General features: G+C 64.4%; 51 protein-coding genes and 2 tRNA genes (1 of these 53 running past the window's edge). 18 read left to right on the top strand and 35 right to left on the bottom strand.

Annotated elements, in window-relative coordinates; translation table 11 throughout:
* Positions 1-93: 93 nt before the first annotated feature.
* Positions 94-1,626 (bottom strand): winged helix-turn-helix domain-containing protein, encoded by a 1,533-nt coding sequence (locus tag C84B14_RS09220; RefSeq protein ID WP_353223539.1) that lies wholly within the window; start codon positions 1,624-1,626, stop codon positions 94-96.
* Between the two features lie 354 nt (positions 1,627-1,980).
* Here C84B14_RS09220 and C84B14_RS09215 point away from each other — a divergent pair, with 354 nt between their 5' ends.
* From C84B14_RS09215 to C84B14_RS09195, 5 genes are all read left to right on the top strand, one after another.
* Positions 1,981-2,985 carry a hypothetical protein gene (locus tag C84B14_RS09215; RefSeq protein ID WP_353223537.1) on the top strand — a complete coding sequence of 335 codons (1,005 nt, stop codon included), beginning with the start codon at positions 1,981-1,983 and terminating at the stop codon, positions 2,983-2,985.
* Positions 2,986-3,036: 51 nt separating this feature from the next.
* Entirely contained in the window at positions 3,037-3,783 is a 747-nt protein-coding gene (locus C84B14_RS09210; RefSeq protein ID WP_353223535.1) for a hypothetical protein, read from the top strand.
* Positions 3,784-4,223: 440 nt separating this feature from the next.
* Positions 4,224-4,367, top strand: coding sequence for a hypothetical protein (locus tag C84B14_RS09205; protein WP_353223534.1), 144 nt, complete (start codon positions 4,224-4,226; stop codon positions 4,365-4,367).
* 296 nt (positions 4,368-4,663) lie between these two features.
* Positions 4,664-5,575, top strand: coding sequence for a hypothetical protein (locus C84B14_RS09200; protein ID WP_353223532.1), 912 nt, complete (start codon positions 4,664-4,666; stop codon positions 5,573-5,575).
* 135 nt (positions 5,576-5,710) lie between these two features.
* The gene (locus C84B14_RS09195) at positions 5,711-6,010 is read left to right on the top strand and encodes a hypothetical protein (RefSeq protein WP_353223530.1); all 300 of its coding nucleotides are present in this window, start codon (positions 5,711-5,713) and stop codon (positions 6,008-6,010) included.
* Between the two features lie 2 nt (positions 6,011-6,012).
* On the opposite strand, the gene C84B14_RS09190 is transcribed toward C84B14_RS09195, so the two are convergent.
* Positions 6,013-6,711: an SOS response-associated peptidase gene (locus C84B14_RS09190; protein ID WP_353223528.1), complete on the bottom strand. Its 699-nt coding sequence runs from the start codon at positions 6,709-6,711 to the stop codon at positions 6,013-6,015.
* Between the two features lie 343 nt (positions 6,712-7,054).
* Between C84B14_RS09190 and C84B14_RS09185 the strand changes: the two genes are divergently transcribed.
* Positions 7,055-7,285 carry a DUF4224 domain-containing protein gene (locus C84B14_RS09185; protein WP_353223526.1) on the top strand — a complete coding sequence of 77 codons (231 nt, stop codon included), beginning with the start codon at positions 7,055-7,057 and terminating at the stop codon, positions 7,283-7,285.
* Positions 7,286-7,294: 9 nt separating this feature from the next.
* Positions 7,295-8,290: a tyrosine-type recombinase/integrase gene (locus tag C84B14_RS09180; RefSeq protein ID WP_353223524.1), complete on the top strand. Its 996-nt coding sequence runs from the start codon at positions 7,295-7,297 to the stop codon at positions 8,288-8,290.
* Positions 8,291-8,360: 70 nt separating this feature from the next.
* On the opposite strand, the gene C84B14_RS09175 is transcribed toward C84B14_RS09180, so the two are convergent.
* The 29 genes from C84B14_RS09175 to C84B14_RS09035 all read right to left on the bottom strand — a co-directional run bounded on the left by C84B14_RS09175 (position 8,361) and on the right by C84B14_RS09035 (position 34,599).
* A tRNA-Lys gene (locus C84B14_RS09175) sits at positions 8,361-8,436 on the bottom strand.
* 38 nt (positions 8,437-8,474) lie between these two features.
* Positions 8,475-9,173, bottom strand: coding sequence for a 7-cyano-7-deazaguanine synthase QueC (queC, locus tag C84B14_RS09170; RefSeq protein WP_353223522.1), 699 nt, complete (start codon positions 9,171-9,173; stop codon positions 8,475-8,477).
* 300 nt (positions 9,174-9,473) lie between these two features.
* On the bottom strand, positions 9,474-10,235 hold the full coding sequence (gene ybgF / locus C84B14_RS09165; protein WP_353223520.1) for a tol-pal system protein YbgF: 762 nt from the start codon (positions 10,233-10,235) through the stop codon (positions 9,474-9,476).
* A gap of 9 nt (positions 10,236-10,244) precedes the next feature.
* The gene (gene pal / locus C84B14_RS09160; protein ID WP_348765513.1) at positions 10,245-10,826 is read right to left on the bottom strand and encodes a peptidoglycan-associated lipoprotein Pal; all 582 of its coding nucleotides are present in this window, start codon (positions 10,824-10,826) and stop codon (positions 10,245-10,247) included.
* A 74-nt stretch (positions 10,827-10,900) separates the two neighbouring features.
* A complete protein-coding gene (gene tolB / locus C84B14_RS09155) occupies positions 10,901-12,211 on the bottom strand; it encodes a Tol-Pal system beta propeller repeat protein TolB (RefSeq protein ID WP_348765512.1) in 1,311 nt (436 codons plus the stop codon).
* The gene (gene tolA / locus C84B14_RS09150) at positions 12,208-13,398 is read right to left on the bottom strand and encodes a cell envelope integrity protein TolA (protein ID WP_353223517.1); all 1,191 of its coding nucleotides are present in this window, start codon (positions 13,396-13,398) and stop codon (positions 12,208-12,210) included. The genes tolB and tolA overlap by 4 nt, the downstream gene beginning before the upstream one ends.
* A 2-nt stretch (positions 13,399-13,400) precedes the next feature.
* Positions 13,401-13,841 (bottom strand): protein TolR, encoded by a 441-nt coding sequence (gene tolR, locus C84B14_RS09145; RefSeq protein ID WP_348765510.1) that lies wholly within the window; start codon positions 13,839-13,841, stop codon positions 13,401-13,403.
* A gap of 30 nt (positions 13,842-13,871) precedes the next feature.
* The gene (tolQ, locus tag C84B14_RS09140) at positions 13,872-14,627 is read right to left on the bottom strand and encodes a protein TolQ (protein ID WP_353223515.1); all 756 of its coding nucleotides are present in this window, start codon (positions 14,625-14,627) and stop codon (positions 13,872-13,874) included.
* Positions 14,624-15,043 carry a tol-pal system-associated acyl-CoA thioesterase gene (gene ybgC / locus C84B14_RS09135; protein WP_353223513.1) on the bottom strand — a complete coding sequence of 140 codons (420 nt, stop codon included), beginning with the start codon at positions 15,041-15,043 and terminating at the stop codon, positions 14,624-14,626. The genes tolQ and ybgC overlap by 4 nt, the downstream gene beginning before the upstream one ends.
* Entirely contained in the window at positions 15,036-16,091 is a 1,056-nt protein-coding gene (gene ruvB, locus C84B14_RS09130; RefSeq protein WP_353223511.1) for a Holliday junction branch migration DNA helicase RuvB, read from the bottom strand. The genes ybgC and ruvB overlap by 8 nt, the downstream gene beginning before the upstream one ends.
* A 1-nt stretch (position 16,092) precedes the next feature.
* Complete coding sequence (ruvA, locus tag C84B14_RS09125; protein ID WP_293625022.1) at positions 16,093-16,716, bottom strand: Holliday junction branch migration protein RuvA; 624 nt, start codon at positions 16,714-16,716, stop codon at positions 16,093-16,095.
* Positions 16,713-17,225 carry a crossover junction endodeoxyribonuclease RuvC gene (gene ruvC / locus C84B14_RS09120; RefSeq protein WP_348765506.1) on the bottom strand — a complete coding sequence of 171 codons (513 nt, stop codon included), beginning with the start codon at positions 17,223-17,225 and terminating at the stop codon, positions 16,713-16,715. The genes ruvA and ruvC overlap by 4 nt, the downstream gene beginning before the upstream one ends.
* Before the next feature lie 7 nt (positions 17,226-17,232).
* A complete protein-coding gene (locus tag C84B14_RS09115) occupies positions 17,233-17,982 on the bottom strand; it encodes a YebC/PmpR family DNA-binding transcriptional regulator (protein WP_348765505.1) in 750 nt (249 codons plus the stop codon).
* 96 nt (positions 17,983-18,078) lie between these two features.
* A complete protein-coding gene (locus tag C84B14_RS09110) occupies positions 18,079-20,064 on the bottom strand; it encodes a potassium transporter Kup (RefSeq protein WP_353223508.1) in 1,986 nt (661 codons plus the stop codon).
* A 7-nt stretch (positions 20,065-20,071) separates the two neighbouring features.
* A complete protein-coding gene (lpdA, locus tag C84B14_RS09105; RefSeq protein ID WP_348765503.1) occupies positions 20,072-21,508 on the bottom strand; it encodes a dihydrolipoyl dehydrogenase in 1,437 nt (478 codons plus the stop codon).
* Positions 21,509-21,549: 41 nt separating this feature from the next.
* On the bottom strand, positions 21,550-22,878 hold the full coding sequence (gene odhB / locus C84B14_RS09100) for a 2-oxoglutarate dehydrogenase complex dihydrolipoyllysine-residue succinyltransferase (RefSeq protein ID WP_353223506.1): 1,329 nt from the start codon (positions 22,876-22,878) through the stop codon (positions 21,550-21,552).
* A gap of 64 nt (positions 22,879-22,942) precedes the next feature.
* Complete coding sequence (locus C84B14_RS09095; protein ID WP_348765501.1) at positions 22,943-25,840, bottom strand: 2-oxoglutarate dehydrogenase E1 component; 2,898 nt, start codon at positions 25,838-25,840, stop codon at positions 22,943-22,945.
* Positions 25,841-25,981: 141 nt separating this feature from the next.
* On the bottom strand, positions 25,982-26,887 hold the full coding sequence (gene galU, locus C84B14_RS09090; protein WP_348765500.1) for a UTP--glucose-1-phosphate uridylyltransferase GalU: 906 nt from the start codon (positions 26,885-26,887) through the stop codon (positions 25,982-25,984).
* A 38-nt stretch (positions 26,888-26,925) separates the two neighbouring features.
* On the bottom strand, positions 26,926-27,804 hold the full coding sequence (locus C84B14_RS09085) for a MaoC family dehydratase (RefSeq protein ID WP_353223504.1): 879 nt from the start codon (positions 27,802-27,804) through the stop codon (positions 26,926-26,928).
* A 64-nt stretch (positions 27,805-27,868) separates the two neighbouring features.
* The gene (gene ccmI, locus C84B14_RS09080; RefSeq protein ID WP_348765498.1) at positions 27,869-28,696 is read right to left on the bottom strand and encodes a c-type cytochrome biogenesis protein CcmI; all 828 of its coding nucleotides are present in this window, start codon (positions 28,694-28,696) and stop codon (positions 27,869-27,871) included.
* Entirely contained in the window at positions 28,693-29,166 is a 474-nt protein-coding gene (locus tag C84B14_RS09075) for a cytochrome c-type biogenesis protein (protein WP_353223502.1), read from the bottom strand. The genes ccmI and C84B14_RS09075 overlap by 4 nt, the downstream gene beginning before the upstream one ends.
* A complete protein-coding gene (locus tag C84B14_RS09070) occupies positions 29,166-29,702 on the bottom strand; it encodes a DsbE family thiol:disulfide interchange protein (protein ID WP_353223500.1) in 537 nt (178 codons plus the stop codon). The genes C84B14_RS09075 and C84B14_RS09070 overlap by 1 nt, the downstream gene beginning before the upstream one ends.
* The gene (locus tag C84B14_RS09065; RefSeq protein WP_353223498.1) at positions 29,702-31,672 is read right to left on the bottom strand and encodes a heme lyase CcmF/NrfE family subunit; all 1,971 of its coding nucleotides are present in this window, start codon (positions 31,670-31,672) and stop codon (positions 29,702-29,704) included. Before C84B14_RS09065 ends, C84B14_RS09070 begins: the two co-directional genes overlap by 1 nt.
* Entirely contained in the window at positions 31,669-32,133 is a 465-nt protein-coding gene (gene ccmE, locus C84B14_RS09060; RefSeq protein WP_348765494.1) for a cytochrome c maturation protein CcmE, read from the bottom strand. The genes C84B14_RS09065 and ccmE overlap by 4 nt, the downstream gene beginning before the upstream one ends.
* Positions 32,126-32,290 (bottom strand): heme exporter protein CcmD, encoded by a 165-nt coding sequence (gene ccmD / locus C84B14_RS09055; protein ID WP_348765493.1) that lies wholly within the window; start codon positions 32,288-32,290, stop codon positions 32,126-32,128. The genes ccmE and ccmD overlap by 8 nt, the downstream gene beginning before the upstream one ends.
* A complete protein-coding gene (locus C84B14_RS09050) occupies positions 32,283-33,017 on the bottom strand; it encodes a heme ABC transporter permease (RefSeq protein ID WP_353223572.1) in 735 nt (244 codons plus the stop codon). Before C84B14_RS09050 ends, ccmD begins: the two co-directional genes overlap by 8 nt.
* Before the next feature lie 157 nt (positions 33,018-33,174).
* On the bottom strand, positions 33,175-33,843 hold the full coding sequence (gene ccmB, locus C84B14_RS09045) for a heme exporter protein CcmB (RefSeq protein ID WP_348765492.1): 669 nt from the start codon (positions 33,841-33,843) through the stop codon (positions 33,175-33,177).
* A complete protein-coding gene (gene ccmA / locus C84B14_RS09040) occupies positions 33,837-34,478 on the bottom strand; it encodes a cytochrome c biogenesis heme-transporting ATPase CcmA (RefSeq protein ID WP_353223496.1) in 642 nt (213 codons plus the stop codon). The genes ccmB and ccmA overlap by 7 nt, the downstream gene beginning before the upstream one ends.
* Before the next feature lie 34 nt (positions 34,479-34,512).
* Positions 34,513-34,599 (bottom strand) — tRNA-Leu (locus C84B14_RS09035).
* Between the two features lie 284 nt (positions 34,600-34,883).
* Between C84B14_RS09035 and C84B14_RS09030 the strand changes: the two genes are divergently transcribed.
* From C84B14_RS09030 to C84B14_RS08985, 10 genes are read left to right on the top strand one after another with little or no spacing between them, the layout of a single operon-like run.
* The gene (locus C84B14_RS09030; RefSeq protein ID WP_353223494.1) at positions 34,884-35,810 is read left to right on the top strand and encodes an SLBB domain-containing protein; all 927 of its coding nucleotides are present in this window, start codon (positions 34,884-34,886) and stop codon (positions 35,808-35,810) included.
* The gene (locus C84B14_RS09025; protein WP_353223492.1) at positions 35,807-37,219 is read left to right on the top strand and encodes a capsular biosynthesis protein; all 1,413 of its coding nucleotides are present in this window, start codon (positions 35,807-35,809) and stop codon (positions 37,217-37,219) included. Before C84B14_RS09030 ends, C84B14_RS09025 begins: the two co-directional genes overlap by 4 nt.
* On the top strand, positions 37,216-37,827 hold the full coding sequence (locus C84B14_RS09020; protein ID WP_353223490.1) for a P-loop NTPase family protein: 612 nt from the start codon (positions 37,216-37,218) through the stop codon (positions 37,825-37,827). Before C84B14_RS09025 ends, C84B14_RS09020 begins: the two co-directional genes overlap by 4 nt.
* 5 nt (positions 37,828-37,832) lie before the next feature.
* Entirely contained in the window at positions 37,833-39,122 is a 1,290-nt protein-coding gene (locus C84B14_RS09015; RefSeq protein WP_348765487.1) for an O-antigen ligase family protein, read from the top strand.
* Positions 39,119-40,564, top strand: a complete 1,446-nt coding sequence (locus tag C84B14_RS09010; RefSeq protein ID WP_353223487.1) for a BNR-4 repeat-containing protein — start codon at positions 39,119-39,121, stop codon at positions 40,562-40,564. The genes C84B14_RS09015 and C84B14_RS09010 overlap by 4 nt, the downstream gene beginning before the upstream one ends.
* A 7-nt stretch (positions 40,565-40,571) precedes the next feature.
* The gene (locus tag C84B14_RS09005; RefSeq protein ID WP_353223571.1) at positions 40,572-41,678 is read left to right on the top strand and encodes a glycosyltransferase family 4 protein; all 1,107 of its coding nucleotides are present in this window, start codon (positions 40,572-40,574) and stop codon (positions 41,676-41,678) included.
* Between the two features lies 1 nt (position 41,679).
* On the top strand, positions 41,680-42,945 hold the full coding sequence (locus C84B14_RS09000; RefSeq protein ID WP_353223486.1) for a glycosyltransferase family 4 protein: 1,266 nt from the start codon (positions 41,680-41,682) through the stop codon (positions 42,943-42,945).
* Positions 42,942-43,886, top strand: coding sequence for a glycosyltransferase family 2 protein (locus C84B14_RS08995; protein ID WP_348765483.1), 945 nt, complete (start codon positions 42,942-42,944; stop codon positions 43,884-43,886). Before C84B14_RS09000 ends, C84B14_RS08995 begins: the two co-directional genes overlap by 4 nt.
* Complete coding sequence (locus C84B14_RS08990) at positions 43,883-45,274, top strand: undecaprenyl-phosphate glucose phosphotransferase (RefSeq protein WP_353223484.1); 1,392 nt, start codon at positions 43,883-43,885, stop codon at positions 45,272-45,274. Before C84B14_RS08995 ends, C84B14_RS08990 begins: the two co-directional genes overlap by 4 nt.
* Positions 45,261-46,436, top strand: a complete 1,176-nt coding sequence (locus C84B14_RS08985) for an outer membrane beta-barrel protein (RefSeq protein ID WP_353223482.1) — start codon at positions 45,261-45,263, stop codon at positions 46,434-46,436. The genes C84B14_RS08990 and C84B14_RS08985 overlap by 14 nt, the downstream gene beginning before the upstream one ends.
* Before the next feature lie 6 nt (positions 46,437-46,442).
* Here the strand turns inward: C84B14_RS08985 and C84B14_RS08980 are convergent, their stop codons facing one another.
* A complete protein-coding gene (locus tag C84B14_RS08980) occupies positions 46,443-47,891 on the bottom strand; it encodes an oligosaccharide flippase family protein (protein WP_353223480.1) in 1,449 nt (482 codons plus the stop codon).
* Positions 47,892-47,935: 44 nt separating this feature from the next.
* On the opposite strand from C84B14_RS08980, the gene C84B14_RS08975 reads away from it, so the two are divergent.
* On the top strand, positions 47,936-48,589 hold the full coding sequence (locus tag C84B14_RS08975; RefSeq protein WP_353223478.1) for a 4'-phosphopantetheinyl transferase superfamily protein: 654 nt from the start codon (positions 47,936-47,938) through the stop codon (positions 48,587-48,589).
* Here the strand turns inward: C84B14_RS08975 and C84B14_RS08970 are convergent.
* The 3 genes in view from C84B14_RS08970 to C84B14_RS08960 are tightly spaced (at most 7 nt apart) and all read right to left on the bottom strand, a layout consistent with a single transcriptional unit that may run on beyond the window.
* Positions 48,562-49,401 (bottom strand): alpha/beta hydrolase family protein, encoded by an 840-nt coding sequence (locus tag C84B14_RS08970; RefSeq protein WP_353223476.1) that lies wholly within the window; start codon positions 49,399-49,401, stop codon positions 48,562-48,564. The two genes, C84B14_RS08975 and C84B14_RS08970, sit on opposite strands and share 28 nt — an antisense overlap.
* A gap of 1 nt (position 49,402) precedes the next feature.
* A complete protein-coding gene (locus C84B14_RS08965) occupies positions 49,403-50,188 on the bottom strand; it encodes an alpha/beta hydrolase family protein (protein WP_353223475.1) in 786 nt (261 codons plus the stop codon).
* A 7-nt stretch (positions 50,189-50,195) separates the two neighbouring features.
* Positions 50,196-56,853 carry the 3' portion of a non-ribosomal peptide synthetase/type I polyketide synthase gene (locus C84B14_RS08960; protein ID WP_353223473.1) on the bottom strand. Its footprint extends 4,616 nt past the window's final position, so 6,658 of the gene's 11,274 nt are visible here — the last part of the coding sequence; the start codon falls outside the window, past its right edge — the gene reads right to left on this strand; it ends in the stop codon at positions 50,196-50,198.

Here is a 56,853-nt window from a genome sequence, read left to right as displayed (position 1 = left end):
GCTAGCTTTCGTGTTTAATAAACAGCACCTTAGGTTCATAACTCGCCTACAGCCGATGGCCGCACGGCAAGGTCCACCACCGTGGCGCCGACATCACGCACTGGCCGCGGCGCTGATTTCGGCAAGACTTGTCCGCTGCGATTCGGTGAGCACGCCGTTCTGGCCGGCAATTCGCAGCGCCTTGAGATAGGGTGCTGCGTCTTCGCGGCCGAGCGCATCGAGACAGCGCACGGTTTCGATGGCGATCGCGGCATCCATCGTGTTGTATTTATTCCCCAACGTTGGAATCTGCAGCGAACCTTCGAGTCGATCGATTTGTCTACCGCAGTGGCCGGCGTGACCCGCGGCGCGCGCGAGCGGGGCGATGAGTGTTCGGCCCCACCAGGTGCTCCAGTGGTAAGGAAATTTCTGGGTGATCGCCAGCGCATCCTGGAACGCGGTGTAGGCCTCGTCCCAGCGATCGAGCGCGGCAAGTGCGTTGGCCCGGCCCACCAGGGCGCCGGCGACCGCGGTACTGTTGCCGGCAAAAACCGGCGTCATGCGATTCAGCAGATCGTCGAATGCGTCGAGTCGTTCCTGTGCCGGACGGCTATCCGCGGTGTGGGTCAGATAACGTAGCTCGGCGGCGAGTCGCGTCGGCGCGGGATACTTGAGGGTTGCGTTGTTCAACTTTTCAAGATGCGCTTTGGCGGCAGCGCGATTGCCGGCCGCGGCTTCGACGGCGACAAGCCCGGCCTTATAGTCTGGCGTGTCCGGCGCGGCCTCCAGCGCGGTTTCGATCCGCTGGCGGGCGCGTTCGTAATTGCCTTTCGCGTACGCGTGCAGCCCGTCGGCATAGGCAACACCGGCACGGGTAGTCGGATCCAGATACGAGCTGTTGCCGGACACAACGCGGCTGAGCCAGTCCGCCGAGACGTTGGGATCATTGAACATATTCCAGCGCAGGGTGCTGATCGCGCCGTATTGAACGTGGGCGTTGCCTGGTGCGGCCGGATCGCTTTCCACTGAGACCGGCATCTGGGCGTACGACTGCTTCTCCACGCCGGGCGACGCCGCGTCGCGCGTATCGAACACGCTCATCAACCCCATCGCACCGCCGCCGATGGCCACGACCGCGATGACCGCGGCGGCGGTGTAGCCGACCGTGGTGCCGGTCTGGCGCCGATTCGACACACGCACCGAGGCTGAATCGGGCTTCGTCCTGGCTTCGGCCTCGGGCACGGTTTCTTCGTCAACGAGCGGTACGGTCTGTGATCGCGTCAGGTTTTCAGTACCCCCCAGCCGCTCGACCGCTTTCAACTCGTAGGCGCTATGCCCTCTGGAGGCGGACTCGAGATATACGCCGTCATCCCCGAGCGCGTCACGAACCCGTTTGATCGCGGAATTGATGCCGGCAGGCGAAACCGCGCCGTTTTTCCAGGCGGCGTTCGCCAATTCGTCGTGAGTAGCCCAGTGGCCATCACTGGCGATCAGAAAAGCCAGAATATCGGCGACCTGCGGTGTGCAGGATACTTTCTGATTTTCTGCGGCCAACGTACGCCGCTCGGCGTCGAACACCGCATGTCGGCCAATCCGCCACTGCCCGGTGAGGCTACGCCAGCCTTCATCCTGTTCGCTCTTTTCCATCTTACTTGTCCCCCGAAAATCGAATCGCTAATCCGTATCGCGTGTCCGTTTGTTGATGCCTACGGGCTCGCCGCGATTATCAGCCCCCGTGCCGCGCATATTTTTAGCTCAAATCCATGCCGGCCGCTCTTTTTCCGGGGAGAATCCTGATGTTTTCGTTCGCCGTGGCGCGTGATTTGCGCACTCTCTCGGCGACCGCTACAACGACTGTTCATTCGGCAACGGCGGCCTCGCACAAACCAATCGGCAGCGACGATTCGATGAGCGTTTGCCACACAGCTTCCTGGAACTGCGCTGCCTGGCGGCGCTGCCGTTAAACACTAATCGAAAAACGAGGGTCGAGCGAGGCCACACATGACCACTCAGAGCGATACGATCAACTCCGGAATCATCGTTGGCGGCTGGTTTCAGCCGGCCCAACTGCACGACAACGCATTCATCTCCGAGCTGATGATCTGCGGCGTCTATCCGGCCCGGCATTCAGAAGTCAGCGTCCATACGCCGCGCATGGTGCCCGTGGAAGTGCAGCGGGATTATCGCGTGCGCTGCCAGGCCCCGTGCTGTACGCCGCGGCATTGGCCCCGCCGACCGGACGATGCCCAGGCGATCGAAGTCACGCGCGATTACGAGGCGGCGGTGATTCGCCATGGCGCGGAACTGAGCCAGCAACTCGGCGATGCCTTCGAGGGGGTGTTCGAATACGCCGCAAAGCCCGATCTGCTGACCGGCGAAGGCTACCCGATCGAGGTCTTCCAAAAAGCATTCGAGCGCACGATCTACCGCATGGTGGCGTGCGACACCTGCAATCAGCACGGCACGGTCATTTGCGCGCCCTGCGAGGGTCACGGCGACAGGGTGTTCACATGCGCGCCCTGCAACGTAAGCGGTGAATCAGGATGTATGCTCTGTAACGGGTCGGGCCGACTGCCATGCCCCAACCGGTGCCATCTCGGTTCTTACCCGTGCAGCACATGCTCGGGCAGCGGTGTGACGTACCCCGGATGGGACAAACCAGTGCGCTGTTGGTCGTGCTTCGGCGCGGGGCGACATCAATGCTTCTGTGGCGGCTCGATCGCCTGCTCCTGCGGTAATGGCCGTGTCTGTTGCCCGACCTGTGCCGGCGACGGCCAGCTCGTCTACACCTGCAGCGTCTGCGAGGGCGCGGGCCGGCAGAGGTGCGCGATGTGCCAGGGCCACGGCGACCACGCCCTGGGCCACGAGTTGCGCGCTGAAAGCGTGATCGATGATGCGGGAACCGAGCACACATGCAATGCCAACGACTGGCTTCTGGTTAAGCCCGCGCTCCATGAATCGGGGTCCGAAAGTGTACTGACCGTCGAAAGCTGTGAACTGACCTGACAAGGCCATGGCCGCGTCCGTTCCACGGGGCGAATCGAAGACCTGTTCATCTTGACCGGTACGATCGACGGCACGCCCTTTCGGGTCGTCACCGATGACGGTGCACGGGAGATCGTTTCCGGCGGCGAGCATATTCGCCGCATTTGCGCGGCCGAAATCGCGGGTGAAGCCAGAGCTGTCGAACATATCGTGCGGCCCGGATCGCGATACGGCTGGTCAGGCATGGTGAGAAAACTCCAGAAGATCCCTTTCGGGCGCTACCTGCTCAACGATTCGCGGGTACACGAAGACACGGACAAGCGTTATTGGTGGGGCGTTCCGACGAGCACGTTCGATACACCTGCGTTTCATGTCTACCTGGACAAAGCGCTGACCCGCGAACGCGGCCGGCGCCGCCTTCGGCGCGCTGTCGTCACGCTGGGCCTGGGTGCGCTTGGCATCGCGTATGGGACGAGCCTGCCGAGGGTGGCCGAATATTTTGGCATTACGGCACAGACGGCCGCCGTGCTTTTGTTCGGAGCCAGCGCGCCGTTTCTGGCGGGCCTGGCGCTGATGTCGGAATCCTACGCCGCGCACATGCGCGCCCTTCGCTACCGCAAGCAGGCTCGCTTGAGTGATCGCGTTCTTGCGCGTTGGACCGAGCCCGCGCCGACGAAGGGCACCTCGATCGCGGTGATGCTGCTATCGGCCGGGCTGGTGGGTGGCCAGTTCTATGTGATGGGCGAAACAGAACGCCTGCAGCTTCAGGAGCGAGCCGGCGAAATCATGCGCGCACTCGAAAGACCGCCGGAACGCTAGCTTGCGCGATGGTACGGCGGGGCTTTGCTGCCCTGGATCACCCTGCGGCTGACGGTCGCTTGACCGCGGGGCATGGGGCCATTCGCTCGACGCCTATGCTCGCTCCACCCGCTTCCCCAACAACACCCGGCGCCATACCGAAATGCGGACTTGCGGCGCTCGCCCAGGGGCTGAACCTGACACCTCAGCCACAACGACCCACCACAGGAGTACACCATGGGCGCGTGCATGATCGGGGCAATGATTCATTGGTGATCTCCTAACTGATATGAGACAGCCAAGACCACCCCGGTCGGGATGGCCCTGACCGGGGTGGGTGAAGAAGCGTGTTGTCGGGCCGGGGTCGCGCCGGCGGCGTAGAGCGTGGCGTGGTCTACAGCTCGCCCATGCATACCAGCGTGCAGGTCTCTTCGCGGTAGGTCACTCGCCTGCTCGATGTAATGCGCCTGTACGACGCGCTCGTGGCGGTGATCGACGGTCTGTGGATCAACGGCTTGCTGGAGAACAAGAACCGTCGTCACCTGATCTTCGACTGGCAGCGTCGAACCCTGCGTCTGGGCAATCGCATTGTCGATCTCGAATAGCACGCTCACCGTGCCGCGAAGGGCAAGGGCAAGGGCAAGGGCAAGGGCAAAGAAGAAGAAGTTGCGGCTTCAATCTCGAAGCAGACAACCGATGAAACAGCCAGTGATGCCGACGCCAGCGACGCCCCTGCCGAAGAGCCTGCCACAGCCTCTTTTCGATCTGGGCGCCTTGCTATGAAGCAGGCGCCCTTTTTTATCCCCGAGCGTTTGCTGCCGATACCTAAGCGGCTGAACCTATTGCGGAATTACCGCTCCGTACTAGCATTGACGATACGACCTATCAGGAAACCAAGCCCATGATCTCTCGCCATACCTTCGCTATTGCAGCCGCGCTCGCAGTGACCGCCTTGTCTGGCTGCGCCACGGCGCCGCCAACAATGCACCACACCGATCCCAACCACTCGCAGGCGTGGAATCTCACGCGTGCGGCCGGCTACGAAATCCTCGAAGACGTAGAGCACGAAAAGGTCGAGCAACAGATCGACACAAACGGCGCGAGCTTGGGCGGCACTCTCGCGGCCGGTGGGCTGGGCTTTCTGAGCAACCCCAATGGTCTTTCTCTCGGCGGCAACGTCGGCATGAACATGCTCACGAACCTGCTTCTGGGCGGCGACGTGCCCAAGGCGGGAGGCACGAACATCGTTGCCTGGATCCCGAAAAGCGAAGCTGCCACCAGCGATGAAGCAATCGTTCAGGCGAAAAGCCGCATCACGACGCTGGCCCGCGCGGGCATGGAAGCCATGCAGATGCCCACTCCCTACCATTGGGAGCGGATCAGGCAAACCGACTCGCAAAAAGCCTCCTATGACGCGCTAATTGGATACATCGGCGGCGGCGAATGCGAAACAGCATCCTACATCTGCGAAGTGCGCTTCAGCATCCCCATGCTCGGGAAGGCCTCGCAGCAGATCAATGATGCGGTTGCACCGGCCGTGCTCGGCGGCTATCCAGCGTGGCGCGTTGAATTCGGCGTGAGCTACTACTTCCGCGACACCGCAGGCTGGACGGCTACGAAAGAGCCACACCTGCCAATGCTTCGCTTGCTCAACGGCATGAGCACAGAACTGCCGCGCAGTTACTTCATATATATCGCGCCGAACCGCATGCCATTCCAGAAGAACGAGTCCGAGTACGCCCTGTTCCCGGCCCCGATGGTTCTCCACGAGGGCCAGGCTCTATACTTCATCGAACCAGCGCCGGGCGCCTAGCCTGACCTCCTGCGCAGATCGCGATCTTATAGCCGAGCGGCCTTGCTTAGGCTTGCTCGGCGTCCTTTTTCACCCCACTCGTATCAGCGTATGCCCACTCCCTCCTCCATTCTCAGCCCAGGCGACTATCAAGCCATGCGAAGCGCTCACCGCGAAAAGCTGGACACGTGGGCGAAGTTCTCCTGGGGCATTTTCTTCGGGTCCATTCTTATGGCGATCGCGCTCAACCAATGGAGCAGGCCCGATCGTTTCGGGGCCACGATCCCGCTCGACGGTTCGGGTTATTGCACCGTACTGGCCGCGGTGCTTCTCGGAGTGTATTACCTGCGACGGCGATATCTAGAAAAGCATCTGGCCGCAGCTCTCGAGGCCTATCTACAAGAATTTCCCGCCGGTAAACGCGAGCAGGAACGCCGTCGCGCATATCGGGGGTAGCGTTAGACCTCGACCTCAACTCGCTCAATTATCGCCGGCTCATCGTTGCTCGGTTTATTCACTAGCGTTGAGATCGGCCAGCTCTCGTAGGATCGAACCACCCCGTCTTCGAGAATTCCATGCAGATGCTCGACTGAAGCATCGGCCGGCTCATCGACCCATGCTCGTGCTGCGTCGTTGGTCAGGGCCAGCGGCTGGCGATTATGAATATGAGCGATATCGTCGTGCGGTTTGCCGGTCAGGATCGTGAATGTCACGGCGCCGGCGAGCTTGTGATCAGAAGGCAGCCCCTTCGCCTGCGTCCATAGTCCGGCAAAGAAGAACGGTTCGCCGTCCGCAGGCCGAATTAACCAGGGTTGCTTGCCCCCTTGCTCACGTTTCTGCCATTCGATCCAGTAGTCGACTGCGCATAGCAGCCTGCGCTTTCGAAATGCGGTCGGAAACGGCTGGACGGTCGCGACTGTCTCGACGCGCGCGTTAGTCGGGGCGAATTTGGCGTCCTTGGCGCCACTCGGAATCAAGCCCCACCACGCCGAACCCATCTTGAGGGTATTGTCTCGTGGCGTGCGGAGCGCGCACGCCCGCATGCCACCGGGCGGCAGGTTATACCCTGGCGCGTCGGTTACATCGTCGGGCGAGGCCGCCTCGATCAGTTTCGCGAAGTGAGCTGCCGATGTCGTTCGGCCGTAGCGTCCACACATAGCAATAGCACGCGATAAGCGTTGTTCCAGAACCGTGCGTTTAATCTACCGGACAAAAGCTATTGCGCGTGTAGTGGCCGGCTCCAGGTGGGGCTCTAAAGCCTCGGAGCTGGCCATGCCGGACGATACGCAACCGATCGCGACCCGCCTGCTCCGCTCGAATCACCTCTGACGGGTGTCGCCAGTCCACCCCTAACCTTCGACATTGCATATACGAAAAGTAACCGATATTGGCGTTTTGCGCGTCTTGTCGATCACATGCCTCGTTGTAAGTTGGTCTTATCGGCAGTGTGCCGTGACAATCACTTCCGAGGACCTCATGACTTTGTACCCACGGCCTCTCTTGAGCGATGAAGACCTCTCTGAACTGACGGGCTACGAACCGAATCAGATCCAAAGACAACTGCGATGGCTTAAAGAAAACGGCGTTGCATTCACGCTGCGCCGTGACGGCCGCCCACGTACGACGTGGGGCGCGTATGAGCGTGCCATGACGAACGCGGGAGTTGCTTCCAGCGAGCCAAACTTTGACGCGCTGCTCGCTCGCGCGACGAAACATCAAGCCCACGGTTAAGTAATCGATATGGGACGTCGTAGACAGCGCGACCTCGGCCTGCCGAAACGAGTTTATATCCGCGGCCCGAGCTACTATTTTGTTGATCCGAGCGGGAACTGGAAGCGCCTCACACGAGTGGCTGACGGCGAGGCGGCCATGTTGCGCGATCTCGCTGCAATGAAAGAGACAACAACCGCCGAGCCGGGTATGCGAGAGGTCTTTCGCCGCTACCGCACGGATGTGCTGCCCAAGAAAGCAGCAAGCACGGCTAAAACACAAGGGCGACAGCTCGATCAGCTCGAAGAAATATTCGGTGCTATGGAGCCGCCTTCGATAAGGCCGCATCACGTTGCCCAGTTCCACGACATTCGCGGCCGAGACCGACCAGTATCCGCTAACCGTGAGCTCGCCCTTTTATCACACGTTATGAGGTATGCGATTCGTATCGGAAAGTTGCCGTCAGGTGTAAACCCCTGCTCCACAATCCAGCGGCACAAAGAAGAGGCTCGAGATCGCTATATCGAGCATGAGGAGTACAACGCCGTCTGGCAGCGCGCTAGCGCCCAGATGCGGGTTCTCATGGATCTGGCCTATCTCACCGGGCAGCGCCAAGCTGATCTCGTAAACCTTGAACGATCGCAGCTTCGAGCCGACGGTATCCATTTTCGGCAGCAAAAGAGCGTCTCGCGAGGCAAAGTTGCGCGCAAGCTGATCATCGAATACTCAGACCAACTCAGGAGCGTGCTGAGCGCGGCCGGGGAACTCACTGAAGTACACAGCTTATACGTGGTCTGCAAAAGTGATGGCCAGAAATATACCTCGGCCGGGGTGCAGACTGCGTGGCAGCGCCTGATGGAGGACTGCATGCGCGCCGGCGTGATACCGGAGCGATTCACGTTCCACGACATCAGGGCCAAGGCGGGTTCAGATGACGGCGACGGGCGTCTACTAGGACACATGAGCGAGGCGACAAGGCGCCGGATATACCGTCGAAAGCCGGAAAAATTCAGGCCTGTTTACTAGCTTATTTTAGAATTTTTCTAAAATAACGAGCGAAGCCTGCATCATACAGGCTCGCAAGCACCTGAAATACTGGTGGGCCGTGCTGGATTCGAACCAGCGACCAATTGATTAAAAGTCAACTGCTCTACCAACTGAGCTAACGGCCCGTATTGGCCGCGCATCATACCCGATTCTTTTCGGAAAATCAGCGCCCCGATTGATAAATTGTCGGATCGGCGACACCTGCCTGGTCAAAACCCGCGCGTCGCAGCTGGCACGCGTCACAACGCCCACAGGCACGGCCACGCGCGTCGGCCTGATAACAGGACACCGTGCGCGCATAGTCCACGCCCAGCGCGACACCCTGGCGGATGATTTCGGCCTTGCTCAAATCGATTAGCGGCGTCTCGATGGAAACCCGATCGCCGTCCTGTACGGCGGCCTTCGTGGCGAGCGCGGCCATGCGCTCGAATGCAGCGATGAATTCGGGACGGCAGTCCGGATAGCCCGAATAATCCACGGCGTTCACGCCGATATAGATGGCCTGTGCGCCAAGTACCTCGGCCCAGCCAAGCGCTATGGACAGAAAAACCGTGTTCCGTGCCGGCACATAGGTCGAGGGAATGCCCTCGCCGCCGGCATCGGGCACGTCGATCGTCGGGTCGGTGAGCGCGGAGCCGCCCATGCCGTCGAAGTCCAGCCGCACGCATTTGTGCTCGACGATCCAGTCGTGCTCGCTGACATAGGCCCGGGCTGCCGCCAGTTCTGCGGTATGGCGCTGACCGTAGTCGAAGCTCAGCGCGTAGCACTCATGGCCGTCGGCATACGCCTTGGCGAGGCAGGTGGTGGAATCCAGGCCGCCAGAAAAAAGGACGACCGCGCGTTTGCGTCTCGGCTGGCTCATAATCGAAGGTCAGTTGATTAGCGGCGCAAGCCGCTCGCGAGTATGCAACGCCGTGCATGGCGCCTGGCAATCCGCCCGGCTGCACAAGATCCCAACGGGCGCTAAGATCAAGCGATCAAAAGACAATTGCTGCAGCGACGAAGTGTATGCCGTCGGATCAGCCGGACCAACGCGAGGCGGATTGAGTATTTCGCCTGCCGATGGTGGGTCAGAAAGTCCTGCCGCACGATTCGGTAGTGCGCGGCGGCATTGCCGGGCAAAACGCCGGCGCGGTCTGTCGCGCCGGCTGACGTAATACCGCTAGCCGTCGATGCCCTGAAGGCGCTTGCGCGCCATCTCGGCCACGTTGCTGTCGGGATACTGATCGACGACCCGCTTGAGCGTGCCGTAGGCGTTGTCCGTCTCGCCGCGCTCGTCCTGGATCACGCCGATCTTGTAAAGCGAGCCCGGTACCTTGCTGCTGGCACGAAAACGGTTGACCACCGTCTGGAAGGCCTCCAGCGCGGCATCGTAGTTGCGCTTGACGTAGTTCGCCTCGCCCAGCCAATACCAGGCGTTGTCGCTGTACGTGCTTTCCGGGTTCTGTTCCAGAAACCCCTTGAACGCGCCGATCGCGGCGTCGTAATCGCCGGATTTGAGCTTGTCGAAGGCGGCCGTATAGGCCTTTTCGACTGCCGGATCCTGGCTGGAACTACTGTAATCGGACTGTCCGCTGGACGCCCCACTGTCGCCTGCCGCGCCGCCGGCTGAGCCGCCGCCCTCGACGGCGCTCAGGCGCTTGTCGAGGTTCTCGTAGAGATCGCGCTGGCCCTGCTCGTTCTGGCGCAGCTGATACTTGAGCGTATCGACCTGCCCCTGCAGATCGCGAACTTCGGACTGAAGCCGCTGGACCGTCTGAAACAGCGAGAACAGGTTCGGACCACCGTTGTTATCGGCCTGGGCGAGCATGATCTGCTGGTTCTGTGCGGCGTCCGCCGATGCGGCCGACGCCGGCCGGGAGGTGATCCCGGCCGACGCGGACACGGCAAACGTCACGAGTGCTATCGGTAGTGCGTGACGCATGATGGCTACTTACTTGGTGTAGATGAACTCGACGCGACGGTTCTTCGAATAGGCCGACTCGTTCGAACCCAGCTCGGCCGGACGCTCTTCGCCGAACGACAGGGTCGACAACTGGCTCGAGCTGGCGCCCGACAGCTGCAACGCCTGCTGCACGGACTCGGCACGACGCTCGCCCAGGGCGACGTTGTATTCACGCGTGCCGCGCTCGTCGGTATGGCCTTCCAGACGCAGCTTGACGTTCGGATGCTGGCTCAGATAACGGCCATGGGCCTGAATAGCCTGCGAGAAGCGCGAAGGAATCGCACTCTGGTCGAGATCGAAGTAGATGATACGGGTCGACAGCGGGTTGTTCGGATCCATGAACATGGCCCGGTCGGCCGGGTCGATGCCTTCGAGCCCGCGCACGTCGATGTCGCGCCCGGAGTTCATGCCCATGCCCTGGTCGTCCTGGCCACCCATGCCGGCAGCCGGCAGGTCATCGCCATCGCGCAGGTTCTTCTTGCCGCCGCAGGCCGCGAGTACCAGCATGGCCGCAACGAGTACGGCTATCAGCGAAAATCGCTGCCCCATTTTCAACGTCATTTTATTCATTTTTCAAAAGCTCCTTGTGAACAGGTCGGCTCGGAATCATCCGAGCCTTTTCTTTAACGAATTGATCGACGGTATCAATAACCCAGCGGACCCCAGGCCGGCTCGCGCACTTCGCCACTCTGGGAAAGACGCGATCGGGTCTGGCCGTCCGTGGATACCGTGGCCAATTCGTTGTTGCGGCCCTGGCGGGCATAGATGATGGCTTGGCCGTTCGGCGCGAAATCCGGGCCGTCGTCGAGCGGGCCTTCGCTTACGATACGGATATTATTGTTCTGCAGATCCATAACTGCAATACGGAAACCGTTGCCGCTTTTCTGAACCATCGCGACTTCACCGCCATCCGGCGAATAGGTCGCGCGCTGGTTGCTGTCGCCTTCGAACGTCAGGCGTTGGACCTGGCTGCCATCGCTACGCATCTGATAGACCTGCGGCTTGCCGCCACGATCGGATGTGAAGGCGATACGGCTGCCGTCGGGCGACCAGCTGGCTTCCGTGTCGATGGCGCCGTTATTGGTCAGCTGGGTAAGCTGATTGGTGGTCAGATCGTAGCTGTAGATATCCGGATTGCCGCGATACGACAGCGTCATCGCCAGTTTTCGTCCGTCCGGCGACCAGGCCGGCGCGCCGTTAATACCTTCGCGCGACGAAATCTCGCGGATATTGCCGGTGGCCAGATCCTGCACCCGCAGGCTGCTGCGACCGCGGTTGATATCGAAGGCCACGTAGGCCAGCTTCGAGCCGTCCGGCGACCAGGCCGGCGACATGATCGGGTCGCGCGAGGAATACACGGTCGCCGGGTTGTTGCCGTCGTAGTCGGATACGATCAGGCGATAGCGTAGGGCGCCGTTCTCCTTCGCCATGGTGATATAGGCGATCCGCGAGAGGAAGTATCCCTTCTCGCCCACGAATTTCTCGTAGATCAGGTTGGCCACGGTATGCGCGGCATCGCGCAGTTCGTTACGCCCGGCGTTGATCTGAAAGCTTGCGATCGAACGGCCCTGATACACGTCGAGCAGATCGAAGGTGATCCGGTAACCGCCCTGCCCGTTGGGCGCGGCCGAGCCGACCACGAGATTATCCACCGAGGAGCTGCGCCAGGTCTGGTAGTTCACCTGGTCGGCGCTGCTCGGCGTTTCGGCCATGTTGCGGCGTTCGGTGACGTCGAACAGGCCGGTGGACTTCAGATCGTCGCTGGCCACCTGGGCCACGTCGACCGGCAGCGCACCGCCGCTACTGCCAAACGGCGAAATCGCGATCGGTATCGCGCTCTGTGCGCTGTCGGTAATGTCGACCTGCAGCGCAGCCTGGGCCGGCGCCGATGCCATTGCCGCCAGCACGATCAGGGCGGCGAGCGCAGCTTGGGTTCTAACGAGAATTTGTTTCATTGATCCGGCTCGAAATTGAACTCGATTTCAGAAGAAAAGACGCTGTCCGACGGGGCCCGCGGCAACGGGTCGGATTTGCGAATCGCCTGTTCCACCGAGCGATCCACTGCCGCGCTTCCACAGGATCCGAGCAGACGAAAGCCCGTGATCTGGCCGCCGGGCAACTGTTTCACCCGTACTTTACAGGAAATATTGCGCGCGCCCGGCGGACGCACCCAGTTCGACTCCACACGATCCTTGATCGCTTGAACATAGGCGCCCAGCGCCCGTGAATTCGCTGCGTTGCGGCGCCCCGCAGCCTCCTGCTGCATCGCTTCACGCATGGCTGCTTCACGCGCTGCCTGCTCGGCCGCTGCCTGGCGCTGGGCCTCGGCACGGGCCTTGCGCGCGGCTTCTTCGCGTGCCTGTTTTTCCGCCTCGGCCTTGCGCTGGGCTTCGGCTTTGGCCTGCGCCTCGGCTTCGGCCTTCTTCTTGGCCTCGGCCTTCTTCTTGGCCTCGGCCTGCGCCTTGGCCTTGCGCTCGGCTTCGGCCTTGGCTTTGCGCTCGGCTTCGGCCTGCGCCTGTTTTTCGGCCTCGGCTTTCTTGCGTGCTGCTTCGGCCTCTGCCTTGCGCTGGGCTTCGGCTTTCGCCTTGGCCTCGGCTTCGGCCTTTTTCTTTGCTTCAGCCTGTGCCTTGGCCTTGCGTTCGGCTTCCGCCTTGGCTTTACGTTCGGCCTCGGCTTTCGCGTTGCGTTCCGCCTCGGCTTTCTTCTGTGCCTGGGCCTTGGCCTCGGCTTCACGCGTGGCTTTTGCATCGGCTTCGCGCTTGGCCTTGGCCGCGGCCGCGGCTTCTTCCTTGGCCTGGCGTTCGCTTTCCGCTTTCTCGCGCGCAGCCTTGGCCTCGGCAGCCTGTTTCTTCTCTGCCGCTGCCTTCTGCTCGGCTGCGCTGTCGTCTTCCGGCTCGGGCTCAGGCTCGGCTTCAGCGGGCGGCGCCTCAGGCGCGGCGGCCGGCGAAACCGCGTCCGGCATGTCCGTACTCACCGAATCCGGATTGATCACGGAGGCGTTGACGATCTTCTGGCCGTGATTGCCCCGTGACGAGGCGTCGGTGAAGAAGTTCACGCCCACGATCAGCAGCAGCGCAATCAGCACGTGCAGGCCGATCGCGAGGATGACCGCGCGCCAGTTCTCGGCGAATCCCTGCCACATTGTCAGCGTTCGCTCGTGCTGTCGTCGTCGATATTATCGGTGAGCAGCCCCACCTGCGACGCGCCCGCGCGCTGCAGCATCACCATGCCGCGTACCACGTTGCCGTAGCTGCCGGAGCCGTCGCCGCGCACCGCCACCGGTGCCTCGGGCCGTTCGCGAATCACGCGCGAGGCGATATCGGTCACTTCGTCGCTGGACAAGGGCTGGTCTGGGTTAGCGCCGACGTTGAGATACAGCTGGCCGTCCTGGGTGACCGAGAGCACGATCGGATCGTTGTCCTCGGTATCCAGTACCTGGGCAGAAGCGTCCGGCAGGTCGACTTCCACACCGGTGGTCAACAACGGTGCGGTGACCATGAAGATGATCAGCAGCACGAGCATGACGTCGATATAGGGCACGACGTTGATCTCGCTGGCCAGCCGACGTTTTCCTCGAATAGACATAGTCAGTAGTTCCGAAGACAGGCGGCAGGATTAAAGCTCGGGCGGCGTACGCGCGGGTTCCGGCGCCGGGCGGGGTTTGTCCTGCGCGGCCCGCGGCGCGGGCGTGGCAGCGTTCACGCCGCGCTCGACGATGCCGGACATCTCTTCCATGAAGGTCTGAAAGCGATTCTCGATGAAGTCGACCTTGTTGCTGAAGAAGTTGTAGGCCACGACCGCCGGGATGGCCGCGAACAGGCCCATGGCGGTGGCGATCAGCGCTTCGGCAATACCGGGGGCAACCATCGACAGGCTGGCCTGTTTGACGTTACCGAGGGCAATGAAGGCGCTCATGATGCCCCACACGGTGCCGAACAGGCCCACATAGGGGCTGATCGAGCCGATCGTTGCCAGCACGGCCAGACCGCGTTCGAGGCGTTCGAGTTCCCGCGACAGGGCCACGCGCATGGCGCGCTGGACCGACGGCACGATTTCCTGCGGACTCGCGTTGCCGGTGCTGCGCTGACGACGCAGCTCGTCGTAGCCGTTCTTGAACAACGACGGCATGCCGCGGCTGGTGTCGGCCTGGGCCTGGGTTTCCGCGTAGATATCCTTGAGGTTGCCGCCCGACCAGAAACGATCCTCGAACCATTCCATGTCGTTCTGGGTCTGGCTGAGCAGGCGTCGTTTGCTGAAGATGAGGATCCAGGACACAACGGATGCCAACAACAACGCAAGCATGACGAGTTTGACGAGCAGGCTTGCCTGCATGACCAGCCCCCACAGGGACATGTCCGTCGCAACGTTCATTGCATCTCCTTTTGCAATAACTCCGGCAGCGCACAGGGCCGGAAATCGTGGATTCTGACACACGCCACGGTGAATCGTGCCTGAATAAGCACGGTTTTTTCGCGGCGAATGGTCTGCTCGAAAATGATGCGGGCACGCCGCTGATCGGCTACCGTCGTGAGCACTTCGATATCGTCGTCCAGACGTGCCGGCTGCTTGAACTGAAGCTTGGCGTCGGCCAGCGTGAATGCGATGCCGTGGCTCTCGGCGAGGCTGCGATGGCTGTGCCCCTGGGCCTCCAGCCACAGGGTGCGCGCGCGCTCGAGGTACTTCAGATAGTTGGCGTGATAGACCACGCCGCTGGCATCGGTGTCCTCGTAGAACACGCGTACCCGGTAGCGCATGGCGGTTTGCTCCAAGGTCTGCGTGTCAGTCATCGCCGGGCATCGGGTTGAACAGGTCCGCCGCGCCGGCGTCCCGGCCGGCCGGCTGCGCCAGACCGAAGTGGCGATAGCTGGCCTGGGTGGCAAGACGGCCACGGGGCGTGCGCATCATGAAGCCCTGCTGGATCAGATAGGGCTCGATGACGTCTTCGATGGTTTCGCGTGCTTCGCCGATCGCGGCCGCGAGGCTTTCCACGCCGACCGGGCCGCCGTCGAACTTTTCGAGCAGCGCGCCAAGGAGCTTGCGGTCCATGATGTCGAAGCCGTTGTCGTCCACCTTGAGCATGTCCATAGCCTGGCGTGCCACGGCATGGCTGATACGGCCGTCGGCGCGGACTTCGGCATAGTCGCGTACGCGCCGCAGCAGGCGATTGGCCACGCGCGGCGTGCCCCGGGCGCGGCGTGCGATCTCGGCTGCGCCTGCCTCGTCGATCGACACCTCGAGAATGGCGGCCGAACGGGTGACGATATGCCCCAGGTCGGTATGCGAATAGAACTCCAGGCGCTGGGCGATACCGAAACGATCGCGCAGCGGCGAGGTCAGAGCGCCGGCGCGGGTGGTCGCACCCACCAGGGTGAATGCCGGAAGGTCGAGCTTGATCGAACGCGCCGCCGGACCTTCGCCGATGACGATATCGATCTGGTAGTCCTCGAGCGCGGGATAAAGCACTTCCTCGACCACCGGCGACAACCGGTGGATTTCGTCGATGAACAGTACGTCGTTGGGCTCGAGGTTGGTCAGCAAGGCGGCCAGATCGCCCGGGCGTTCCAGCACCGGGCCCGAGGTCTGGCGAAAGCCGACCTGCATTTCGTTGGCGATGACGTGCGCGAGCGTGGTCTTGCCCAGACCCGGCGGTCCGAAGATCAGTACATGGTCGAGCGCTTCGCCACGTGCCCGGGCCGCGCTGACGAATATCTCCATTTGTTCGCGTACGCTGGCCTGGCCGATGTACTCGGCCAGCCCGCGCGGGCGCAGGGCGCGGTCGAAACGCACCTCGTCGCCCTGGGTACTGGCGCCGATCAGCCGTTGCGCGTCTTCCATGTCAGCGCACCGCCCGGCGCAGGGCTTCGCGAATCAGGGCTTCGCTATCCATGCCCTCGGCGTCGATGCCCTTGAGCAACCGGTCCGATTCGGCCGGCTTGTAGCCCAGCGAGGTCAACGCCTGGCGGGCGATCGACTGCACGTCGCCAACGCCGGCTTCGCTGCTGGCCGCCGGTGCCAGCGCCGGCGCGATCGCGGTGCCGGAGAGCTTGTCGCGCATTTCCACCAGCAGGCGCGCCGCGGTCTTCTTGCCCACCCCGGGCAGCCCGGTCAGCCGCGCGGCATCGTCGGCTTCAATGGTGGCCACGAAATCCGCCACGCTCATACCCGAGAGTACGGTCAACGCGAGCTTGGCGCCGACACCGGAAACCTTGATCAACTCCCGAAACAGGCTGCGTTCGTCGGCGGTGGCGAAACCGTAGAGCAGCATGGCGTCTTCGCGCACGACCATCTGCGTGAGCAGCGTGACTTCGCCGTGGCTGGCGTTGTCGCCGGGCCGCCGGCCCTCGCCGAGGGCGAAGAAGGTCGACAGCGGCGCTTCGACTTCATAGCCGACCCCGCCCACGTCGATGACCAGCCGCGGCGGCTGTTTTTCGATGATGCGTCCGCGTAATTGCCCGATCATGCCCGGCGGCCCGTTGTGTTGGCAGCGATCTTCATACGTGCGGCACTGCGACTGTGGTGGATATGGCATACCGCCACGCCCGCCGCATCGGCCGCGTCGGCCTGCAAGGTGGCATCCACGCCCAGCAGCACGCGCACCATGTGCTGGATCTGTTTCTTGTCGGCATGGCCCCGCCCCACGATCGCCTGCTTGATCTGGGTCGGCGTGTACTCCGATACGGGCAGGCCGTTCGCAGCGCCTGCACAGATCGCCGCGCCGCGGGCCTGTCCCAGCTTGAGCGCGCTCGCGGCGTTGCGCGACACGAACACATCCTCGATTGCCATTTCGTCGGGACGATACTCGTTGATGACCGCGCTCAGTCGTTCGAAGATGAGGCCCAGCCGTACAGGGAAAGCCACCCGCGGCAGGCGGATACAATCGATGACGATGGAGCGCGGCTGTGCCCCGCCCTCGATCACCGCAAAGCCGGTGACCGTGGACCCCGGATCGATCCCGAGAATACGTGCCATGCCGCCGTCAGGCCGGGGCGTCGGCAAGGGTCTCTGCGTCCAGCTCGACGTTGCTGTAGACGTTCTGTACGTCGTCCAGATCCTCGAGCGCATCGAGCAGCTTGAGACAGCTCTGTGCGTCCTCGCCCTGGAGTTCGACAGTCGTTGCCGGGCGCATGGTCACATCGGCGGCATCGGGGGCAAAACCGGCTGCTTCCACCGCGGCCTTGACCTGCGTGTAGTCGTCGGGCGCGGTGAGTACGTCGAAGGAGCCGTCCTCGTATTCGACCAGATCCTCGGCACCAGCATCCAGCGCCGGCGCGAGCACGTCTTCGTCGTCGTTGTCCGGGCCGTAGGTGAGTACGCCCTTGCGATCGAACAGATAGGCCACCGACCCATCGGCGCCCAGATTGCCGCCGTTGCGGTTGAAGGTGTAACGCACCTCGGAAACCGTCCGGTTCTTGTTGTCGGTCATGCAGTCGACCATGATCGCGACGCCATTGGGGCCGTAACCTTCGTAGCGAATCTCTTCGTAGTTGTCGCCCTGCCCGTCGCCGGTGCCGCGCTTGACCGCCCGTTCGATATTGTCCTTGGGCATGTTGGCGGCAAGCGCCTTGTCCCAGGCCAGCCGCAGACGCGGGTTGTCGTTCGGATCGCCGCCGCCCATACGGGCAGCCACCGTGATCTCGCGAATGATCTTGGTGAAAATCTTACCGCGCTTCTTGTCCTGGGCGTTCTTGCGGTGCTGAATATTCGCCCATTTACTATGGCCTGCCATAATGCCTCGTGGTTGCGCTGCAAACCGTGCCGGGATTCTACCAGCCGTGGGCCGCGGCGCGCGGCCGGTGAGCCTTCGCCCCGGCCGCGCGCGCGATCAGATTTCTATCTGGATACCGAGTTCCACCACCCGTTCGGGCGGAATACGATAATAGGATGTCGCCCGCGTGGCGTTGAGTGCCATGAACGCGAACATATGCTCGCGCCAGACCATCATGCCCGGCACTTCGCTGGTGGGGATCAGCGACTCGCGACCGACATAGAAGGTGGTGTGTTCAAGGTCCACATCCAGGCCGAACTCGCCGGCAAAGCGCAATGCCACCGGCACATTGCTGGCCTGCATGAAGCCGTAATAGACCTGCACTCGATACACGCCACGGCCCAGATCGTCGATCTTGAGCCGATCCGCTGCCGGTACCCGCGGTACGTCGAGCGTATTGACCGTGAGCAGAATGACCTGTTCGTGCAGCACACGGTTGTGACGCAGATGATGCAGCAGCATCGGCGGCGTCTTGTGGGTGGCCTCGGTCATGAACACCGCGGTGCCCTCGATACGCATCGGCAGTTCGTCGAGCGATTCGATGAATTCGTCGAGCGGCTCCGTATCGTCCTGGAGATGACGACCCACCAGCTCGCGGCCGCGCCGCCAGGTTCCCATGACGAAGAAGATCACGCCGGCGACCACCAGCGGATACCAGCCGCCGTCGGGTATCTTGAATACGTTGGCGCCGAAGAAGGCGAGATCGACCACCAGCAGCAGGGCCGCGATCACACCCGCGATGCGCGGGAACCAGCCCCAGCGATAGGCCACGAAGAACGCCAGGATCGTGGTGATGACCATATCCATGGACACGGCCACGCCATAGGCCGCAGCCAGATTGCTCGACGAGCCGAATCCAAGCACGAGCCCGATGGTGGCAGCCATCAGCACCCAGTTCATGAACGGGATATAAACCTGACCGTAGGACTCGTGCGAGGTTTGCACGATGTTCAGGCGCGGCAACTGGCCGAGCTGAACTGCTTGCCGCGTAAGCGAGAACACGCCGGAAATGACCGCCTGGGAAGCGATCACCGTGGCCAGCGTCGCCAGGCCCACCACCGGATACAGCGCCCAGTCGGGCGCCATCTGGTAGAATGGTTGGGTGATATCGGGGTTTTCCAGCATCATCGCGCCCTGGCCGAAGTAGTTCAGCAGCAGCGCGGGCAGCACCAGAAAGAACCAGGCCAGACGAATCGGCGCCAGGCCGAAATGGCCCATATCCGCGTACAAAGCCTCACCGCCCGTCACCACCAGGAACACCGTGCCGAGCACCAGGAAGCCGGCAAGGCCGTTATCGGCAAAGAAGCTGGCAGCGTAGATCGGGTTGACGGCGGCAATAACGCCGGGGTGATGCACGATGCCATTGATGCCGAGCAGGCCCAGCACGGCGAACCAGGTCAGCATGACCGGGCCAAACAGCGAGCCAACAGCCGCCGTACCGCGTTTCTGAATCAGAAACAGCCCAACCAGAATCGCGATGGTGATCGGTACGATGTATGGCTTGAAGGCGGGCGTGGCGACCTCAAGCCCCTCGATCGCGCTCAGCACGGAAATCGCGGGTGTGATCGTGCCATCGCCGTACAACAGGGCCGCGCCGAACAGGCCGAGCAACATGAGCATGTAACGGCGGTTCTTCTTTTCCGTCTTCCAGGGGTTGAGAAGAGCGACGAGGGCGATGATCCCGCCCTCGCCGTTGTTGCTCGCGCGCATGACCACGGCCAGATACTTGATCGAGATCACGATGATCAGCGACCAGAACAGCAGTGAGAGCACGCCGAAGATATTGGCCGGCATGACGGTAATGCCGTCATGCGAATAGAACGCTTCGCGTAGCGCGTAGATCGGGCTGGTGCCGATATCGCCGTAGACGATGCCCAGCGCCGCCAGACACAGAAACGGCAACGACTGTCGGCCCTTGTCGTTGCCGTTCTTGTGCTCTTCGGTACCGTCGTGGCCGCCGTCAGCGCCTGCGCCATCGGCTTTTTCGCCGGTACCGTTCTTGCTGCCTTTCGCTAGCGAGCGATCTTCTTCCTCTGCGGCCATTCAGCGCTTACTTCTTGCGCTTCGGCGGGAAGTGAATCGGTCGCCCGTCCACGGCCAGCGCGGTTTCATGCACCGTCTCGCCCAGCGTGGGATGTCCATGGATGATTCGGGCGATATCTTCGCTCGATGCTTTGTACTCCATGGCAACAACCATTTCCTGGACCAGCTCGGAGACGTAAGGGCCGATCATGTGCACGCCCAGAATCTCATCGGTGTTGGCATCGGCGATCATCTTGACGAAACCGCCCTGCTGGGCCAGCGCCTTGGCCCGACCATTGGCCGCGAACGGCACCTGGCCGACCCGGTATTCGGTACCGGCCGACTTCACCTGTGCTTCGGTCTTGCCGACCCAGGCCATTTCCGGGTGGGTGTAGACCACCGAGGGGATCACGTCGTAGTTCAGGTGCGGCTTCTGGCCGTCCAGAATTTCGGCGACGGCGACGCCCTCTTCCATGCCCTTGTGGGCCAGCATCGGATTGCCGATCACGTCACCGACGGCATAGACACCCGGCAGGCTGGTACGAAAGCTCTCGTCGACGTCAACAAAGCCCTTGTCGTCGAGCTCCACGCGCGCGCCCTTGGCACACAGGTCTTTCGTATGGGGACGCCGGCCCACGGCGACCACCAGGCGGTCGAAGGTGGTCGTATGCGATTCGTCACCCTGCGTGTACTTGACCTCGACGCCGTTCTTGGTCGCCTTGGCTTCGGTGACGCGGGCACCAAGCTGGATATCCAGGCCCTGCTTCTTGAACGACTTGAGGCCTTCCTTGGCCACGTCGCGATCGGCGATCGGCATGAATTCGTCGACCGCTTCCAGCAGCGTCACGTCGCTACCCAGGCGCGACCAGACGCTGCCCAGTTCCACGCCGATATAGCCGGCGCCGATGACGCCCAGCTTTTTCGGCACCTCATCGAATTCCAGCGCGCCCCAGGAATCGACGATGCGATCGCCGTCGAAGGGGGCGATATCGAGCTCGACCGGCTCCGAACCGGCGGCGATGATGATCTTGTCGGCCTTGAAGGTGGTTTCCTTGCCGTCGTGATCGACGAACAGCACCTCACCCGAATCCACTACCTGACCGCTGCCGGCGAATGACGTCACGCCATTTGCCTTGAACAGGCTGGCGATACCGCCGGTCAGCTGCGAGACGACTCCGGCCTTGCGCTTCTGCATCTTGGCCAGATCGAGTTCGACCTTGCTGGCCTTGATGCCGTGATCGGCGAACTCGTTGTTCGCGCGATCGTAGAGCTCACTGGACTCGAGCAGCGCCTTCGACGGGATACACCCGGCGTTGAGGCAGGTACCACCCAGCGACGGCTTGTCGTTGAGGTCCAGCCATTTGTCGATACAGGCCACGTCCATGCCCAGCTGTGCCGCGCGAATGGCAGCGACATAACCCGCCGGACCGGCGCCGATAACGACGACATCGAATTCCTTGCTCATGCTTTTCCTTGCAATTACGTGTGACGGTTACCGATGTGGGCCTAGACCTGCAGCAGCAACCGGGCCGGATCTTCGATGAGTTCCTTGATCGTGCGCAGGAACAGCACCGCGTCGCGGCCGTCAATGAGGCGGTGATCATAGGACAGCGCGAGCTGCATGACCGGGCGGATCACGATTTCGCCGTCAACCACCACCGGCTTGTCGTTGGTGGCATGCATGCCGAGAATCGCGGCCTGCGGCGGGTTGATGATCGGCGTCGACAGCAGTGAGCCGAACACGCCGCCGTTGGTGATCGTGAAGGTACCGCCACTCATTTCGTCCATGGTGACCTTGCCTTCCTGGGCACGCTTGCCGAGGTCCCGGATCGTGGATTCGATCTGCGCGTAGGACTGCTGATCGGCATCGCGCAGCACCGGGACCAGCAGGCCTCGCGGCGAGGATACGGCCACGCCGATATCGTAGAAGCCGTGATAGACGATATCGCCTTCGTCGATGGAGGCGTTGACGATCGGGAAGCGCTTGAGGGCTTCGACCGCGGCCTTGACGAAGAACGACATGAAGCCGAGACGGACTTCGTGATCCTTCTCGAACTTGTCCTTGTACTGATTGCGCAGATCCATCACCGCCTTCATGTCGACCTCGTTGAAGGTCGTGAGCATGGCGGTGTTCTGGCTGGCATCCAGCAGGCGCTCGGCAATGCGCTGGCGAATACGCGTCATCGGTACGCGCTGCTCGGTGCGTTCGCTGGGGGCATCGGCGAGGGCCTGACGGTCGGCCTGTTCGGATACGGCCTGCTCCTCGCGCTCGGAACTGGAGTCGGCGCGCGACTGCGATTTGTCTTCGCCCTGGGCCGGCTTGGAATCGCCCTTGTTGTCGATCGCCTTCTGCACGTCGGCCTTGGTGATCCGGCCGTCCTTGCCGGTGCCTTCGACATTGCGCGCGGCCACATCGTTTTCGTCCATCAGCTTCTTGGCTGCAGGACTGGCGATCGCCTCGTCGTCGCCCGAATCGGCCTTTTCTGCGGCCTCGTCTTCGGCTTCGTCGCTCTTGGCGTCGCTGTCGTCGTCGGCCGCGGCTTTCTTGTCGTCGTCCGACGTGTCGTCGTCACCGTCGTCGCCGGCATCCGAGCCGTCACCTTCCTCGACGATGGCCAGCACGTCGCCCGCCTTGACGGTATCGCCGGCGGACACCTTGATTTCGGCGAGCACGCCCGCCGAGGTCGAGGGCACTTCGAGCACGACCTTGTCGGTCTCGAGGTCGACGAGGTTCTCGTCGCGGCCGACCTTGTCGCCCTTGTTCTTCTGCCACTCACCCACGGTGGCTTCGCTGACGGATTCCGGAAGCTCCGGGACTTTGACTTCTGTGGCCATGCTTGGTGTTTCCTAACTTGTCGAGATCGTTGACGTGAATCCGCGTGCTAGCGCGCGGCCAATATCACTTCTTCTTGGAACGAGACTTGCGCGTCTGCGCCTTGCCCTTGTCCACGAGGCGCTCGCCGCCGGTCAGGCCTGCGTCGACCACCGCTTCCTGCTGCTTGACGTGCAGCTTGTGGTAACCCGCGGCGGTCGTCGCCGCACCCGGGCGTGTGGCATAGAGCAGCTCGTGGCGTTCGGCCAGCGGCACCTGCAGGCGATGCTTGATCTGATACCAGGCGCCCTGATTCTCCGGCTCTTCCTGGCACCACACCACCTCCTCGGCGTTCTTGTAGCGATCGAGCACCGCCGCGTAGTCGTTGGCCGGGAACGGATAGAGCTGTTCGATACGCACCAGCGCCACGTTGTCGAGTTCGCGCTCTTCACGAGCCTGATACAAATCGTAGTAGACCTTGCCGCTACAGAACACGACGCGCTCGATGGCGTCGTCGTCGATGCTGTCGGGCTCGTCGATGACGAAGTTGAACTGGCCCTCGGCCAAATCCTCGAGCGTCGAGGTCGACAGCCGATGACGCAGCAGGCTCTTGGGCGTGAGCACCACCAGCGGCATGCGCAGATCGCGCACCATCTGCTGGCGCAACAGGTGGAACCACTGCGCCGGCGTGGACGGTACGCAGACAATCATGTGGCGCTCGGCGCACAGCTGCAGAAAACGCTCCAGTCGTGCCGAGGAATGCTCCGGGCCCTGGCCTTCATAGCCGTGCGGAAGGAACATCACCAAGCCGCACAGCCGGCCCCACTTGGCCTGACCGCTGGAGATGAACTGGTCGATGATCACCTGAGCACCGTTGACGAAGTCACCGAACTGGGCTTCCCAGATGGTGAGCGTCGACGGATCGGCGGTGGCGTAGCCATACTCGAAGCCGAGCACGCCCGCCTCGGAAAGCAGCGTGTCGTTGACCGTGAACATCGCGCTTTCGCGGCCCACATGCTTCAACGGAATGAACTTCTGACCGTCCTTCTGGTTGTAGAGCACCGAGTGGCGATGGAAGAACGTGCCACGGCCGGAGTCCTGACCGGACAGGCGCACGTTGAAGCCGTCGTCGAGCAGGGTCGCATAGGCCATATGCTCGGCAAAGCCCCAGTCGATACGCGAAGCGCCGGCGGCCATCTTGCCGCGATCATCGATGATGCGCTGTGCGCGCTTGTGCAGCTCGAAGCTGTCGGGCAGGTCATGCAGCCGCGAGGCGAGCCGCTGCAGCGTTTCCACCGGCACCGAGGTGTCGACGATATCCGACCAGCGCTGCCGGCTGTAGCGCGCCCAGTCCACGGTATGTTCGTTGCCGACCAGGCCGAGCGTGGTGCGCGAGATGTTCTTGCCTTCGTCGAGGCCGTCGCGATAGGCGTCGGCGAACTGCTGGGCTTCGTCCTTGTCGATCAGGCCTTCGGATTCGAGCTTGCCCGCATACAGCTTGCGGGTCGTCTCCATCTGCTTGACCTTCTGGTACATCAGCGGCTGGGTGACCGCCGGCTCGTCTGCCTCGTTATGGCCATGGCGCCGATAGCAGATCATGTCGACGATCACGTCCTTGCCGAACGTCTCGCGGTAATCCATGGCCAGACGGGTGACGAACACGACTGCTTCCGGGTCGTCGCCGTTGACGTGAAACACCGGCGCTTCGAGCATCTTGGCGATGTCGGTGCAGTACTGCGACGTACGCGAGACCTCACCCAGCTTGGCGGTGATCGGGTTCTGCATGGTGAAACCGAGCTGGTTGTTCACCACCAGATGCACGGTGCCGCCGGTGGCATAGCCTTCGGCCTGCGACAGCTGCAGCGTCTCCATGACGATGCCCTGGCCGGCAAACGACGCATCGCCGTGGATGAGCACCGGCAGAATCGTCTCGCCTTCTTCGTCGTGGCGGCGCTCCTGGCGCGCCTTGACCGAGCCCTGTACCACCGGATTCACCGCCTCGAGATGCGAGGGGTTGAAGGCCAGCACGAGATGCACGCGCTCGTCTTCGATTTCGATGTCGGTAGAGAAACCCATGTGATACTTCACGTCGCCCGACATCTCGAGTTCGTCGAGGTCGTAGTCGCCTTCGAATTCGGCGAACAACTCCTTCGGCGACTTGCCGAGGATGTTCACGAGCACGTTCAGGCGGCCACGATGGGCCATGCCGATCACGATCTCGTCCACGTGGCTACGCGCGGCCGAGCGCACCACTTCATCCAGCGCCGGGATCATGCTGTCGGCGCCTTCCAGCGAGAAGCGCTTCTGCCCGACATACTTGGTATGCAGATAGCGCTCGATGCCTTCTGCCGCGGTCAGCTGGCGCAGTACTTCCCGCTTTTCCTTTTCGTTCAGGCGCGGCTTGTCGACGCTGGCCTCGAGGCGGCGCTGAATCCAGCGCTTCTGGCGGGTGTCGGTGATGTACATGTACTCGGTGCCGATCGTACCCGTGTACACCCGCTTGCAGATGTCGATGATATCGCGCAGCGGCAGTTCGTCGGCTTCGGTGAACAGCGACCCGGTGTTGAAGACGGTATCCATATCCGCTTCGCCCAGCCCGTGAAAAGCCGGGTCCAGGTCCGGCACGTTCGGACGCTCGTAGAGGCCGAGCGGGTCCAGATCGGCGGCCTGGTGGCCGCGCATGCGGTAATAGTTGATCAGGCGTAGCACGCCTGCCTGCTTCTGGGCGGCGCGCTGCGACATGCTTGCCCGCGGCCGCGCGCCCTGGCCCGCCGAGGCCTGGGTATCCACGAACGAGTCGCGAATCGGCCCGTGCGCGACGTCTTCAGCGCCATCGCCGTTAAGGCTCTTGAAGTACTCGCGCCAGCTCGGCTCGACCGAGTCGGGATCCTTGAGATATTGCTCGTAGTAGGACTCGACGTAGGCTGCGTTGCCGCCGAACAGAGGAGAATTCTCGATGAACTTGTCGTTAAGTTCGCTTTTCATAGACTAAGGCCCTGTGGCCGTGTCGAGGCGCCGGGATCGCCTCGTTCAAACCGTGCCGATGCGACGCCTGCCGGCGGGCGCCGCGATGGCCGCTAATGATAACAAACCGTACCCTTGCCCGTGACCGAACACGGGCCGGTCTCAGCCAGTCTTGTTCGCATCGTCTTCTTCGTCCCAGCCCGCCGTGAGGTTTTTGAGGTAGCTGCGAAACTCGTCGCCGATCTCGTGGTGCTGAAGCCCCATTTCGACGTTGGCCTTGAGGTAGCCGAACTTGCTGCCGCAGTCGTAGCGGGTGCCTTCGAACTCGTAGGCCAGCACGGTCTGCTCGCCCATCAGTGCCTCGATGGCGTCGGTGAGCTGGATCTCGCCCCCCGCACCGGGCTTGGTCTTGTCCAGCAGCCGGAATATGCGTGGCGTGAGGATATAGCGGCCGACCACGGCCAGATTCGACGGGGCCTTGTCCGGATCGGGTTTTTCCACGATGCCGCGAATTTCGGACAGCCCGGGGCCGATCGGCTCCACTTCCACAATGCCGTACTTGTAGGTTTCTTCCCAGGGCACGCGCTGTACCGCGAGCACGCTCGTGCCGTACTCCTGATACACCCGCTGCATCTGCGCCATGCACGGCTGGAAGGAGCCCGCGATCAAGTCGTCAGCGAGGATGACGGCGAAATCCTGGTCGCCCACGGCCGGCAATGCGCAGCTGATGGCATGACCAAGGCCCATCTGCTCGGGCTGGCGGATATAGACACAGCTGATACCCGGCGGTAGTACGTCCTTGACCGCCTGCAGCAATTCTTCCTTGCCCTTGGCCTCGAGCGTGGCTTCCAGCTCATAGTCCCGATCGAAATGATCCATGATCGAGTTCTTGGTGTGACTCGTGATGAACACCATTTCCTCGGCGCCGGCTGCGATCGCCTCCTTGACCGCATACTGGATCAGCGGCTTGTCCACCACCGGCAGGATCTCTTTGGCGCTGGCCTTGGTTGCCGGCAGAAAACGCGTGCCCAGCCCTGCGACCGGGAACACCGCCTTACGAATACGCATAGTCGATCCTTTGGCTTGTCAGCCCTTCGAATTTAAATCTAGAGATAGCGTATATCGCCAAGCAGGTGGACGATATCGCCTTTGGGATTGGTCAATGCAAAATCCGCGCCCTGTGCGCCAAGGCTGTAGGCAAAGCGGGCCTTGCTCGGCAGGAAGACCGGTTTCTTGAAACCCAGCGTCAGCGTATAGGCGGCCTGCTCGAGCTTCGGCTCGAGTTCCGCCGCGGCGCGTGCCTTGGTCCACATGCCGGTCGCGATGGCGCGCGGAAAACCGAACAGCTTCGCGCTCCAGGGGCTCAGGTGGATCGGGTTGTAGTCGCCCGCCGCGCTGGCATAGCGGCGCCCGATGTTTTCGGGCACGTCCCAGGTGACTTCTTCTTCGATATCGAAGCCGAGCCCGTCGTCGTGCTTCTTCTTGGGCGACTTGGGTACGTTGGTTTTCTGGCGCGAAAGCATCGAACTGTCTTCCTGCCAGATCAGTTCGCCGGCCCGGTCGCGCACGCGCGTGACCAGATCGAACTCGACGCCCTTCTCGACTTCCCGATGGCCGCCGACGCTGACCTCGATATGCAGCTTTTCCGCGGTCTCGATGGCCCGATACTGGGTAATCTGGTTACGCAGATGAATCAGGCCCAGCAGCTTGAGCGGAAAACGCTTGTGGGTGAGTACCGCCATGTGCATGGGAAAGGCCAGCACATGGGGATAGGTGACCGGCAAATGCGGCGAATGCTGAAAACCGCACACCTTGCGATACTTCGCCAGCTCTTCGGCGCGGACCTCGAGATCCGGCAGTTCTGCAACGATCGGCGGTATGGTTTCATCGCCGGACAGGCCGCCCGACAGCGTCGTCGCGGCCCGTAGATAGGACGGCGCAACCGCCGGAAGAGAGTCGTATTCGAGCCGGGTTTCGTTTGCCATCGCCTATGGGGTCGGGTTGGTTTAGCAGCGACGTTAACCCCTTTACTGGGGCGAAACAACACGCTTAGTCATTCGACAAGGTCGGTTTCTCACCGGCCAGTTCGGCGCGGCGGTTGGCGACCATGGTGGCGAAGTCTTCGGGCAGATCCTGGGCCAGCAACCGGTCCCAGTAGTCGATAGCCGCCTCACCCTCGCCGCGCTCGGCCGCGGCCAGGCCCAGATACCAAAGCGCCTCGCGGCTTTGTGGCTCCAGTTCGAGCAGCTGCTCGTAGAGTGTTTTCGCCCGACCCTGCAGATCATCGGTCGCGGCCAGAGTCGCCTGCGCTTCGGCGGCGATGATCGGCGGCCGCGGCGCCGGCATGGCCGCATTGAGCGCACGATATTGCTCGGCGGCCGCGCCGTAATCGCCGCCGGCCTCGCTCGCACGCGCGAGCATCGCGCGTGCCTGCATGTCGTCGGGATGATCGTTTACCCGCTGCTCCAGTTCCGCGATCATCGCGTTCAGGTCGGGCGTATCCTGTTCGACGAAGGCCTGATAGTCGCCGATCTTCCAGTACACCGCGGCCGAGCCGCCCACCATCACGGCGAGCACCAGTATCGTGGCCACCCACGGCCGGCGCGCAGCCCTGGGCGACGGTGCCAGCTCAGGCGTATCGTCGATATCGGCGAGCAGGCGGGCGCCGAGCTCATCCTTCTGGCTTTCGGCGTCCTGTCGAGTCAGTGCGCCCGCAGCCACCTCGCGCTCGATCTCGGCATAGCGCTGATGGTAGATCGTGATATTCGCCGCCCGGCGCTTGTCCGCGGACGGCGTGCCCGCGCGCCAGAGTGGCACCAGAACGAATACGAGACTGGCAGCGACGAGCACTGCCGCAAAAACAAGAAATTCGGTCATGAACGCTCTTCAGACGAGTCGGTGTCCGCGTCTCGTGCCTGTTCGTCGAGCACACGATTAAGTCGCTCGCGGTCCAACGACGGCGATGGCGCCGGCGCGCCACGGCGCCGGCGCATCAGCAGGAAAACCACCAGCAGGCCGATTGCCAGCATGACGAACGGCCCTGCCCAGAGAATGATCGTGGCCGAATCCAGCGGCGGATCGTAGAGCACCCACTTGCCGTAACGATCGACCAGGTACTGCTTGATCTCGGCGTCGCTGCGCCCTTGCGCGATCTGACGTTCAACGATGGCGCGCAGGTCCTGGGCCAGCGGCGCATCCGATTCGGCAATGCTGCGGTTCTGACAGATCAGACAACGCAGCTCGGCGTTGAGGGCGTGATAACGCGCCAGTTCCTCGCCCTGCAGGTCTACCGCCTGGGCAGCGGACGTAGCGAGCAACAGCAACAAGCCGACCAGCAGCGTGCGCATCAGGATCCCTTTGCCTTGAGCTGCTCGAGCTTCGGAATGAGCGATGCGTTCATCTCTTCGCGCGTAATCGGCCCAACCACCTTGTAACGGATGATGCCCTGCGCATCGACCACGAAGGTCTCCGGCACGGCCGACACGCCCCAGTCGATACCGGTCGCCCCGCTCGGATCGAATGCGACCACCGCAAACGGGTTGCCGTAGCGCCCCAGCCAGCGCAGCGCGTCGGCCTCGGTGTCCTTGTAATTCAGACCGACCACCGGCACGCCGGTACGCCGCGACACGGCAGTAATCAGCTCGTGCTCTGCGCGACAGGCCACGCACCAGCTCGCCCAGACGTTCACCAGCGTCACCCGGCCTTTCAGATCGTCGACCGTGATCCGGTCCCGGTCGGAGGCGAGCGTCGGCAGATCGAATGCGGGCGCCGGCTTATCGATGAACGCCGAGGGCAGGATATCCGGGCGCCGCGTGAGGCCGTAGCCGAGCAGCACGATCAGCGCAAACACGATAACGATCGGCAGAACCAGGCGCCAGCGCATCATGCACTCGCCGTGGTCAGGCCGCGATCCGTTGCCACCGGCTTGTCAGCGGTGGCACGGCGGCGGCGATAGCGTTTGTCGGTGAGCGCGATCAGACCACCCAGCGCCGAGATGAAGCCGCCCGCCCAGATCCAGCGCACGAACGGCCGATGATAGATTCGCACGCTCCAGGCATCGCCGGACAACGGCTCGCCGAGAGACACATAGATATCGCGGGTGATACCGACATCGATACCGGCTTCGGTCATGCTCTGACCGCCGGCGTTATAGCGTCGTTTGGAGGGAAACAGCTCCGCGATCTGGCGGCCGTCTTCGCGAACGATGAAATCGCCGATTTCGGCAACGAAATTCGGCCCGTCCACGTGCCGGGTACCGAGAAAGGTGAACTCGTAGCCAACCATTTCCGTGCTCTGCCCTGGTGCCAGCCGTACGTCGTGCTCGCCGCCGAAGCCGCTCACCAGACTGACACCGATGACGAAAATGCCCACCCCGGCATGGGCGAGGGCCATGCCGACCACGTTGCGCGGCAGCATCACGCGACGCCCGCGGCTACGCCGCAGGATATCCTCGAAAGCGGTCACGATCGCCCAGCAGCCCAATACGCAGCCGGCAACCGCGGCCACCGCCGTGGTGCCGACCGTGAATAGCGGCAGGGCCACGCCAGCGACGATGGAGACGATCAAGGGGACCCAAAGGCGCGAACGCAGCACGTCGGCCCGGGTACGCTTCCAGGCCATCACTGCGGCGGCGCCGATCAGCACCACCAGCGGCACGGTCAGCGGAATGAAGACCTTGTTGAAATACGGCGGGCCGACCGATAGGCGCCCCATGCCCAGCGAATCAGCCAGGATGGGATAGAGCGTGCCCAGCAACACGCCGGCGGCAGCAACCACCAGGAAGATGTTGTTGAGCAACAGCAAGCCTTCCCGAGACAACGCCGCAACCGGCTCGCGGCCGGCTTCGAACTGGGCCGCGCGCAGGGCGTAAAGCAGCAGCGACCCGCCGACCACGACAGCAAAGAAGGTCAGGATGTATATACCGCGGGTCGGATCGGTGGCAAAAGCATGCACCGAAATCAGCACCCCCGAGCGCACCAGGAACGTCCCCAGCAGCGACAAGGCAAACGCGGTGATCGCCAGCAGTACCGTCCAGCTCTTGAAGATGCCGCGCTTCTCGGTGACCGCCAGCGAATGAATCAGCGCGGTGCCGACCAGCCACGGCATGAAGGAGGCGTTTTCGACCGGGTCCCAGAACCACCAGCCGCCCCAGCCCAGTTCCTTGTAGGCCCACCAGCTGCCAAGCGTGACGCCAATGGTCAGAAACATCCATGCCGCGGTCGTCCAGGGCCGCGTCCAGCGCGTCCAGGCGCTATCCACGCGGCCGGTAATCAAGGCGGTTATGGCAAAGGCGAAAGCCACGGCGAAGCCCACATAGCCCATATAGAGCATGGGCGGATGCACCACCAGCCCAGGGTCCTGCAACAGCGGATTGAGGTCGCGGCCTTCCATGGGGGCCGGGAACTGGCGCTCGAACGGGTTCGAGGTAAACAGGGTAAACAGCAAGAACCCCACGCTGACCGCGCCCATCACCGCCAGCACACAGCTGGCCACGTCGCGCGGCAGGGTCCGGCTGGCCAGGGCAACCGCCAGGCTCCAGCCTGCCAGCAGCATCATCCACAGCAGCAGCGACCCTTCGTGCGCGCCCCAGATCGCAGACAGCCGATAGAACCACGGCAGCTGGGTATTGGAGTTCGCTGCCACATAGGCCACCGAGAAATCGTTGGCATAGAAGGCGAAACCCAGGGCGACAAAGGCAATGCCCATCATCACGAACTGACCGATGGCCGCCGGTGCCGCCACCGCCAGACAATCCGAGCGCGAACGCCAGATCCCGTACATCGGCAACACGGTCTGCAGCGTGGCCAGGCCCAGGGCCAGAATCAGCGCGAAATGGCCGATCTCCGGGATCATCGCTGGGCCTGCATGTTGCTGGGCATGCAGCTTGTGCCCGAGGCGTCCTTCATGGCTTCTGCCACATCCGGCGACATATAGTTCTCGTCATGTTTGGCCAGGACCTCATCGGCCACGAACTGGCCGGATTCGTTGAGCTGGCCGTAGGCCACGATGCCCTGCCCTTCGCGAAACAGGTCCGGCAAGGTGCCACGAAACTGTACCGGCACGCTGGCTTCACAGTCGGCCAGCGTGAAGCGCACCAGCAGGTCGTCGTTGTTGCGCTCGACCGAGCCGGTTTCCACCAGCCCGCCAATCCGGAAGCGGGTATGCGTCGGCGCTTGCCCGCCCACGATTTCGCTTGGCTGATAGAAATAGAGGATGTTTTCGCTGAATGCGGTCAGGGCAAGCGCTGTAGCCGCGGCCAGGCCAACGAACAGCCCGCCGACCAGCATCAGACGACGACGTCGTGTTCTAGTCATCGAATTCCTCGTTCTTGATCCGCCGGGCGATCTGACGATGGGCGATTACAGGCGCGACGATATTGCCCACGATGACCACCGCGGCGATGGCGTAGCTGCTCCACACATAGCCGGCATAACCGCCCATGGCCCAGAATTGCTGCCAGGATTCATGCATCGGAAAACACCTTCTTGACCCAGCGGCTACGCCGTTCGCGCCTGAGCAGTTGCACGCGCATGTTCCAGAGCGTGAGCCAGCCAAACATCAGAGTGAAGCCGAGCGCGGCACACAGCAGCGGCCAGAGCATGGCCATCTCCATGGCCGGGCGCCCGAAGCGGGTCACGGTCGGGCCCTGGTGCAGCGTATTCCACCATTCGACCGAAAAATGAATGATGGGCACGTTGATCACGCCGACCACCGACAAAAGCGCACAGGCGCGTGCCGCGCTGCGCGGCGATTCGATGGCGTTATGCAGGGCGATGACGCCGAGATACAGAAACAGCAGGATCAACTCGGAGGTCAGGCGTGCATCCCAGACCCACCAGGTGCCCCACATCGGCTTGCCCCAGATGGAGCCGGTGACCAGGGCCAGAAAAGTAAAGCTCGCCCCGACCGGCGCCGCGGCGACCACGAAAATCTCTGCCAGCTTGAGGCGCCACACCAGGGCCACCGCGCCTGCGATCGCCATGCTCGTATAGCCGAACAACGACAGCCAGGCGCTGGGCACGTGGATATAGAGGATACGAAACGCGTCGCCCTGCTGATAATCGACCGGCGCATTAACCAGCCCGCCGTATACCCCGTAGGCGGCGAGCAGCAGCCCCGGCACCGCCAACGCAAGCGCGATGGGCCGGCTGACCCGGTAGAAATACGGCAGCGATCCGAAACGATGCAGCCAGAGCATGAACGCAGACTTCGCCAAAACGCCTACACCGTTGCGTTGCAGATAGATTGTGGATTAAGTCGACGCATAGTGTGTCTCGACCATTCAGGCGATGCATTGATCTGGCGCAACCGTGTCGCGCCCGAAAATCTTCGGCCCCGAGCCGGCTCGGGGTTCCCTACTCCATGCTGATTTTCAACGCCGCCGCGATCGCAAAGGGCGCGGTACTGATGCCGAGCATGAGTAGCGCAGCCAGCAGATAGAGCGCGCCCGCAGCGGGCAAGCCTTCGATCGCCGCGCGCATGGCGCCCGCGCCAAAAATAAGCACCGGCACGTAGAGCGGGAAAATCAGCAGACTCAAAAGCAGTCCGGCACGCGGCAGGCTCAATGTCAGTGCCGTGCCGATCGCCCCCACCAATCCCAGGGTCGGCGTGCCGAGCAACAAGCTGGCCATGATAACGGGTACCGCGCCCACAGGCACGCCGAGCAGCAACACCAGCAGCGGCGAAGCCAGCACGAAGATCAACCCGCTGGCCAGCCAATAGGCCAGCACCTTGGCCAACGCGATCACTGCCAGCGGTTCCGGTGAAAGAACGTATTGCTCCAGAGTGCCGTCTTCGTAATCGGGCTTGAACAGCCGCTGCAACGATAACAGCGCGGCCAGCAGTACCGACATCCAGATCAGCGCCGGCGACACCGTCACCAGAATCGACGGACTCGCGCCCGTGCCGAGCGGAAACAAGGCCACCACCAGCACGAAGAACAGCAGATGGTGGACCAGCACGCCGCGCTGTCGAAACGCCAGCAGCAGATCCCGGCGCAGCACCGCCCAGAACACGCTCAGCATGGCAACAGCTCGATCGATCGCACCGGCACGTCGGCCAGGGTCAAGGCCTCGTGGGTGGTGAACACCGCGATGCCGCCCGCCGCCACATGGGCGGCTATCCGCGCACACAGCAGCGCGCGCGAATCCACGTCAAGCGCCGAGGCCGGTTCATCCAGCAGCCACAGCGGCGCATCGGTCAACCACAGCCGCGCCAGCGACACGCGCCGCTTCTGTCCCGCCGAAAGGCGTCCGCTGGGCCGGTGCGCGAGGCGTTTAAGGCCCAGCTCGGCCAGGGTGTCGCGAATACGCCCCGGCGCCACGCGACGGCCACACAGACGCATGAGCACGTCCAGATTCTCGACCGGGGTAAGTGCCGCATTGAGCGCGTTGTCGTGGCCGACGAAACACAGCTCGTCCTGCAGGAGGACGGGGTCGTCGACAGCGCCCGCGTCGCGGGCCGACTCCCAGACGACCTCGCCCGTCAGGGGCGCCTGAAGTCCGCCCAGAGTGCGCAAAAGCGTTGTCTTGCCGGCCCCGTTTTCGCCGAGCACGCGCGCGGCCTCGCCGCCCACGAGGCTGATATCCAGCCCCTGGAACAAAGCGTTCTCGCCGCGCCCACAGCTCAGGTTTCGAATGCCGAGTCGCGGCCGCTTCATAAGTCGCTTTCAAAAAGGCCGTGAAGCCGTTGACTGGTGCCCGGAGCCGGACTCGAACCGGCACGGCCCGAAGGCCAAGGGATTTTAAGTCCCATGCGTCTACCAATTTCGCCATCCGGGCGCGAGCGCGGAATTCTAGGCGCTGTCAGCGGCCCAGTCGAGGCGCAGACGCGCGTGCGCTTGTTGAAAGCGGGCGACCGCCGCCTGCTAGCGGCACGCCGGTACTGTCGATTGTTGTACTTACGGATCAAACCGATGGATGGCAGCGCCCGGGCGCAAGGCGATTGGCGCCAATACCAAGAATATGTATTCAGAACATAACTGCCCGGCCGGTAACGTGCTCACGCGCCAAAGGGCTTGGCATTTGGACTAGACTATCCGCGGGGACAATACGGGATGGGCGCTTTGCTGACGAAACTTCGTATCGTGGGGAGTATGGCCGCACTGGCCATGCTGGTGGTGGGCTGTGCGAGCGCGCCGCCTACAGTCGACGGCACAGGTTCGAAGCCTGGACCGACCGCGACCCGCTCGACGGCGCCCGAGCCCGAATTGCCTTCTGCCGGGCCCCGGACCGACGCCAACGCCCCGTTGCCCGCGGCAGCCGAGGCCGATGCCCCACGCGGTGTGGTTCTAGGGCCGGGGGATATCGTGGAAATGCGCATGTTCGGTCAGCCGGACATGAATACCCAAGGCTTCGTCGCGGATAGCGGCGAGATCTCGCTGCCGCTGCTGGGCGCGGTCGATATCGGCGACCTCACGCCCAACGACGCCCAGACCCGAATCGAATCCGCCTATCGCGATCAGGGTTATTTCCGCGACCCGCAGATCAGCCTCACCCTGGTGGAACACCGCAGTCAGCAGGTCGCGGTACTCGGCGCAGTCAACCAGCCGGGACGGTTTTCGCTGTCGAGCCGTACCACCCTGCTCGACGCGCTTGCCGAGGCCGGCGGCATCACCGCCCGCGGGGCGCGTTCCGTGATACTGATCCACCGCGGCGACGCGCCACGCCAGCGCGTGGACATCGATGCGCTGGTGGCCGGTAGCGGCGCCGGCGACAACGTGCTGAGGGCCGGGGATACGATCTACGTGCCCCAGGCGCCGCTGTTCTATATCTATGGTCAGGTACAGCGCCCCGATGCCTATGCCATCCAGCCCGGCATGACCGTCATGCAGGCGATCTCGACCGGCGGCGGGCTCACCGATCGCGGCTCGAACTCGCGCTTCACCATCCACCGCAAGTCGCCCGACGGCTCGGTTCACGAGGTCGACGCGCGACCGACCACCCCGGTACAGCCGGACGACGTGATCTTCGTCAAGGAGCGCTTCTTTTGAACACAGGCATCGATCGCCCGTTGATTCCGGGTATGCGGGCCACGCCCACCGTCGGCCAGATCACGCGCGCACTGCGCGCACGCTGGCGCATCGTGGCGGCCGCCGTGGTGGTGTTCATGGTGCTCGCCGTGATTGCCGCACTGCTGATGAAAAGCTACGAGGCGCGTGCGTCGCTCGTCATCGAATTCCCGAGCCTTGACCCGGTCACCGGCCAAGCCCGCTCGACCGCGCTCGCGGACAGCTATCGGGCGACCCAGATCGATCTGATGACCAGCCAGAACGTCATGCTCGGCGTGGTCGATCAGCTCGGCCTGGCCGAGGATGCCGAATTCAGCGCCGAAGTCGACGGCGACGGCGGCGAAGGCACGCTGCGCCAGCGGTTGGCCTCGAAACTCGGCGAGCAGGTTCAGGTGCGCGCCGGCCAGGTCAGCCAGCTTCTGGTGCTGTCCTATCGCGGCGACGACCCGCAGCGCAGCGCGGCTATCGTCAATGCCGTGATCGACCAGTACATGAAGGCCAGCGACAGCATGGCCACCGATCCGGCACGCCAGCGCCTGGGCCAGTATTCGAGCTTCCTCGACGGCTTGCGGGCCAAGGTCGACGAAGCCCAGGACGAACTTACCGCCGCGCGCCAGCGCTTCGACGTGATCGACTCCACCGCTGCCGAAGGCGTGGAGACCAGTCGCCTCAACGATCTGGGCACCCGGCTGAACGCGGCACAGGCACGGTTGCAGGCGGCCCAGGCCGAAGTCGACCAGATCAGTGCCGCCCGCTCCGGCGGCCAGCCGGTGGTGGCCCAGGCCGATATTCTGGACAGCAACGTGATCCAGACGCTCAAGAACCGGCTGGTGGAATTCCAGGCCGAGCGGGCCGACGTAGCCGAATCGCTGGGCCCGAACCATCCGCGCATTCGGGCTATCGACGGCCAGATCGCCACGGTTCGCAGCCGCCTGAGCGACGAGATCGATGCTTATCTGGCCGCCGCGCGACAGAGCGTGCAGGCGGCCGGCGCCGAGGTGAATGCCCTGCGCGAAACCTACGACGCGGCGCGCGACGAGGTCATGGATAAACAAACCAAGCGCAGCCAGCTGGACAGCTATCGTCGGCGTCTGGATAGCGCATCCCAGGTCTATGAAGCCGCCCTGTCGAGCTACGACCAGGTTCTCGGCGGCAGCGAACTGACCGCCCAGAACGTCTCGGTGATCACCCGGGCCAGCCCGCCGACCAACACCGCCGGCCTGAGCTTCAAGCGCAAGCTCGCCGTCGCGCTTGTTCTTGGGGCGATCGTTGGCACCCTGATCGCCCTGCTCCAGGAACTGCGCGATCGCCGCGTTCGTCACCCTGAAGACATCGAACGCGAGCTGGAACTGCCGGTCCTCGGCGAACTCGATCTCGGAGGCAGCCGATGAATCAAGCGCCACAGACCGCTTCGCGAATTCACGCGGACGTATTCGCCGCGCATGCGCCGCATTCGCCCAAGGCGGATACGCTGCGCGCCACGCTTGCCCGTATCGCGCTCGGCGACGCCCACGCCCGATGCCTGGCGGTGGTGGGCTGCGGTGCGCAGCGGAATCGCAGCGCGGTGGCAGCCAATCTGGCCGTACTGCTTGCCCGCTCCGGCCAGCCCACGGCCCTGATCGATGCCGCCCGCCAGCACCCCCGGCAACAGGAACTGTTCGGCCTCGCCGATACCGGCATGACGGATATCGCGGCAGTGCCGGGACTTACCGTCATGCGCGGTACCGATACCCAGCCGTCGCTTGCCGAAACGCTGGTCGAAGCACCGGGCCAGTTCGGCCAGTTCGTGGCGCGTCTACGCCAGGACTACGAGTTCGTGGTGATCGACACGGCCGACCATCCCCAGGATCTGGACGCGATTTCGGCGGCCAGCGTCAGCGACGGCGCGCTGCTGGTGGTCGAGCGTAACGCCACCGCGCTGCACCGGCTGCGCGAGCTGACCGACGGCTTGCGGGAAAGCGGTGCCGCGCTATTGGGCGCCGTGCTCACCGACCGCTGACGCCCATGCCGCTGCCGGCTGCCGACGACCAACGTTTTACCTGGCTGCTCTTGACGCTGTTCTGGGCAACACTGGCATTCGCCTTGTTGCCCGACGGCCTCGACTGGGCGCGCGATACGGCGCTGCAAAACGCCCAGCAGGGCTCGTTCGTGCGCCGTATGCAGTGGATGCCGCCGTTTATCGTCAGCGCGCTGGTAATCTGGCTCCGGCGTGGCGTGGCCGCGCAAGTCGTCCGCCAGATCGACCCCTGGCTTGCACTGTTCGTCGGCTGGGCCATCCTCAGCCTGGCCTGGTCGGACTACCCGGCTGCCACCGTACGCAAGCTGGTATTGCTCATCGGCACGGTACTCATTGCGCTGGCCTTCCAGGTCGCAGCCTGGCGGCCACAGCGGCTGCGCCGCCACAGCCGTGCCTGTATCAGTGCCCTGGTGCTGGCCTCGGTCGCGGCGGTATTCCTGATGCCGGATATCGCCCGCGTCGCCGGCTACGACAATGCCTGGACCGGCATTGCCCGCAGCAAGAATCATCTCGGCATGGCCGCGGGGTTGATGATGGTGTTGTGGATACACGGGCTGGCCATCGGCGAGGTCCGGGCGCTGCCGGCATTGGCCTGGACCGCGGTGGCCGCACTCACCCTGATCATGGCGCGCAATGCCACCGCCCTGCTCTGCGTACTGGCCGTACTGCCGCCGCTATGGCTGTTCTTCAGGCCGGTCGTTTCCATGCGTCGCATGGCCGTAACCGGCGCGCTCGCGCTTGCCGCGACCGTGGTCACCTTATTGTTCGTGATCCTGGTCGGTCACGGCATACCCACCTGGCGCGAGCTGGTGGGCCCGGTTGCCACTGCCGTGGGCCGCGATGTGACCTTCACCGGACGTCTGGAAATCTGGCGCCTGGTGTATGCCGAAGTGGTCCAGCACCCGTGGTTGGGTACGGGTTTTCAAGCCTTCTGGCTCGGCGCCGGCGGCCCCGCCCCGTGGGTGACACAGGATCTCTACGGCGGTTTGTGGCAGGCCCACAACGGCTATCTGGACGTGCTCAACGAACTGGGTATTCCGGGCCTGCTGATTACGCTGGGCTTTTGCGTGAATACGGTTCGGCGTGGCCTGGTGCTGGTCGGGCGCTGGCCGGCCGAAGCCAGCTGGCTGATCGCGTTCACGATGTTTCTTATGATCACCAATATCGCCGAGTCCACCCTGTTCCGGCCGATTCATTTCCTGTTTTTGCTTTCGATTCATGCCAGCATGGCGCTTGCCCGGCTGCGCGTCATCGACCGGTTGGAGACGGCGCCATGACCGCAGCCCGACAGATGATTTCGTGCTGCCTGCCGGGCGTTCGCGGGCTGCTTGCGGCTGTGTTGCTAGCGGCTGCGAGCACCGCCGTTGCCACCGTCAGCGTCGACGTGGTGCTGCCCCCGATCCCGGCTGCGGCGGCCAATGCCAGCGTATTCGCAACGCCCATCGCCGCCAGCGGCCACAGCGTCTACACGGTCAACGTCGAGCCGGGCCCGCGGCCGGTGCCGACCCACGGCTTTGGCTTTCATACCGTCGTACGCAAGGGCGTACGACGTGACGACGGCGGCTGGGACTGGCATTCGCATTTGCTCGACAACGATACCGCCAACGACCCCTATCATACCGCTGCCTCTATTGGCCTTGATCGGAAAGGCTTCGTGCATGTGGCCTACGACATGCACAACCTGCCCTGGCAGTATTCGGTATCCTCCGAACCCGAATCGATCGACGACTTCGTCTTCCGCGGCCAGCGCGTATCGCAGAAGGCACGCTGGGGCAGCCAGAATCGGCGGGTCGAATTCCCGACGCCGGGCACGGCGGCCATTCCAGGGACCCAGATTACCTATCCGTCGTTCTTCAACGATCGTAACGGCCAGCTCTACGTCACCTACCGCTATGCCGTGCGCCCGGCCCGTACCTGGTCACAGCGGCTTTTTTCGGGCGGGCTGGCCCGCTACGACGAAGCCAGCCAAAGCTGGCTGCCCATCGGCGGCGAAGTGCGCGTCGACGGCGACGATATCGAACTGCCGGCGGGGCGCTCAGTACACCTGAGTCGCCCGTTTATCAGCGAGCCCGGCTGGTGGGTCTATCAGATGCGCCTGGCCTTCGACGCCGACAACGGCATGCACGTCGCCTGGCTGTGGCGGCGCGGCGATTCGGGCGTCGACCAGAACTTTGCCAGCTATGCTTATCTGCCGCCGGATCGCGATACCGCCTACAACGCCGATGGCCAACGCTACCGACTGCCCATCGATCTGGCCGCGGCCAGTCGGGTCGCGCCCGAACGGATCGCCCGGCTGGCGCCCGACGGCCTCTACAGCCCGGCCCGTATCAGCGTGAGCGCGGACGGCCATCCGGTGGTTTCGCTGCAGTCCGTGCACGGCCCGCGTTATCGCAGCCGCCTCGACGACGGGCAATGGTCCGACCCCGAACCCGTACCCCGCCAGGCGTTTGAAACGCACTATGACGACAACGGACACGAATGGGCGTTCGCGACCGGGCTGACCGTGCTGCGCCGTCCTGTCGAGGCCGATGGCCAACCCACGGGCGCCTGGCAGACCGTCTACAAGGGCGATGGCGACCGTGGTACGGCTCTTTGCCATACCCGCGCCATACCCGCCCCGCCCGACAGCGCCGCGACGTTCTATATCCACGCCAACGTGCTGGACAACGGGCGCTGCCGCGACGACCGCGTCACCATCGTACGGCTGAGCGAGGGCTAAGGTGTCCATGCGCGTCGTCATTCATGCCCCCTGGCCGGCCGAGTACGTGGCCGAGCTGGCCCGCGCTCTGGCCGCACGCGACGACGTCGCGCGCCTGTGCCTGATCGTGCGCGCGGATTTCGCCTATGCCGAGGCGGCCGGCTGCACGATCGCGCGCTGCTATCCGGCGGCCCGCCGCAAGCGCAATCGCTGGCAGCGGCTGAGCGCCCATGCCAAGGCGCTGGTGCGTACCGGCATGCGGATCTGGCGGGAACGCCCGCATGTCTTTCATGTTCAGGCACTGCATCAGCCGTTGCTGGACTGGCCGCTGCTGCTGATCGCGCGCCTGCGCGGGGCACGCCTGGTCTGGACCGCCCACAACAGCCTGCCGCATGAAAGCACGCGGTTCGATACGGTGCTGTTTCGGTGTGTCTATCGCTATGTCGATGCGGTGATCGTGCATACCCGTTTCACCGCTCGTACGCTGGCAGAGGAGCTCGGCGTACGCCGCGACAAGGTGCACGTGATCGCACACGGCCCGCTCACTCTGGGCGCCGCACCTGCGCCGTGTCGCGAGGCTGCGCGCGAAGCCCTCGGCGTGGCCGACGAAACCTTCCTGCTGCTGCTGTTCGGCCGAATTCGGCCTTACAAGGGGCTGGATCTGCTTGTATCCGCGCTGGATCGTATCGCAGACCCCGATATGCGCCTGATCGTGGCCGGCGAGGATACGTTCGGCGAGGGCCGACGCCTGCTTGCCAACCGTAATGACGTGACCGCCGATCTGAGCCGGGTGGATGACCACACCACGGCCCGTTATTTCGCTGCGGCCGATCTGGTGGTGCTGCCTTATCGCCGTATCGATCAGTCCGGCGTGCTCATGCTGGCGTTGACCTATCGCTGTGCGGTGCTCGCCAGCGATATCGGTGGCCTGGCCGAAGTCATCGAGGACGAGCGTAGCGGTTTTCTACTGGCACCGGTGGATGCCGAGACGCTGGCGGACCGTCTGGCCGATCTGAAGTCACGCCCGGACGCGCTCGAGACCATCCGGCGCAACGTCGCCCGGGCCCAGGACGGCGAACAGGGCTGGCCGCAGCTGGCCGCGCATACCGCCCATCTCTATCAACGGGTGATCTAGCATGCGCCTCGCCTTGCACAAACTCATACAGCCCCGCCGGCGCACGGCCGTCAAGGCAGACGCGCGGGCGCAGGACGACGCGGTGGCGTGCGCTCACGTACTCATCATCGTCGAGAATCTGCCGCTGCCCTTCGATCGCCGCGTCTGGCAACAGGCCTGTGCGCTACGTGATGCCGGCTATGCGGTCTCGATCATCTGTCCTGTGGCCGATGGCTATCGCGAACGCTATCTCGAGCTCGAAGGCATCGCCATTCATCGACACCCCCTGCCCAACGAAGCCAGCGGCGCCTGGGGCTATCCGCTGGAATACGCGACCGCCCTTTTCTGGCAGCTCCTGCTGACCGCGCGTATCGGCCGGCGTCGGCGTATCGACGTCATTCATGCCTGCAACCCACCCGATACCATCTTTCTGGTGGCCGCCGCGGCCCGCCCGTTCGGCGTACGTTTTCTGTTCGACCATCACGACCTCTGCCCGGAACTGTTCGTTGCCAAGTTCGGCCACAGCGGCCCGATTTATCGGCTGATGCGCGTGCTCGAGCGGGCGACGTTTGCGATGGCGCGCGTATCGATCGCCACCAACGACTCGTTCAAGCGTATCGCCTGCACCCGCGGCGGCATGGACGAGGCCGACGTATTCGTGGTGCGCAGCGGCCCGAACCTGGAACGCGTCCGTCGAGTCGCACCCGACCCGGCCCTGCATAAGGGCCGTACCTATCTGGTGGGCTATGTCGGCGTCATGGGCGAGCAGGAAGGGCTCGAGGACTTGCTGCACATGATCGCGGATATCGTCCATCAGCGGGGCCGCCGCGATATCCAGTTCTGCCTGGTCGGCTTCGGCCCGTCGCTCGAGGGCCTGCGCCAGCTCGCGCAAGAGCTCGCTATCGAGGCTTATGTGGATTTTCCGGGGCGCCTGGCCGGCGACGATCTGATGCGCGTTCTCTCCTCGGCCGATATCTGTGTCAGCCCGGACCCCAAGAACGACATGAACGACCAGTCCACCATGAACAAGATCCTCGAGTACATGGCCCTCGGCAAGGCGCTGGTCCAATACGACCTCACCGAAGGCCGGGCGTCGGCCGGCGAGGCGTCGTTGTACGCACGGCCCGGCGACCGCGCCGACTTTGCCGACAAGATAATCGCGCTCCTGGACGATCCGTCGCTTCGCCAGCGGCTGGGCGAGGTTGGGCGCCAGCGTATCGAAGAACGCCTGGCCTGGCACCACGAAATACCGCGCCTGCTGGCCGCCTACGAGCGGGTGCTGGCATGAGCGATACGCCGGAACAGGCCATCGGCCATCCGCGCATTCTGGTCATTTCGCCGGTTCGCGACGAGGCTCGCTTCATCAACGCGGCCATCGACAGCCTCAGCGCACAGACGGTACGTCCGAGCGCCTGGGTCATCGTCAACGACGGCTCCAGCGACGATACCTCGGCGATCGCCCGGGCGCGCGCGGCAGAAACCGACTTCATTCATGTGATCGACAAACCCGATCGTGGGCGCCGCGAAGTCGGTTCCGGCGTGATCGAGGCATTCAACTACGGCCTGGCCGCCGCGCCGATTGCGGACTGGGACTACATCGTCAAACTCGATGCCGATATCACCTACGGACCGCGCTATATCGAACGCATGCTCGCAGAGTTCGCGAGCGACGAGCAGCTAGCCGCGGTATCCGGGCGCGTGTTCCGGCCCGAGCCCGGCGGCGATGTCGAGGAGCGCAAGAGCCCCGACATGGTGTGCGGGCCGTTCAAGTTCTATCGGCGCGCCGCCTTCGAGGCCATCGGCGGCTTCGAACAGACTCTGCAATGGGACGGCATCGATATTCATCGGGCACGCATGACGGGTTGGCGTACCCGCAACATCCCCGACCCCGAAGCGCGAATTCATCACCACCGGCTGATGGGCTCTTCCCAGGTCAGCATCGTGCACGGAAGACTGCGCTGGGGGCGCGGCATTCATTTCATGGGCTACGACCCGGCCTATGCGGTGGCATCGGGTATCTATCGCATGCGCGACTGGCCCTACGGGGTCGGCGGTCTGCTCATCATCGCCGGCTATTTCGGCGCCGCGGCACGCGGTGTGCCGCGCTACCCCGATCCGGCATTCCGGCGCGATCTGCGCCGCTGGCAACGACGCCAGCTCGCTGCGCTGCCGGTGCGTTTACTGCGCGCTCTTCGGCGCGACCGTGACGCAAACGGGGCCGATCGATGAACGCCGGGACACGCACGTTTTCCGCGCCCTTGTTCCACGGCCTGGCTTATGGCGGGCTCAGTACGGGCCTGCTGCTGGCGATCGCGGCGCTGTCGCCCCAGGGCATCAGCGAGAACGACCGCGAGCTGGCGGTACTGGCATTTGCGGTGGTCGGCGTCGTATTCAGCCGCTACAACCTCATCTGGAAATGGCAGATGGGGCGACCGGGCTCGATCGGCACCGGGGTCATACTCAGCTGGCTGCTGTGCGCGGCCGGCTTCGTATTTCTCGGCTTTCTCACGCGTCGCTCGGACGAATACGAACGGCGTGTGATTCTGCTATGGCTGCTGTTCACGCCGATGGCCTTCGTAATCGCGCATCACATCGTGCGCTATATTTTCTTCCGCTTTTTTCCCGACTCGATGAAATCGCGCAGCGCGGTCATCGTATTCGTCAACGAAGGCGCACAGCGGCTCGCGCATATCCTGTCCGCTCTGGACGTGCCGAAATTCCGGCTGCTGGGTTATTTCGAAGATCGCAGCCCGGAACGCGTCGGGCATAGCCATGAGGATCGTCCCGTGCTCGGCGGCACCGAGGATGTGGTCGACTACGTCAATCGCCACAGCGTCAACGTGGTTTTCGTGGTGCTGCCGCTGGAGGGCGCGGAGCGCGCGACGCATATCGTTCGCCGGCTGGGCAACACGACGGCGTCGATCTTCTTCATGCCGACCTCCCCCCTGTTTCGCAGCGACCAGCTTCAGTTCGCCAATATTGGCGGCGTACCGGTGTTCTCGTTCAGCGACAACCCGTTCTTTGGCGCCGACGGCGTGCTCAAGCGGTTCATGGATATCCTGTTTTCGGCAGGCGTGCTGGTCGTACTGTCGCCACTGTATCTGCTCATCGCCGCGCTCATCTGGGCGACGTCGGGCCGGCCCGTAATGTTCACCCAGGAACGCTATGGCCTCGACGGCCGACGTATTCGGGTCCACAAATTTCGTACCATGCATGCCGCCGAGCCCGATGCCGGCGTGGCTCAGGCCACCCGCGACGACCCGCGTGTTACATCGGTCGGGCGCCGGCTGCGCCGCATGTCGCTGGACGAATTGCCCCAGTTCTGGGACGTGCTGCGCGGCGATATGAGCGTGGTCGGCCCGCGCCCGCATGCCATCGAACACAACGAAACCTATCGTGGGCTGATCGAACGCTACATGCTGCGCCACAAGGTTCGCCCGGGCCTGACCGGCCTGGCCCAGGTCAACGGACTGCGCGGCGAAATCCATGAGCTGGACTGCATGGAACGCCGGGTCGAGTACGACCTGCGCTATATCCGTACCTGGTCCCCCGGCCTCGACGTCTACATCATAATGCGCACGATTGCGCTGATCTTTCGCGATCGTGCGGCCTATTGAACTGCGCTACATGCTGGCGGCCTCGCTGGTGGCACTGCCCTGCGGTGCATACCCCGGCGAGCTGCGCCTGTCGCCCTATGTCGAAACCGGCATCAGCCGCGACAGCAACCTGTTTGCCTCCAGCGAAGACAGCCGCGAGGCCGACACGCAGCGCCGGGCCACCGTCGGCGCCGATGCGCTCTGGGGCATGTCGCGCCAGCAGCTGTCGCTGCATGTCGATCTGAGCCAGCTCAGCTACGTCAACAACGAACGCCTCGATCACAGCGCCTACAACGGCAACTTCGTCTGGAATTACGAAGTCGGCCATGCCCTGCGGGGCCGGGTCTATTACAACCGTTCGCGCCAGCTCACCGACTTCGAAAACCGCAGCACGCGCGAACAGGATTTCATTCGCCTCGCCAACCCGGGTATCGAGACCACGCTGGTCGTGACGCCGCACTGGCACGTCGTCGGCGGCGTTGACTATCGGACGCGCCAGCACACCCTCGATAGCGAACGCCGCTACGATCGCGACGAGCTCGAATCGCGCCTGGCACTGCGCTTTATCGGCTCACCGCAGGCCAGCCTGACCGCTGGCGTTGAGCGTATCGACGGGCGTTACCCCGAGCGCGATCCAAACGACCCGCTCGCCCGCCGCTTCGTGCAGCATGAGCCGTTCGGGCGCCTCGACTGGCAGGTGTCCGGGCTGTCGCGAATTCAGCTGCGCGCCGGCTATGCGCACCGCGATAACCGCGGCGGACAGTCGGAGGATTATTCCGCGCCCACCGCGCGCCTGAGCTATATTCGCGACATATCGGCGAAAACCCGGCTTCGCTTCACCCTGTCGCAGGATATCTACTCGGCCGACAACATCGACGCCAACGCCCTGCGCAACCGCGGCGCCGAGGTTGCGCTCGACTGGGAATACGGCCCGGCCATCGAGCTGACCGCGCGCGGCGCCTGGAATCGACGCGATTATCAGCAAACGTCGGTGGCCGACGATACCCGCCAGGACGAAGTCCGCAACTACGGGCTGGACCTGACCTGGCGGCCACGGCCGCAGCTCGCCCTTATCGCCACCGGCGAGCGCGTCATTCGCGACTCCAGCGAGCCGGCCTTCGACTATCGCGAGTGGGTCGGCGGCATCGCGGTCCGGATCACGCTGGATCCGCTGCCGCAGTAGCCGTGCTCAGGCCGGCACGCCGGGTTTGCGTCCACGCAGGGCGTTGATCACCGAATAGAGCAGCGCGCGCTGAAACAGCAACGCCAGGGCGGCGTAGACGAGCACGCCGGCGCCCACCTGGACGACCAGCATGAGCGCAGCCGATGTGCCCGGCACCCACCACCGCGCGACCGCAACCACCGACAGCGCCATGATGGTGGCGTTGACCAGGCTGGGCAGCACCGAGCGCACAAAGGCGCCCCGGTCGATACCGAACACCGGCCGGGCAACGGTGAGATAGAAGCCCGCCATGGCCGCGGTCGAAACCATGCGCGCTACGCCGATCGCGATCAGCCCCAACGGCGCCAGCAGCCAGAGCGCGGCGGCGACGCAAACCAGCTCCGCGGTCAGGGCCAGACAGCACAGGCGTGCCTCGCCACGCGCGGCCAGCGCCGTCATCAGAAAATGCGTAGTCGCCCCCACACCGGCGGCCAGCGCGAGCCCCGCCGCGATGGGTCCCGCCGCGGCCCAGCGTTCGCCGCCAAGCAAGGCGATGAGCGTCGGCGCACAGGCCGCCAGCCCGAAGAACACCGGCAGCAAGATCATCGAGGTATGCGAGACCGTACTGGCCACCGCGGCCCGCAGGCGCTGCGGTGCATCCTGGGCGCGCACGAAAAACGACATCGCGATGTTATGGCTTACCGAGGCCGTGGGCCCGCGAACCGGCTCGATGATGCGCAACGCCATGTTCAGATAGCCGGCGCCTTCGAGGCCGAACAGCCGTGCCACAACGCCCTGGAACACGGCGTCGCCGGCCTTGTCCACGCAGCGTGCGGCAAAGAACCAGCCGGCCACGCCCGAGAGTTCACCCAGGCCGTCGAGCGACCAGGCCGGGCGCAGGCGGACCGGATTGTCGACGATCAGCCACAGCAGCGTCGCAAAACGCGAAACCAGGCGCACGGCCAGCAGCGACCACACCCCCACGCCCGAGAAGACCAGGGCTAGGCCAACGCCCACGCCGAGCGCATCGCCGGCCAGGTTGGACCAGGCAATTCGAGCGAAGGCCCGGTGGCGGCGTGCCATGGCGGTAAAGATGGCCACCCCCGCATGGGCCAGCAGGATCGGGCTGAAACCGGCGACCAGCCAGGCCAGCGTGACCGTTTCACTGGTGCCCGGATAGACACGCGCGATGACCGCGGCGGCCGCAAAGCTGGCCGCGATCAGCGCGACCGAGCCGGCCAGCACCAGCGCCAGCGCACCGGCGAAATGGGAGCGCGAAATCAGCCGCCGTTGTACCAGCGATTCCTCGAACGGCGCGGTCACCACGATTGCCAACAGGCTGACCACGACGATGGTCAGCGAGGCGCGGCCGAATATTTCCGGCGACAGCCAGTAGGCAAACACAACCGTGGTCAGCAGCTTCAACAGAATACGTCCGACGGCGTCCGCCAGCGACGACGACAGCCATTTCAGCACGGCGTGACCTGCGTTTTGCGACCCGGACGCGCGACAATACGCGCATGACACGCGATCATTGCCTCGAAGAGATAATCGCCGGCCTTTTGCCGACAGGCGCGGTCGTACGCGCGGGGCCGATCGCCCCGGCCGGCGCCCTGCCGCCCGCCGAGGCGGCGCTGATCGAACGCGCGGTCGACGCCCGGCGTGCCGAATTCGCGAGCGCGCGTACGCTCGCCCGCGCGGCCCTGGCCGCCCTGGGGCGTCCGGTCGCCGCACTCGGCGCCAGCGGTGACGCCGGCCCGGCCTGGCCGGACGACGTGACCGGCAGCCTCACCCATGCCGACGGGGTGGCCGCCGTCGCCGTGGCGTATCGGCATACGATCGGCGCGATCGGTATCGATATCGAAGGCCCGCGCACGCTGGACGCGCCGGTCTGGCCGAGCGTATTCACGGCCAGCGAACGCGCGAAGCTGATCGACGAGCGCGATGCCGTACGCCTGTTCTCGGCCAAGGAGGCGGCCTACAAGTGCCTGGCCGGTCTCGGCCGGGCCGCGACCGAATTTGTCGATTTCGAGTTGATCGCCACGGCGAATGGTTATCGCCTGCAAATGGCCGCGTCGCCGCCCCAGCTCGATATCGTGGTGCGCAGCCGCGCTCAGGACGAGCGCATCGTCTGTGTCGCCTATGCTCATTCGGCCGTGGGCCAGCCGGCCTGAAGCCAGGCGATCAGCGTTTCGATCAACACCATTCGCTCGGCGTTACGTGAGAAGGTGTGATCGGCCGAGGGCAGAAAATGTTCTTCCAGATGGCCGCCGAGGTCGACACCGGCCTGTGCCAGCGCCCGGCGTAGCTGCCCGGCATGGTTGTAGTAGCTGTGCGTCGCGCCGGAATAGGCATAGAACAGCCGTACCCCGCGTTTGACGAGCATGTCCAGATCGCGGGCCAGCGTGTCGCGCTCGGGCATCTGAAAGAAATCCACGCCCTCGAGCACCGCCCGGTCGGCGTCGGCCGGCGCGCCGAACTTGCGTTCGAACCAGTTCTGCCAGCGTCTTGGCGAGGCCAGCCGATGGGCGACATAGCGCCATTTGAAGCCGGCCGTAATGGCGCCATGGCCATCGATCTGGGCCATGCCCACGACCGCGTCGTTGGCCAGCGCCACCCGATGGGCGTCGTCGGCGCCGCTGCACAGGCCGAACAAGACCACGCCGGACGCGCCGGAACGCGCTTGCAGCAGCTCGGTGGCGGCAGCGCATTCGGCCAGCAGCTCGTCTTCGCGCTCGGCGGCGAGCGGTCGCTGTGGCTTGCGGCTTTCGCCCATGCCGGCATAGTCGAAGCGCAGGCTGGCAAAACCGGCATCACCCAGCGCCCGGGCCACCGCGACCGACAGCCCGCGTGGACCGACTCGGTGCTCGAGCCCCGAGTTGAGAAACAATACCGCGGGGCGCTCGCGCGCCTGCGGTGTATCGGGTTCGCAGAACATCCCCACCAGATGCGATTCATGACCGAAATGCAGCGGTGTTTCACGCATCTCAGGCGAGCACCCGGTCGAGCATGGGCTGGGCCGACTGCGGCAGTGCGACTCGACGGTACTGCGCGCGTATGTCCATCCAGTCCATCGCCTCGGGCATCTCGATGATTTGGCCGCCACGGGCGCTGACCGTATCGATGACCGGCTGGGGCGACTCGCCGGGGCTCAAGGCCAGATCCCAGTCGTCCGTTCGCGTCTCGGCATAGTTCATGAGCTGCACGCGGGCGAGTTCGTCGACCACCGGCGACGGCCAGTGAAAGCCCAGATACTCGTCGCCGCCACGCTCGGCATGATGATGGCGAGATGGCCGATACCGGTTCATGTTGTGCGTCTGGCTTTCGTGCATCACCGCGATCTGCTTGAGATAGGTTTCGCCGTCGACCACCGGATCCCAGAACAGCAGCCGTCGGCGCTCGCGCGTCTGGGCGCTCGCAGCGGCCGCGATCAATGCCCCGACCCGTACCCCGACAATCCGGACATGCGACAGCGCGGTGGTGTCGCGCAGCCAGGCAATGGCTTCGCCGGTATTGGCGACCCAACGCGCCCAGCTGGCTTCGTGCTGGCGACCATGGCTTTCACCGGTACAGGCATAGTCGAAACGCAGCACATGCGCATTGCGCGCGGCCGCCGTTTCGGCGAGCTGCCAGCAGGCCCGATAGGCCCGCATATACTCGTAGCCGATCCCCTGACAGATCAATAGAGCGGTTTCCGGGCCCGGCGCATGCGCCGGCGGCTGATGGTAGGCGCCGTAGAGCGCGCCGCCGGCACCGAAAAAGAACGGCTGCATCGCCACCTCAGGACGGCCGCGTCAGGCCCAGGCGCGCCATCAGACCGTCGCGGCGGCTGCCCGGGTCGCCCTCGCCGTCTTTCCTGTCGTCGCCCTGCGGATCCGATTCGGCCGATACTGCACTGGATTCCACGCTCGACGCTGGCTGATCAGCGGCCGGCGCCACGGGTTGGGCCGGGTTCGTGCTGGCCATCCGCATTGCCAGCTGGGCCAGACTGTCGAGCATCATCGCCCGTACCGGCACTTCCACGCCGTGCCGCTCTCGGGCTGCTGCTACCGCACGTACGGCCAGCAGGGAATGGCCGCCCATATCGATGAACGTATCCTGTGCGCCGGGCGCTATGTCATGGCCGAGGGCCTCGGCCCATAGCGCGGCGACGGCATCCACGGCAGCTGCATCCACCCGCGGAGTCGCCTCTTCGTTGCGCGTCTGCTCGAACGGGTCAACGAGCGCGTTGCGATCGATCTTGCCGTTGGCCAGGCGCGGCCACGCGCTCTGAACCACGAACTGCTGGGCAACCATATGCAGCGGCAGACGCTCGCGCAGATACCGCCGCAAAGCGGTCGGTTCGACATCCTTATGGCCGACCGCTGGCTTCCACCACGCCACGAGCTGGTCGTCGCCCTCGCCGGCCGAACGTACGCCCACCACGGCTTCTTCGACCGCCGGGTGGGTGGTGAGGGCGGTCTCGATTTCGCCCAGCTCGATGCGATAGCCGCGCAGCTTGACCTGGGTATCGGCACGGCCGACGAACTCGATCCGGCCATCGTCGCGCCAGCGACATAGATCGCCGGTGCGATAACGCCGTGCGCCGGGGCCGCCGTCCGGGTCCGGTGTGAAACGCTCGGCGGTCAGCGCGTCGCGGCCGACATAGCCGGCGCTCACACCGGCCCCGCCTACCAGCAGCTCGCCGGTCTCCCCGACGGCGACCGGTCGATCCTGGGCGTCGACAATACAGGCACGCCAGCCGGGGATCGGCGGCCCGATGGTTTGCGGACCGTCGGCATGGCGTTCCCCCACCGTTGCGAATACGGTCGTTTCGGTCGGGCCATAGCACTCCATGACTCGAGTCATGCCCGGCTGGGCCTCGAGTTTCGCCACCAGATCCCGGCGCAGCGGTTCACCGCCGACGAACACCGTGCGCACGCTGGCCGGCAGTTCAACGTGGCGTAATAGCGCTGCAAAAGCCGACGGCACGCCACTGACCAGCGTTGGCGGTGTCGCCAGCGGATTGACCAGCGCCAGCAAATCGTCCACCAGCACGACGGTTTTGCCGCGAGACAGCGGCACGAACAGCTCGAACACCGAAAAATCGAAACAGATCGAGGCCGAGGCGAGCATGCGTTCGATTTCGGCATCGTCCAACGCCTGTTTCGCCCAGGCCAGAAACGCCATGACGTTACGATGGCGCACCGACACTCCCTTGGGCCGACCGGTCGAGCCCGAGGTATAGATCACGTACGCCTCGCGCTCGCCGTCGACGCCCGGCTCGGGCACCGGCCCGGTCGCGGCCATGGCCGCTTCCAGGCTTAGCGACGGCGCATCGGCCAACGTCCGCTCAGGCTGGTCGACCAGGGTAAGCGCGACCGCGCTGTCCTCGGCGGTGAAACGCAGACGCTCGCTCGGATAGGTCGGATCCATGGGCACATAGGCCGCCCCGGCCTTGAGCACGCCCAGTATCGCTGCAATCAACGCCGGCGTGCGCGGCGCGCACAGCCCGACGCGATCGCCCGGGCCCACACCGCGCTCGGCCAGTGCGGCCGCGATACGATCGGACGCCTGCGCCAGAGCTGCGTAGTCCCAGTCGCCGCTGGCATGGGCGATGGCGATGCCGTTCGGATTAGCGGCCGCTGCCCGGCCCAGCGCCGTCACCAGATCCGCGTTCGTATCGAGCGGCAGTGCCGGCGGATTGAAGTGCGCGCCGGGGTCGTCGCGCACCGCCGCACGGACCGGCAGCGCATCGACAGCCACGTCGATATCGTCAACCACCGCGGCGAGCACCGCCTCGTAGTCGGCCAGCCAGGCGCCCATCATGTCGGCATCGAACAGCGCGGTGGCGTAATCGCAGTCGATCCACCATTCCGCCTCGCCGATTTCCAGATCGAAATGCAGGTCGAACTGGGTCGTGGTCTTGACCGGCTCGTCGAGGGTGCTGGTCAGACCGGGCATGACGGGATGGCCATCATCCGGGGCACAGTTGAACACGATCTCGGCCAGCGGCAGGCGTGACGGATCACGCGGACCGGGCACCTCACGCAGAATCTGACCGAAGGTGGCCCCGGCATGCGCGCTCGCGCCGCTGATCATGCGGCGTACCGTGGCGAGCAGATCGGCGAACGAGGCATTGTCGGTCGCGGTGAGCCGTAGCGGCAGCGTCTGCACACAGTGACCGAAAAGCTCGGTCTGTCCTTCCAGCACCTGCCCGGCCACCGGCATGGCGATCACGATATCGCGCTGGCCGGTCAGGCGCATGACCAGCGCGGCGAAGGCGGCGAAGGTCACGGCATAGCGGGTGATCGAACGCTCGGTGGCAACGGCGGTAACGCGTTCGGTCACCGCGTCCGACAGGCGATGACGCAGGGTCGATCCATCAGCCCGGCGTGGTACCGGGCGAGCGCCACGGGTCGGCAGGCTCAGCGGCGGCGGCGGGCTCGCATAGAGCTCGCGCCACCAGGCCAGATCGGGCCCGGCATCGCGGGCGACGAGTGCCTGTACATGCTGTGAGAACGGCACCGCGGCGGGCAGCGCCGGCGCTCTGTGTTCGAGTTTGGCCGCGTACAGAGCGCTCAGATCGCGGAAGAACAGCATCGACGACCAGCCGTCGCACACCAGGTGATGCAACATCACGCCGACGTCGTAGCGATCGTCGGCGACCCGGTGCACTGCCACTTCGGCCAGCGCGGTGCCCGGATCCGATAGGTCGAGTATGCGATCGCTCATGGCGCCGATCGCGGTATCGGCTTCATGCTGGGGCTGCTCGCGATCGCGCTGATCGACCCAGTGCAAATCCACAAGCCGCGCATCGCCGGCCCGATACTGGCTTTCGCCGTCCGCCGTAAAACGCAGCGACAGGGCCTCGTGCCTCGCAGCGGCTGCCCCGACGGCAGCCGTGAACGCGACATGGTCGAGCGAGCCTTTCAGCCGCAGGCGACACACCTGGTTATAGGCCGCGGCCACGTCGGGGTCTACCTGCTGGGCCAGCCAGATCTCGCGCTGGGCCTCGATCAAGGGCATTGCCTCGCCAACCGCCAGGCCATGCGTATCGGCGGCATTGCGACCGCCCGGCTGGGCGCCCAAGGCGCCCGGCTCGCCCGGCAAGGCGCCCGCCTCAACCATCGCCGCCACGCCGTCGAGAATCGCCCGTTCCACGGTGGCGATATCGTCTTCGGTATGGGCGATCGAGAAAAAGCAGTTTTGAGCGGCGTCGCGGACGTACACGCCGTGTGCGACCAGCCACGGCGCCAACAGCACGGCCAAAGGCTGGTCCGGGGGCGTATCGAAACGGAACCAGGACGAAAAATGGCGAATACGAAGCGGCACGCCGCCTGCCTCCATCGCCCGATTGACGCGCTGGGCGAAACCGGCGGTGGCCGCATCCAGCGCCCGCTGGGACGCGCCGGCATCGGTCTCGATCCAGTCGAGTACGACATCGGCGGCCGCCATGGCCAGCGGATGCCGGACATGGGTGCCGGCAAAAAACGTCATGGCTGCTTCGGGCACGGAGTCGTCGTCGAAGCGCCAGCGCCCGCCGTCGATTGCATCCAGCCAGCGGGCGCTGCCGGCCAGCGCGCCAATGGGCATGCCGCCGCCGAGAATCTTGCCGTAGGTACACATGTCGGCGCCGATATCCCAGCGCCGGTTGATGCCGCCGGGCGCACAGCGAAATCCGGTGATCATCTCGTCCAGAATCAACGCCGTGCCGGATTGTGCGGTGATACGTCGAAGCTCCTTCACGAAGGCTTCGGGCTGATGATCCGGATGCCGGCTCTGCACCGGCTCCACCAGCACCGCCGCGAGCCGGTCGGCGTGCTCACGCAGAATCGATAGCGATTCCTGGGTGCCGTAGTCCAGCACCATCACGTCGTCGACGCTATGCCGGGCCGCACCCGGCACGCCCGGGCGCGTACGCAGCTGATCGCCGGTCACATGGGCACGGCCCAGGACTTCGTCGAAGGTGCCGTGGTAGTCACCGGTGAAATACACCACGGTATGCCGACCAGTGATGGTACGGGCACAGCGCAGAGCGGCCATGACCGCCTCCGAGCCGGTGGTGGTGAAGGTGGCGCGCTCGTGTCCGGTCAAGCGACACAGCCGCTCGGCAACGCGCGGGGCTGTGGGCATCTGGGGGCCCAGTTCGATACCGCAATCGAGCTGGGCGTGGACGGCCTGGCGAACCGCCGGATGCCCGTGGCCGAGAAACGCCACGCCCAGACTCATGGTGACGTCGATGTAGTCGTTGCCGTCGATATCGGTGAGTCGGGCGCCCTCGCTGGCCTGCATGGCGATCTGGTAGGTCAGTCCCTTCCAGTCGCGATGAAAGCCGACCACGTGCCGCGGATCGGCCATGTGGCGCGGCCCGCTTTCGGCCAGTGCACGCGATGACGGCGTGCGTTGTCTCAGGCGCGTGGTCAGCGCCGCGATGAAGTCACGCTGGGCGGCGGTCAGTGTCGTGGCGCTGCCGATCGCCACCGGCTTGTAAGGCCCGAACCGGCCCCTCTGCCCGCTCGACTGGCTGGCCTGGGGGCGGCCGTGCAGGGCCACGGCGGTGCCGGTGTCGCCGCTGGAATGGTTTGGTGCCGCGGGCGGGACGTCGGGTGTTGGCTGGGCGACAGGCGTCGCGGCCGGAGCGGCGCCGAGCAGGGCCAGCTGCTGCTGCATCAGCGCCAGCTGCTGTTCGACGATACGGTGGGTATCGCTGCCTGCAGGCGTGTTCGCTGCCTGAGACGAAGACGTCCAGGCTGCCGGCTGCGGCGGTCCCGCAGGCGCCGATGCGCCGGGTACGGTGGCTGGCTGCATCGCCGTGGGCTGTGTTGCCGTCGGCTGGGCGGGTACAGCCTGCGCCGGCGCCGGCTGAGCGGGCGGCGGCATCTGCGTGTCCAGATGCACGGCCAACGCATCGAGCGTTTCCAGGCGTTCGAGCAGGTCTCGAAAACGGACGTTGACGCCAAACGTGCGAGAAATTTCGGCCGCTGCCTGGGTCAGGAACATCGAGTCCATGCCGAGCCCGGCAAAGGTACGCCCGGCGAGTTCCTGGTCAATATCGATGCCGGAAAGGTCATGGAACAGCGTGCGCAGGCGCGCACGCAGTTCGGGTACGCGATCGGGTACGGGCATGACGGTCTCGTTGGAGGAGATGGGCAAGCTGTCGGCAGCCGCCGGCGGCGCGGTGTGCTGCGATCCGCGCTGCGGCGGATCGATCCAGTAGCGCTTGCGTTCAAACGGATAGGTCGGCAGATGCAGGCGTTGGCGCGGTGATTGCCCGTGGCCGAACACGCCGGCCCAGTCCGGGGTCACACCCATCTGCCACAGCGCGCCAAGGGCCTTGAGCAGGGCCACATCGGCTGGGGTGTCGTCGCGCGGCCCCCCCTGGCTGGGCACGGCCGACAACGGCGACCCCGTGCCGTTCTGCTGGCCAATTGCTGCCGTGAGCTGGCCGCCGGGCCCGCATTCGACAAACACCGGCTCGAGCTGTCGATGGGCGGTTTCGATCGCGGGCGCGAAGCGTACTGCCTGGCGCATCTGGCGCGACCAGTAGTCGGGTGCGCACATATCGTCGTCGGCCAGCAGCGCGCCGGTCAGCGTCGATACCACCGGCCGGCGTGCCGGGGACCGGGTGATCGCGGCGACCGCGGCTTTCAGAGGCGCCATGGCCGCGGCCATTGCACGGCTGTGGAATGCATGTGAGGTGGCGAGCCGGGTATTGCGTATGTCGGCGTTGTCGAGGCGCTGCGCGAGCGTATCGATCGCGGCGTGCGTGCCGGAAACCACGCACAGCTCGGGGGCATTGATGGCGCTGACCTCGACCCTGTCATCGAGGTATGCCTCGAGTTTATCGGCGGCTGCATGCACCGCCAGCATGGCGCCCGGCGCCTGATCCGCCATTAGCCGCGCACGCGTGGCAATGAGCTGACAGGCATCGTCTTCGCTGAATACGCCCGCGAGCACGGCCGCGGCGAATTCGCCCACGCTGTGGCCCACCAGCATATCGGGCTCCACACCCCAGGCTCGCCATTGATAAGCCAATGCCAGTTCGATGGTGAAGATCGCCGGCTGGGTAATGGCGGTATCGTTGAGGCGCTGCGCCGCGGTCTCGAGCGCCGCCGGCTCGGGGGTAATCAGTGTCCGGATATCGAGACCGAGAGGCTGCTCCAGCTGCCCGGCCAGTCGGTCTATGCTGTCGCGGAATACGCCCGGCGTTTCATAGAGCGCACGCCCCATGCCCGGGTACTGTGCGCCCTGCCCCGGAAACACGAACGCCAGCGGCGGCGCGTCGGCTTCGGTGGCAGGCTGGTTCGCACTGCGCCGCGCCGCGCCGGCCAGCGCCTGGGCCGCCTCGGCGACCGTTGTGGCCACGATCGAAATACGATGACTCATCGCGGCACGGCCAACGGCCAGCGTCCAGGCCACATCGGCGAGCATCGCCTCGGGGTGCCGGTTCAGCCAC

The sequence above is a fragment of the Salinisphaera sp. C84B14 genome (genome assembly GCF_040361435.1).
Classification (GTDB): Bacteria; Pseudomonadota; Gammaproteobacteria; order Nevskiales; family Salinisphaeraceae; genus Salinisphaera.
The sequence above is the reverse complement of the archived record's forward strand: the minus strand, read 5'-3'. Positions and strand labels throughout refer to the sequence as shown.

Excerpts from the sequence above, each read along its gene's own strand:
- tolQ (WP_353223515.1), bottom strand. The coding sequence starts at position 14,627 with ATGAACGTTGCGACGGACATGTCCCTGTGGGGGCTGGTCATGCAGGCA.
- tolA (WP_353223517.1), bottom strand. The coding sequence starts at position 13,398 with ATGTGGCAGGGATTCGCCGAGAACTGGCGCGCGGTCATCCTCGCGATC.
- C84B14_RS08975 (WP_353223478.1), top strand. The coding sequence starts at position 47,936 with ATGACACGCGATCATTGCCTCGAAGAGATAATCGCCGGCCTTTTGCCG.
- C84B14_RS09205 (WP_353223534.1), top strand. The coding sequence starts at position 4,224 with ATGCGCCTGTACGACGCGCTCGTGGCGGTGATCGACGGTCTGTGGATC.
- C84B14_RS09000 (WP_353223486.1), top strand. The coding sequence starts at position 41,680 with ATGCGCCTCGCCTTGCACAAACTCATACAGCCCCGCCGGCGCACGGCC.
- C84B14_RS08970 (WP_353223476.1), bottom strand. The coding sequence starts at position 49,401 with ATGCGTGAAACACCGCTGCATTTCGGTCATGAATCGCATCTGGTGGGG.
- tolB (WP_348765512.1), bottom strand. The coding sequence starts at position 12,211 with ATGAAACAAATTCTCGTTAGAACCCAAGCTGCGCTCGCCGCCCTGATC.
- C84B14_RS09215 (WP_353223537.1), top strand. The coding sequence starts at position 1,981 with ATGACCACTCAGAGCGATACGATCAACTCCGGAATCATCGTTGGCGGC.
- ruvA (WP_293625022.1), bottom strand. The coding sequence starts at position 16,716 with ATGATCGGGCAATTACGCGGACGCATCATCGAAAAACAGCCGCCGCGG.
- C84B14_RS09195 (WP_353223530.1), top strand. The coding sequence starts at position 5,711 with ATGCGAAGCGCTCACCGCGAAAAGCTGGACACGTGGGCGAAGTTCTCC.
- C84B14_RS09075 (WP_353223502.1), bottom strand. The coding sequence starts at position 29,166 with ATGCGCACGCTGCTGGTCGGCTTGTTGCTGTTGCTCGCTACGTCCGCT.
- ybgF (WP_353223520.1), bottom strand. The coding sequence starts at position 10,235 with ATGCGTCACGCACTACCGATAGCACTCGTGACGTTTGCCGTGTCCGCG.
- C84B14_RS09005 (WP_353223571.1), top strand. The coding sequence starts at position 40,572 with ATGCGCGTCGTCATTCATGCCCCCTGGCCGGCCGAGTACGTGGCCGAG.
- C84B14_RS08965 (WP_353223475.1), bottom strand. The coding sequence starts at position 50,188 with ATGCAGCCGTTCTTTTTCGGTGCCGGCGGCGCGCTCTACGGCGCCTAC.
- C84B14_RS09010 (WP_353223487.1), top strand. The coding sequence starts at position 39,119 with ATGACCGCAGCCCGACAGATGATTTCGTGCTGCCTGCCGGGCGTTCGC.
- C84B14_RS09190 (WP_353223528.1), bottom strand. The coding sequence starts at position 6,711 with ATGTGTGGACGCTACGGCCGAACGACATCGGCAGCTCACTTCGCGAAA.
- C84B14_RS09220 (WP_353223539.1), bottom strand. The coding sequence starts at position 1,626 with ATGGAAAAGAGCGAACAGGATGAAGGCTGGCGTAGCCTCACCGGGCAG.
- C84B14_RS09095 (WP_348765501.1), bottom strand. The coding sequence starts at position 25,840 with ATGAAAAGCGAACTTAACGACAAGTTCATCGAGAATTCTCCTCTGTTC.
- C84B14_RS09020 (WP_353223490.1), top strand. The coding sequence starts at position 37,216 with ATGAATCAAGCGCCACAGACCGCTTCGCGAATTCACGCGGACGTATTC.
- galU (WP_348765500.1), bottom strand. The coding sequence starts at position 26,887 with ATGCGTATTCGTAAGGCGGTGTTCCCGGTCGCAGGGCTGGGCACGCGT.
- C84B14_RS09115 (WP_348765505.1), bottom strand. The coding sequence starts at position 17,982 with ATGGCAGGCCATAGTAAATGGGCGAATATTCAGCACCGCAAGAACGCC.
- pal (WP_348765513.1), bottom strand. The coding sequence starts at position 10,826 with ATGAATAAAATGACGTTGAAAATGGGGCAGCGATTTTCGCTGATAGCC.
- ccmD (WP_348765493.1), bottom strand. The coding sequence starts at position 32,290 with ATGCATGAATCCTGGCAGCAATTCTGGGCCATGGGCGGTTATGCCGGC.
- C84B14_RS08990 (WP_353223484.1), top strand. The coding sequence starts at position 43,883 with ATGAACGCCGGGACACGCACGTTTTCCGCGCCCTTGTTCCACGGCCTG.
- lpdA (WP_348765503.1), bottom strand. The coding sequence starts at position 21,508 with ATGAGCAAGGAATTCGATGTCGTCGTTATCGGCGCCGGTCCGGCGGGT.
- ccmI (WP_348765498.1), bottom strand. The coding sequence starts at position 28,696 with ATGACCGAATTTCTTGTTTTTGCGGCAGTGCTCGTCGCTGCCAGTCTC.
- ruvC (WP_348765506.1), bottom strand. The coding sequence starts at position 17,225 with ATGGCACGTATTCTCGGGATCGATCCGGGGTCCACGGTCACCGGCTTT.
- C84B14_RS08995 (WP_348765483.1), top strand. The coding sequence starts at position 42,942 with ATGAGCGATACGCCGGAACAGGCCATCGGCCATCCGCGCATTCTGGTC.
- C84B14_RS09180 (WP_353223524.1), top strand. The coding sequence starts at position 7,295 with ATGGGACGTCGTAGACAGCGCGACCTCGGCCTGCCGAAACGAGTTTAT.
- tolR (WP_348765510.1), bottom strand. The coding sequence starts at position 13,841 with ATGTCTATTCGAGGAAAACGTCGGCTGGCCAGCGAGATCAACGTCGTG.
- C84B14_RS09110 (WP_353223508.1), bottom strand. The coding sequence starts at position 20,064 with ATGGCCGCAGAGGAAGAAGATCGCTCGCTAGCGAAAGGCAGCAAGAAC.
- C84B14_RS09200 (WP_353223532.1), top strand. The coding sequence starts at position 4,664 with ATGATCTCTCGCCATACCTTCGCTATTGCAGCCGCGCTCGCAGTGACC.
- ruvB (WP_353223511.1), bottom strand. The coding sequence starts at position 16,091 with ATGGAAGACGCGCAACGGCTGATCGGCGCCAGTACCCAGGGCGACGAG.
- C84B14_RS09015 (WP_348765487.1), top strand. The coding sequence starts at position 37,833 with ATGCCGCTGCCGGCTGCCGACGACCAACGTTTTACCTGGCTGCTCTTG.
- ybgC (WP_353223513.1), bottom strand. The coding sequence starts at position 15,043 with ATGACTGACACGCAGACCTTGGAGCAAACCGCCATGCGCTACCGGGTA.
- ccmB (WP_348765492.1), bottom strand. The coding sequence starts at position 33,843 with ATGCTGAGCGTGTTCTGGGCGGTGCTGCGCCGGGATCTGCTGCTGGCG.
- queC (WP_353223522.1), bottom strand. The coding sequence starts at position 9,173 with ATGAGCCAGCCGAGACGCAAACGCGCGGTCGTCCTTTTTTCTGGCGGC.
- C84B14_RS09065 (WP_353223498.1), bottom strand. The coding sequence starts at position 31,672 with ATGATCCCGGAGATCGGCCATTTCGCGCTGATTCTGGCCCTGGGCCTG.
- C84B14_RS09050 (WP_353223572.1), bottom strand. The coding sequence starts at position 33,017 with ATGCTCTGGCTGCATCGTTTCGGATCGCTGCCGTATTTCTACCGGGTC.
- ccmA (WP_353223496.1), bottom strand. The coding sequence starts at position 34,478 with ATGAAGCGGCCGCGACTCGGCATTCGAAACCTGAGCTGTGGGCGCGGC.
- C84B14_RS09070 (WP_353223500.1), bottom strand. The coding sequence starts at position 29,702 with ATGCGCTGGCGCCTGGTTCTGCCGATCGTTATCGTGTTTGCGCTGATC.
- C84B14_RS09085 (WP_353223504.1), bottom strand. The coding sequence starts at position 27,804 with ATGGCAAACGAAACCCGGCTCGAATACGACTCTCTTCCGGCGGTTGCG.
- ccmE (WP_348765494.1), bottom strand. The coding sequence starts at position 32,133 with ATGACTAGAACACGACGTCGTCGTCTGATGCTGGTCGGCGGGCTGTTC.
- odhB (WP_353223506.1), bottom strand. The coding sequence starts at position 22,878 with ATGGCCACAGAAGTCAAAGTCCCGGAGCTTCCGGAATCCGTCAGCGAA.